Source organism: Streptomyces sp. NBC_00400 (assembly GCF_036048035.1).
GTDB lineage: Bacteria > Actinomycetota > Actinomycetes > Streptomycetales > Streptomycetaceae > Streptomyces.
Window position 1 is genome coordinate 1,540,708 of record NZ_CP107940.1, and the last position, 57,671, is coordinate 1,598,378.

Annotated in this window: 34 protein-coding genes and 2 pseudogenes (1 of these 36 running past the window's edge); 10 read left to right on the plus strand and 26 right to left on the minus strand. The window is 71.7% G+C overall.

The window, feature by feature from the left end; genetic code table 11:
• Positions 1-280 precede the first annotated feature (280 nt).
• The 3 genes from OHS81_RS06895 to OHS81_RS06905 form a co-directional block, all read right to left on the minus strand.
• Positions 281-1,822, minus strand: coding sequence for an AMP-binding protein (locus OHS81_RS06895; protein WP_328383415.1), 1,542 nt, complete (start codon positions 1,820-1,822; stop codon positions 281-283).
• A gap of 845 nt (positions 1,823-2,667) precedes the next feature.
• Positions 2,668-2,850 carry a 4-oxalocrotonate tautomerase DmpI gene (gene dmpI, locus OHS81_RS06900; RefSeq protein WP_328383416.1) on the minus strand — a complete coding sequence of 61 codons (183 nt, stop codon included), beginning with the start codon at positions 2,848-2,850 and terminating at the stop codon, positions 2,668-2,670.
• Between the two features lie 173 nt (positions 2,851-3,023).
• Complete coding sequence (locus OHS81_RS06905; RefSeq protein WP_328383418.1) at positions 3,024-3,953, minus strand: LysR family transcriptional regulator; 930 nt, start codon at positions 3,951-3,953, stop codon at positions 3,024-3,026.
• 191 nt (positions 3,954-4,144) lie between these two features.
• Between OHS81_RS06905 and OHS81_RS06910 the strand changes: the two genes are divergently transcribed.
• Complete coding sequence (locus OHS81_RS06910) at positions 4,145-4,708, plus strand: GNAT family N-acetyltransferase (RefSeq protein ID WP_328383420.1); 564 nt, start codon at positions 4,145-4,147, stop codon at positions 4,706-4,708.
• A 48-nt stretch (positions 4,709-4,756) separates the two neighbouring features.
• On the opposite strand, the gene OHS81_RS06915 is transcribed toward OHS81_RS06910, so the two are convergent.
• The 6 genes from OHS81_RS06915 to OHS81_RS06940 form a co-directional block, all read right to left on the minus strand.
• Positions 4,757-6,016, minus strand: a complete 1,260-nt coding sequence (locus tag OHS81_RS06915; protein WP_328383422.1) for a GNAT family N-acetyltransferase — start codon at positions 6,014-6,016, stop codon at positions 4,757-4,759.
• Positions 6,017-6,195: 179 nt separating this feature from the next.
• Positions 6,196-7,431 (minus strand): XdhC family protein, encoded by a 1,236-nt coding sequence (locus tag OHS81_RS06920; protein ID WP_328383424.1) that lies wholly within the window; start codon positions 7,429-7,431, stop codon positions 6,196-6,198.
• A 71-nt stretch (positions 7,432-7,502) separates the two neighbouring features.
• Entirely contained in the window at positions 7,503-8,960 is a 1,458-nt protein-coding gene (locus tag OHS81_RS06925; RefSeq protein ID WP_328383426.1) for an NCS2 family permease, read from the minus strand.
• A 243-nt stretch (positions 8,961-9,203) separates the two neighbouring features.
• Positions 9,204-11,615: a xanthine dehydrogenase family protein molybdopterin-binding subunit gene (locus tag OHS81_RS06930; RefSeq protein WP_328383428.1), complete on the minus strand. Its 2,412-nt coding sequence runs from the start codon at positions 11,613-11,615 to the stop codon at positions 9,204-9,206.
• A 5-nt stretch (positions 11,616-11,620) separates the two neighbouring features.
• Positions 11,621-12,220 carry a (2Fe-2S)-binding protein gene (locus OHS81_RS06935; protein WP_328383430.1) on the minus strand — a complete coding sequence of 200 codons (600 nt, stop codon included), beginning with the start codon at positions 12,218-12,220 and terminating at the stop codon, positions 11,621-11,623.
• Positions 12,211-13,098, minus strand: a complete 888-nt coding sequence (locus tag OHS81_RS06940; RefSeq protein ID WP_328383432.1) for an FAD binding domain-containing protein — start codon at positions 13,096-13,098, stop codon at positions 12,211-12,213. Before OHS81_RS06940 ends, OHS81_RS06935 begins: the two co-directional genes overlap by 10 nt.
• Positions 13,099-13,373: 275 nt before the next feature.
• On the opposite strand from OHS81_RS06940, the gene OHS81_RS06945 reads away from it, so the two are divergent.
• Together OHS81_RS06945 and OHS81_RS06950 are read left to right on the plus strand one after the other, a co-directional pair.
• Positions 13,374-15,116 carry a PucR family transcriptional regulator gene (locus OHS81_RS06945; protein ID WP_328383434.1) on the plus strand — a complete coding sequence of 581 codons (1,743 nt, stop codon included), beginning with the start codon at positions 13,374-13,376 and terminating at the stop codon, positions 15,114-15,116.
• A gap of 534 nt (positions 15,117-15,650) precedes the next feature.
• Positions 15,651-16,457, plus strand: a complete 807-nt coding sequence (locus OHS81_RS06950) for a hypothetical protein (protein WP_328390953.1) — start codon at positions 15,651-15,653, stop codon at positions 16,455-16,457.
• 57 nt (positions 16,458-16,514) lie between these two features.
• On the opposite strand, the gene OHS81_RS06955 is transcribed toward OHS81_RS06950, so the two are convergent.
• Positions 16,515-17,252 (minus strand): SDR family oxidoreductase, encoded by a 738-nt coding sequence (locus tag OHS81_RS06955; RefSeq protein WP_328383436.1) that lies wholly within the window; start codon positions 17,250-17,252, stop codon positions 16,515-16,517.
• 136 nt (positions 17,253-17,388) lie between these two features.
• On the opposite strand from OHS81_RS06955, the gene OHS81_RS06960 reads away from it, so the two are divergent.
• Positions 17,389-17,961, plus strand: coding sequence for a TetR/AcrR family transcriptional regulator (locus tag OHS81_RS06960; RefSeq protein ID WP_328383438.1), 573 nt, complete (start codon positions 17,389-17,391; stop codon positions 17,959-17,961).
• 353 nt (positions 17,962-18,314) lie between these two features.
• Positions 18,315-19,190: a hypothetical protein gene (locus OHS81_RS06965; protein WP_328383440.1), complete on the plus strand. Its 876-nt coding sequence runs from the start codon at positions 18,315-18,317 to the stop codon at positions 19,188-19,190.
• 40 nt (positions 19,191-19,230) lie between these two features.
• On the opposite strand, the gene OHS81_RS06970 is transcribed toward OHS81_RS06965, so the two are convergent.
• Positions 19,231-19,929, minus strand: coding sequence for a GntR family transcriptional regulator (locus OHS81_RS06970; protein ID WP_328383442.1), 699 nt, complete (start codon positions 19,927-19,929; stop codon positions 19,231-19,233).
• A gap of 183 nt (positions 19,930-20,112) precedes the next feature.
• Here OHS81_RS06970 and OHS81_RS06975 point away from each other — a divergent pair, with 183 nt between their 5' ends.
• From OHS81_RS06975 to OHS81_RS06990, 4 genes are all read left to right on the plus strand, one after another.
• Positions 20,113-20,952 (plus strand): (2Fe-2S)-binding protein, encoded by an 840-nt coding sequence (locus tag OHS81_RS06975; protein WP_328383444.1) that lies wholly within the window; start codon positions 20,113-20,115, stop codon positions 20,950-20,952.
• Positions 20,953-21,148: 196 nt separating this feature from the next.
• A complete protein-coding gene (locus OHS81_RS06980) occupies positions 21,149-29,422 on the plus strand; it encodes a non-ribosomal peptide synthetase (RefSeq protein ID WP_328383446.1) in 8,274 nt (2,757 codons plus the stop codon).
• 57 nt (positions 29,423-29,479) lie between these two features.
• Complete coding sequence (locus tag OHS81_RS06985) at positions 29,480-37,318, plus strand: amino acid adenylation domain-containing protein (RefSeq protein ID WP_443058834.1); 7,839 nt, start codon at positions 29,480-29,482, stop codon at positions 37,316-37,318.
• Complete coding sequence (locus tag OHS81_RS06990) at positions 37,318-43,002, plus strand: non-ribosomal peptide synthetase (RefSeq protein WP_328383450.1); 5,685 nt, start codon at positions 37,318-37,320, stop codon at positions 43,000-43,002. The genes OHS81_RS06985 and OHS81_RS06990 overlap by 1 nt, the downstream gene beginning before the upstream one ends.
• Before the next feature lie 73 nt (positions 43,003-43,075).
• On the opposite strand, the gene OHS81_RS06995 is transcribed toward OHS81_RS06990, so the two are convergent.
• The 10 genes and pseudogenes from OHS81_RS06995 to OHS81_RS07040 form a co-directional block, all read right to left on the minus strand.
• On the minus strand, positions 43,076-45,583 hold the full coding sequence (locus OHS81_RS06995; protein WP_328383452.1) for an AfsR/SARP family transcriptional regulator: 2,508 nt from the start codon (positions 45,581-45,583) through the stop codon (positions 43,076-43,078).
• A gap of 392 nt (positions 45,584-45,975) precedes the next feature.
• Positions 45,976-46,677, minus strand: a complete 702-nt coding sequence (locus OHS81_RS07000; RefSeq protein ID WP_328383453.1) for a class I SAM-dependent methyltransferase — start codon at positions 46,675-46,677, stop codon at positions 45,976-45,978.
• A 50-nt stretch (positions 46,678-46,727) separates the two neighbouring features.
• Positions 46,728-48,098 carry an acyltransferase family protein gene (locus OHS81_RS07005; RefSeq protein WP_328383455.1) on the minus strand — a complete coding sequence of 457 codons (1,371 nt, stop codon included), beginning with the start codon at positions 48,096-48,098 and terminating at the stop codon, positions 46,728-46,730.
• Positions 48,091-49,092, minus strand: a complete 1,002-nt coding sequence (locus tag OHS81_RS07010; RefSeq protein ID WP_328383457.1) for an alpha/beta hydrolase — start codon at positions 49,090-49,092, stop codon at positions 48,091-48,093. Before OHS81_RS07010 ends, OHS81_RS07005 begins: the two co-directional genes overlap by 8 nt.
• A gap of 193 nt (positions 49,093-49,285) precedes the next feature.
• Entirely contained in the window at positions 49,286-49,768 is a 483-nt protein-coding gene (locus OHS81_RS07015; RefSeq protein ID WP_328383459.1) for a hypothetical protein, read from the minus strand.
• Between the two features lie 396 nt (positions 49,769-50,164).
• Complete coding sequence (locus OHS81_RS07020; RefSeq protein ID WP_328383461.1) at positions 50,165-50,848, minus strand: DUF998 domain-containing protein; 684 nt, start codon at positions 50,846-50,848, stop codon at positions 50,165-50,167.
• 202 nt (positions 50,849-51,050) lie between these two features.
• Positions 51,051-51,417 (minus strand): annotated as a pseudogene (locus OHS81_RS07025) (hypothetical protein); the annotation flags it as partial.
• Positions 51,418-51,570: 153 nt separating this feature from the next.
• Positions 51,571-51,918 (minus strand): hypothetical protein, encoded by a 348-nt coding sequence (locus OHS81_RS07030; RefSeq protein WP_328383463.1) that lies wholly within the window; start codon positions 51,916-51,918, stop codon positions 51,571-51,573.
• Complete coding sequence (locus OHS81_RS07035; RefSeq protein WP_328383465.1) at positions 51,915-52,592, minus strand: DUF6232 family protein; 678 nt, start codon at positions 52,590-52,592, stop codon at positions 51,915-51,917. Before OHS81_RS07035 ends, OHS81_RS07030 begins: the two co-directional genes overlap by 4 nt.
• A gap of 148 nt (positions 52,593-52,740) precedes the next feature.
• A pseudogene (locus tag OHS81_RS07040) lies at positions 52,741-53,547 on the minus strand (IS5 family transposase).
• 250 nt (positions 53,548-53,797) lie between these two features.
• Here OHS81_RS07040 and OHS81_RS07045 point away from each other — a divergent pair.
• Entirely contained in the window at positions 53,798-54,142 is a 345-nt protein-coding gene (locus OHS81_RS07045) for a hypothetical protein (RefSeq protein WP_328383467.1), read from the plus strand.
• Positions 54,143-54,289: 147 nt separating this feature from the next.
• Here the strand turns inward: OHS81_RS07045 and OHS81_RS07050 are convergent, their stop codons facing one another.
• The 5 genes from OHS81_RS07050 to sbnA form a co-directional block, all read right to left on the minus strand.
• Positions 54,290-55,105: an ABC transporter permease gene (locus tag OHS81_RS07050; RefSeq protein WP_328383469.1), complete on the minus strand. Its 816-nt coding sequence runs from the start codon at positions 55,103-55,105 to the stop codon at positions 54,290-54,292.
• Positions 55,102-56,085 (minus strand): ATP-binding cassette domain-containing protein, encoded by a 984-nt coding sequence (locus OHS81_RS07055; protein ID WP_328383470.1) that lies wholly within the window; start codon positions 56,083-56,085, stop codon positions 55,102-55,104. Before OHS81_RS07055 ends, OHS81_RS07050 begins: the two co-directional genes overlap by 4 nt.
• Positions 56,086-56,180: 95 nt before the next feature.
• Positions 56,181-57,167, minus strand: a complete 987-nt coding sequence (locus tag OHS81_RS07060; protein ID WP_328383471.1) for a clavaminate synthase family protein — start codon at positions 57,165-57,167, stop codon at positions 56,181-56,183.
• An 81-nt stretch (positions 57,168-57,248) separates the two neighbouring features.
• Positions 57,249-57,467 carry an MbtH family protein gene (locus OHS81_RS07065; RefSeq protein ID WP_328383472.1) on the minus strand — a complete coding sequence of 73 codons (219 nt, stop codon included), beginning with the start codon at positions 57,465-57,467 and terminating at the stop codon, positions 57,249-57,251.
• Positions 57,468-57,530: 63 nt separating this feature from the next.
• A protein-coding gene (gene sbnA, locus OHS81_RS07070; RefSeq protein WP_328383474.1) for a 2,3-diaminopropionate biosynthesis protein SbnA crosses the window boundary here: on the minus strand, positions 57,531-57,671 show its end. It continues 870 nt past the right edge of the window; only the last 141 of its 1,011 coding nucleotides appear in the window; the start codon falls outside the window, past its right edge; the stop codon is at positions 57,531-57,533.

The window sequence follows — 57,671 nt, forward strand, 5'->3', positions numbered from 1 at the left end:
ACGCACATCGAGAAGAACCAGGCCACGATCTGAGCACGTGGAAGCTCGACCAGCTGCAGACGTTCCTCCATGACGCCTACGGCCGGCAACTTGAGACGGCACGCAGGAGGAGATCCCGCACGGGGACGTCGGGCGGGCTGTGGAGCTACCGGACGGACGGCTGGTGCGATCAGCGACGAAGAGCATGAACGTCTCACGACGCACCGTCAGCACTCCTGTGTCCGACATCTCCAATCAGCGGGAAATGACCTCCCGCGCCCGCTGTCTTGCAGCCTGCCGGTCAGTTGTCTCCTCGCTCACGCCCGGACCAGTACGGCTGCCGGAGCTTGAACTTCTGAATCTTTCCCGTGGCCGTCCGCGGAATGCTGTCACGGAACTCCACGGAAGTCGGGGCCTTGTAGCCGGCCAGGTGCTGCTTGCAGTGGGCGATGATGTCGGACTCCTGTGCCGTCGCGCCCTCGGCGAGGACCACGAGGGCCTTGATGGTCTCGCCCCACTTCTCGTGTGGCACGCCGATGACGGCGACCTCGGCGACCGCCGGGTGACCGAAGATCGCGTCCTCCACCTCGATCGACGACACATTCTCGCCGCCGGTGATAATCACGTCCTTCTTCCGGTCCGAGATCGTCAGATGGCCATCGGTTTCGTCGATCGTTCCGCCATCGCCGGTGTGGAACCAGCCGTCCTCAAGAACCGCCGACGTTTCCTCCGGCTTGCCCCAATACCCGTCGAGCACCGTATTCGAGCGGGCCAGGACCTCGCCGGAGTCGGAGATCTTCAGCTTGACACCGAGGGCGGGCAGCCCCGCCCGGGACAGCTTGCGCGCCCTCTCCTCCGCGGAAAGCGCTGCGTCGCCGGGCAGGGGCCGGTTGAAGGTGAGCAGCGGCGACGTCTCGGTAAGGCCGTAGATCTGCATGAACTCCCAGCCCAGCTCCTCTCCCATCCGCTGGATCACCTTGCTCGGGGGCGGGGCCCCGGCGCAGATCACGCGTACGCGGTCGCGGCCCGGGATCTCGCCGTCCCACGTCGCCGCGGCATCCAGCACCATGTTCCACACCGTCGGTGCACCGCACATGAGGGTCACCCCGTGCTCGTCGACGCGTCGGAGGATCTCGGTGCCGTCGACCTTGCGCAGCACGACCTGCTTGACGCCCAGGCCCGCCATCACATAGGGCATGCCCCAGCCATTGCAGTGGAACATCGGCAACGTGTGCATATAGACGTCCCGCTCCCACGCCCGGGTGTGCAGGCCGAAGGTCAGACCGTTGACCCAGATATTGCGGTGGGTCAGCTGCACGCCCTTGGGCCGGGCGGTGGTGCCCGACGTGTAGTTGATCGTCGCGGTGGTGTCCTCGTCCGGGTGCGACCACGGACGCGGATCCACGCCGAACCGCATCAGCTCGGACTCGGTCTGCTCGCCGAGAACGAAACGGTGGCGCGCCGTGACGCCGGTCAGGGCGTCGTCCAGCTCCGGGTCGATGAGCAGGACCGTGGCCCCGCTCTGCTGGACCACGTAAGCGACCTCTTCCGGCTTGAGGCGGAAGTTCACCGGCACGCAGATCCGGCCGCTCATCGGCACCGCGAACAGCAGCTCCAGCAGGCGGGTGGAGTTGTGGCTGACCACCGCCACCCGCTCCCCCTCACCGACTCCAAGGGCGTCCAGTCCCGCCTGCCAGGCGCGGACCCTTTCGGCAAACCGCCCATAGGTCGATACGGGCACGGGCGGGGCGAGCTGATGCGGCTCGTCGACCACCCCCGGGCTGTCGCGGAAGCCCAGCTCGGCCCGGTCGAGGAAGTCCACGATCGTCATCGGTGTCCGCATGCTCTCTCCTGTGCTCGGATGGGCCCCGGAACAAACACGCCTGCAAGCTGAAAAGGGCGACAGCAGCCGGATGCCGTGAGGCTGCCCGCCCCGGAAAGAGATGGGCGGCCCACCGGTTTCCGCTCAAGTGGTCCACCGGAGCGACGACACCAGTAATAGCCGGACAAGGTTTTCCCCCGAATACCCGACCCGGCCTTGCGCGCACGCGACGATGCACCACCCTGACGGAGGACGTGTGCGCAGCCCGGCTCCCCATATCGTGCGGCTGCGGCACCGCGTGGTGGCGGTGATGAATGATCGAGATCCTCCGTGCCTGCCGGCAACGCAGCGACGGCCTCCACCACACGGTGCGGTCCGAGCGATTTCAAGGATTCCGTCTACGGCGCCTTTGAGCGCGCGTTCCAAAGTATCCAGTTTCGGGATTCGCTGCTCAATATCGGGAGCAACACCTACCGGCTCCCAAGCTCGGCGGTAAGCATCCTCCAGGTCCACGACCGTCTCAACAATTTCCGCATGCTGATCCAGTGGCAGGCCGGGGGGCACGAGCCATCTCGCGGTAGTCGTCCTCATCAACGTTCGGTCACGGCACGCCGGTCAAATCCAGCAGTTCATCCGCCCACCCAGGCAGCACAACACCCATGACAAACGCGCCCCCGTAGGGGGCGTGGGGGCCGTGAGGGGCGTGCGCTCCCGTAGGGGCCGTAGGGGCCCAGGCACTCCCGTAGGGGCCGTAGGGGCCGTACGGGCCCGGCCGCTCCCCTACGCAACCGGTGACGCCCCCGTACGGGGCATGGGCCGGCCCTCCCCCGTGAAGGCCGGCCCGCTGCTCATCGACTGCCGGTCGGCTACTTGTCGGCGGTCAGCGTCCCCGCCGCGCCCCAGCTGTCGGTGGGGACTTCCTGGATCCAGACCTGCACGGTGTCGGCGGGGATCCGGTACGCGTCCACGAACGCGTCGGTGATCTGGCGGACCAGCTCCCGCTTCAGCTCGACGCTGCGCGGACCCTGCTGGACGGTGACGATCGGCATGACGGAACTCCTTTGTCGGATACGGCCGTTGAGAGACCGGAACGCAGGGGACTCCCCCGTGTTCCGCAGCCGGGCTCCCGGGTTCTCCGCGGGGTTCGCGGTGGTTGACCGGCATGCCCTCAGTCCATCGCGAACGGGCCGTGCGACCAAGAAGCGGATCGCGCACACAGCGATCACCGATGGAGATCGGACCCCGCGCCGTCGCCCGTCACCGCGCAGGCCCGCAGCAGCTGCTCCAAGCCGGCGGGCGGGTCGGTACGGCGCACCGCGAGCGAGGTGGTGAGCTCCATGCCCGGGGTACGGAACGGCAGGAAGGCGACCCTGGGGGTGCTCAGCCGGGCGGCGTGCGAGGCGTAGACGACGGTCCACAGCCCGTCGCTCGCACCGGCGGCGCCGATCGCCGTCAGGGTGTCGTCCAGCGAGCCGTAGACGGGCCCCGGGACGGGGGTGAAGCCGGCGCCGTGGCAGGCGTCGACGACCAGGTCGACCAGGGCGCGGTTGTTGCGGCGCGCGGTCAGTACCAGCGGGACGGGCGCGAGCGCGGCGAGCGCTACGGTGCCCGGCGAGGCGGCCAGCGGGTGGCGGGCCGGGACGACCGCCACCAGCGGGTCCTGCCACAGCGGCACAAAGCGCAGACCGTCCCGCTCCCCGTCGTGCGGCCCACCGCGGAGGAACGCGGCATCCAGTCCGCCGGACGCCACCCGGGCGAGCCGTTCCCGGGCCGGCGCGGCCACCAGCTCCACCCGGGTCTCCGGGGCGAGCCCCGCCAGCGCCTCCAGCACGCGGTCCAGATGGGCACCCAGGCCGGTACTCGTGCCCACCCGCAAGGTGGCGGCGCGACCGGCGGTCAGCTCGGCGACGACGGCACGGGCGCGCTGCTCGGCGGCGAGCAGCGCCCGCGCCTCCGGCAGAAACCGCTCGCCGACGGCGGTCAGCCGCACCTGGCGCGCCGACCGGTCGAACAGCTCGGTCTGCAACTCCCGCTCCAGCCGTCTGATCTGCTGGCTCACCGCCGACTGCACGATGTGCAACTTCTCCGCGGCCCGCCCGAAATGCAGCTCCTGCGCGACCATGACGAAGTACCGCACCTGCCGCAGCTCCATGCCTCCCCCTTTCCGGCCGGCTCCTGTGAAGCCGGCCCCGCCCCGCTCCGGTCCGGCGCTCCCCCGGACGGTCCGGCGCTCCCCCGGCCGGTCCGGCGCTCCCCCGGCCGGTCCGGCGCTCCCCCGGCCGGTCAATTCCGTTGCCGGTCAATTCCGTTGCCGAGGGTCCGCGGTCCGGACATCATCCCCTCATGATCGACACCACCGCACTCTCCGGAAAACCGGTGCTCACGGGCGACCGGATCCGTCTCACTCCGCTGTCGATACGCCATGCGGCCGCCTTCCACGCCTCCGCCGTCGACCCGGAGACCCGGCGGCTGACCGGCACCCACCATGACTTCACGCTGGAGGAGCTGCAGGCGTGGTGCGCCGGCCGGGCCGGCTGTCCGGACCGGCTGGACCTCGCCGTCGAGGACCGGGAGTCCGGCGCCTTCCTGGGCGAACTCGCGCTGAACGACATCGATGCGCCGAACGCCCGGGGCAGCTTCCGGATCGCCCTGGTCCCCGGCGCCACCGACCGCGGCATCGGCAGCGAGGCGATCCGGCTGCTGCTGGACTACGCCTTCGACCGGGTGGGCCTGCACCGCGTCCAGCTGGAGGTCTGGGACTACAACCCGCGCGCCCGGCGGGCGTACGAGAAGTGCGGCTTCGAGGTGGAGGGCCGGATGCGGGAGGCGCTGTTCTGGGACGGCGCGTGGCATGACGTGTTCGTGATGGCGGCGCTGCGGACGCGGCGGGCCGGGGGCTCGGACTGAGCGACGGGCGCGGGTGCGGGCCGCCCCTGGTCGGACCGCGCCCGTCGCTCAGTGATTCTCCCCGGTGAACGGCAGCCACTCGGTCTCCAGGGCGGCGTCCAGGCGGCGGACCGCACCCGGAGTGTGCTCGGTGGCCAGGCCGGCGTGAACGAAGTGCCGCAGCGGGGTTCCCCCTAGGTAGCAGGACCCCAACTCCCGTACGTCCAGGGAGATATCGGGTTCCTCCCGGGTGGGTTCCCAGGTGGCACCGCCGGGGCCGGCGGTCAGCCGGAAGCGGCCCGCGTTGGCCGGCAGGGCGGTGTCGCGCAGGTCGACGACGAGGTCGGCGGGGGCCGTCCAGGAGCGGGCGGTCAGCGCGGCGCGGACGTCCAGCAGCCGGAGCCAGAGGGCGGGTTCCTGGCCGGTGACGCGTACCTGGTCGCGGTCAGCAGCGAGGTGGAGGAGGGGGTCGTCGGCGGGGCGGCCCTCGATCTCGACGGTCGAGGTGAGGTCGATCGAGACGAGGTAGGACCACAGGGCGGCGGCGGCCGGTCCGGATTCCGCTTCGAGTTCGCCGACACGGACCGCGCCGGGGCCGTTCCCGCCGGGGCCGCGGGTGCGGTAGACGGCGTAGCCGCCGGGTGTCCGGCCGGGGGCACCGAGCACCACGACCTGCGCCGCCCCGAATCCGTCCTCCCCGGCTCTCCTACTGGCGCCGTCGAGGTCCAGTGCCCCGCAGCGCCACCAGCCCTCGTCGCGGGTGAACCGGCCGGCCCGCCGCGCCAGGGTCGCGTCGTAGCGCGGGGCGAGCACGGCGGGTGCCCCGGCCGGGTCGATCATCCGCAGCGGGCGGTTGTCGGGAGCGGTACGGAGCGCGAGGGGGCGGGTGGAGTCGATCTCGATGCGGCAGACCTCGGTGGCGGCGCCGAAGCCGTAGCGGCCGTAGATGGCGCTCTCGGACGGCCACAGGCAGGCCAGTGGGCGCCCGTCGGCGGCGCAGCGGCGCCACAACTCGTCCATCATCGAGGTGAGGATGCCGCGGCGCCGGTGCGTGGGCAGTACGGAGACGAAGTCCACTGCGGCGCACGGGAGTTGGCCCCCCGGAACGGAAAGGGTGCGGCGGTGCGCCCCCGCCACTCCGGCCAGCTGTCCGCCGTCGTACGCGCCGGCGCGGAGGCCGGCCCGCAGCATCCCCGCGTGCCGGCGCCGGGTCTTGTCGCCGGGCGTCAGATGGAAGACGGAGTACGTCAGGTCCAGGGCCCGGTCGCAGTCGGCCTCCGGGATGTCGCGGAACTCCGTGGTGGCGCGGGCGTCGTCGTCAGTGGTCACCGGGGGACGCTAACGCGGTGCGCCGGGAGGGTCATCCCGATTTCCGGCGCCTCCCGCCGGGCGCCTCCCGCGCGGCCCCCGGACCACCGGACCACCGGACGCCGGACGCCGGACGCCGGACGCCGACCACCGTCGCGGGCCGTCTGCCGCGCGCCCGCCACGCCACCGCGACCCTGCCCTCAGGCCACCGACCCGATCCGCCCCACCGGACGGGCCGTGTCGTGGTGGATGGGGGTGTGCGCGCCGGTCAGGGGTACGCCGGTGCCGCCGCGGCGGTTGGCGACGATCTCGGCGGCGATGGACAGGGCGGTCTCCTCGGGGGTGCGGGCGCCGAGGTCGAGGCCGATGGGCGAGCGCAGGCGGTTGAGTTCGAGTTCGGTCAGGCCGGTGTCGCGCAGCCGCTGCAGGCGGTCCAGGTGGGTGCGGCGGGAACCCATCGCGCCGACGTAGGCGACCGGAAGTTTGAGCGCCCGCTCCAGCAGCGGGACGTCGAACTTGGCGTCGTGGGTCAGCACGCACAGCACCGTGCGGGCATCGAGGTCCTGGGAGTCCAGGTAGCGGTGCGGCCAGTCGACGACGATCTCGTCGGCGTCCGGGAAGCGGGTGCGGGTGGCGAAGACGGGGCGGGCGTCGCAGACGGTGACGTGGTAGTTGAGGAACTTGCCGACCTTGACCAGCGCGGCGGCGAAATCGATCGCGCCGAAGACGATCATGCGGGGCGCGGGGACGGAGGATTCGACGAGGAGGAGGACGGGCGTGCCGCACTGCTCCCCGCCCGGCTGCCCCGCGCCGTCGTCCCGGGCGCCGTCCTCGGGTGCCGGGCCCGACCCGATCTCGATCGTCGTGGTGCGCCCGGCGTCCAGGAGGGCGCGGGTGAGGGCGGTCGCGGTGCGGTCGAGGGCGGGGTGGCCGCCGAGGGTGCCGGTGTGGCTGCCGTCGGGGCGGACCAGCAGGGCGCGGCCGCGGAGCTCGGCGGGGCCCTCGATGATCCGGGCGAGGGCCGCCGCCTCCCCCGTGGCGGCGGCGGCCAGTCCCGCGGCGAGCGTGCGGGCGGTGTCGTCCGCCGGCTCTCCCGGTGCCTGGCCGCCCGTGGGGCGCCCGCCCGTGCGTACCGGCTGGACGAGGATGTCGATGATGCCGCCGCAGGTCAGGCCCACGGCGAAGGCGTCCTCGTCGCTGTAGCCGAAGCGCTCCAGGACCGGCTCGCCGGTCTGCAGCGCCTCCTGGCACAGCTCGTACACCGCCCCCTCCACACATCCGCCGGAGACCGACCCGATCGCCGTGCCGTCACTGTCGACGGCCAGGGCGGCTCCGGGCCGGCGGGGCGCGCTGCCGTGGGTGGCCACCACGGTGGCCACCGCGAAGTCGCGGCCCTGCCCGACCCACCGGTGCAGCTCTTCGGCGATGTCCAGCATGTCGGTCTCCTTACGGACGGGATGGGGGTCCCCCCGCTCGCGCGAAGCCGAGAGTGGGGGAAGGCGGGCGGTTACTTGACGCCCAGCCACTGCTCGATCGGATGGAGCGAGAAGTAGAGGACGAAGATCGTGGTCAGCACCCACATGAAGCCGCCGACCTCGCGCCATTTGCCCTGTGCCGCCTTAATGGCAACGTAGGCGATGACGCCCGCGCCCACACCTGCGGTGATGCTGTAGGTGAACGGCATCAGGGCCACGGTCAGGAAGACCGGGATGGACACCGAGCGGTCGCGCCAGTCCACGTGGCCGGCGGCGCTCATCATCATCGAGCCGATGACGACGAGGGCGGCCGAGGCGACCTGGGCCGGTACCAGCTGGGTGAGGGGGGTGAAGAACAGGCAGGCCGCGAAGAGCAGGCCGGTGACGACGGACGACAGGCCGGTGCGGGCACCCTCGCCGACACCGCTCGCCGATTCGATGAACACGGTCTGGCCGGAGGCTCCGGCCACCCCGCCGATCGCCCCGCCCGCGCCGTCCACGAACAGCGCCTTGGACAGGCCCGGCATCCGGCCCTGGTCATCGGCCAGCTTGGCCTCGGTGCCGACGCCGATGATGGTGGCCATGGCGTCGAAGAAGCCGGCCAGCACCAGGGTGAAGACGATCATGCCGACGCTGATCGCGCCGATCGAGCCCCAGCCGCCGAATTCGACATGGCCGAAGAGGCCGAAGTCGGGCATCGCGACCGCGCCGCCGCTCAGCTCCGGGGGCGTACCGCCCCAGTCCTTGGCCGTGAGGCCGCCGATCCTGGTCGCGGCGATGGACAGCACGCTGCCGGCCACGATGCCGATGAGGATCGCGCCCGACACCTTGCGGGCCTGCAGCATGAAGATCAGCAGCAGGGTGACGCAGAAGAACAGCACCGGCCAGCCGGACAGCTGCCCGGCCAGGCCCAGAGTGACGGGGCCGCCCTCGCCCTTGCCCACGAAGCCGGCCTTCACCAGCCCGAGCAGGGCGACGAACATCCCGATGCCCATGGTGATGGCGTGCTTGAGCGCCAGCGGGATGGCGTTCATGATCATCTCGCGGAGTCCGGTGACCACCAGGAGGCAGATCACCACGCCGTAGACCACACACATGCCCATGGCCTGCGGCCAGGTCATGTGCGGGACGACCTGGGCGGTCAGCGCGGCGGAGACGTTCAGGCCGGCCGCCAGGGCCAGCGGTACCTTGCCGATGAAGCCCATCAGCAGCGTGGAGAGGGCCGCGGCCAGCGCGGTCGCGGTGACCACACCCGCATGCGCGAGGGTGTTCTTCTCCACGTCCGGGGTCGACAGGATCAGCGGGTTGAGCAGGAGGATGTAGCACATCGCCATGAAGGTGGTGATGCCGCCGCGCACCTCTTGCGCAAGCGTCGATCCTCTGTCGGAGATGTGGAAGTACCGGTCGAGCCAGGACCGGCCGGCGGGCTGGCGCGAGCCGGCGCCCGCGTCTTCCGCCGTGGTCCTCGGCTCGGTGGACTGCTGGGTCATGGTGCCTTACTCCCAAGGTTCACAGGGGCACTCGCCGCGAGGTGCGAGATTTGGGATGACATTCCGGCTGCACGACCCGGGGGACGGCCCGAGACGAACTGGGGGTACTGGCTCCGCCGGAGCGGAGCAGCGACTGCGTGGTGCGGGGTGGGACTCCGGGCGGTGAGCGGCGGAGGACGGACAGGGCCCCCCCTGACACCCACCGCCCGGAGACCGGTGTCCGGGGTCGCCCCGGACGGCTCTCTACGTGCCGGTGAGGTGTTCGGGCCGCACCGGCGTCTTGTTGAGCTCCAGCCCGGTCGCGTTCCGGATCGCCGCGAGGACGGCCGGGGTGGACGACAGGGTGGGGGCCTCGCCGATGCCGCGCAGCCCGTACGGGGCGTGCTCGTCGGCGAGTTCGAGCACATCGACCGGGATGGTCGGGGTGTCGAGAATCGTGGGGATGAGGTAGTCCGTGAAGGAGGGGTTGCGCACCTTCGCGGTCTTGGGGTCGACGATGATCTCCTCCATGACCGCCACGCCCAGTCCCTGGGTGGTCCCTCCCTGGATCTGGCCGACCACCGACAGCGGATTGAGCGCCTTGCCGACGTCCTGGGCGCAGGCCAGCTCGATGACCTTGACCAGGCCGAGTTCGGTGTCCACCTCGACGACCGCGCGGTGGGCCGCGAAGGAGTACTGGACGTGGCCGTTGCCCTGGCCGGTGTGCAGGTCGAAGGGCTCGGTCGGGCGGTGCCGCCACTCCAGCTCCAGGTCGACCGCCTCGTCCTCCAGCACGTCCGCCAGGTTGGCCAGCACCTCACCGCCGTCGGTGACGACCTTGCCGCCCTCCAGCAGGAGTTCGGCGGTCGCCCACGCGGGGTGGTACGTGCCGAACTTGCGCCGGCCGATGTCGAGGACCTGCTCGCGGACGTGCTCACAGGTGTTCTTGACCGCGCCGCCGGTGACATAGGTCTGGCGGGAGGCGGACGTCGAACCCGCCGAGCCGACCCGGGTGTCGGCCGGCTGGATGGTGACCTGCTGGACCCCCAGCTCCGTACGGGCGATCTGGGCGTGGACGGTGACACCGCCCTGGCCGACCTCCGCCATCGCGGTGTGGACGGTGGCGACCGGCACCCCGCCGACGACCTCCATCCGCACCCGGGCGGTGGAGTAGTCGTCGAAGCCCTCGGAGAAGCCGACGTTCTTGATGCCGACGGCGTAGCCGATGCCGCGGACCACGCCCTCGCCGTGGGTGGTGTTGGACAGCCCGCCGGGCAGCGCACGGACATCGGCGCCCGCCCCGGCCGTCAGCCACTGCTGCTCCGGCGGGAGCGGCATCGCCTTGACGCGGCGCAGGAGTTCGGCGACCGGGGCCGGGGAGTCGACGGGCTGGCCGGTGGGCATGATCGTGCCCTGCTCCATGGCGTTGAGCTGCCGGAACTCGACCGGGTCCATGCCCAGCTTCTTGGCGACCTTGTCCATCTGCGCCTCGTAGGCGAAGCACGCCTGGACGGCGCCGAAGCCGCGCATCGCCCCGCAGGGCGGGTTGTTGGAGTACAGCGCGATGGCCTCGATGTCGACGTCGTCGACGACGTACGGGCCGACGGCGAGCGAGGAGGCGTTGCCGACGACGGCCGGGGAGGCGGAGGCATAGGCGCCGCCGTCCAGCACGATGCGGCACCTGAGGTGGGTGAGCTTGCCGTCCTTGGTGGCGCCGTGCTCGTACCAGAGCTTCGCCGGGTGCCGGTGGACGTGCCCGAAGAAGGACTCGAACCGGTTGTAGACGATCTTGACGGGCTTGCCGGTACGCAGTGCCAGGAGGCAGGCGTGGATCTGCATCGACAGGTCCTCGCGGCCGCCGAACGCGCCGCCGACGCCGGAGAGCGTCATCCGCACCTTCTCCGGGGGCAGGCCGAGGACCGGGGCGATCTGGCGCAGGTCGGAGTGCAGCCACTGGGTGGCGACGTACAGATCGACGCCGCCGTCCTCGCCGGGCACCGCAAGGCCGGACTCCGGGCCGAGGAACGCCTGGTCCTGCATGCCGAAGACGTACTCGCCGGAGACGATGACATCGGCCTTCTCGGCGGCCTCGGCGGCGTTGCCGCGGATGATCGGCTGGCGGTGGACGATGTTCGGGTGCGGGACGTGCCCGATGTGGTGGTCGGTGCGGTGCTCGTGGACCAGCGGGGCGCCCTCGGCGGTGGCGGAGGCCTCGTCGGTGACGACCGGCAGCTCGGCGTAGTCGATCTTGATCTTGGCGGCGGCGCGGCGCGCGGTCTCCGGATGGTCGGCGGCGACCAGCGCGACCGGCTCCCCGTGGTGGCGCACCTTGCCGTGCGCGAGAACCGGCGTGTCCTGGATCTCCAGGCCGTAGTTCTTCACGTCGGTGGGCAGGTCGTCGTAGGTCAGGACGGCGTACACACCGGAGGTCGCCAGCGCCTCGGAGGTGTCGATCGACCTGATCTCGGCGTGCGCGGTGGTGGAGCGCAGGGTGTAGCCCCACAGCATGTCCTCGTGCCACATGTCCGAGGAGTAGGCGAACTCGCCGGTCACCTTGAGGGTGCCGTCGGGCCGCAGCGTGGACTCACCGATGCCGGCCTTGGTCTGGCCGCCCTGGGTGAGGTTCGTGGGCGTACGGCCCGGAGCCGTCGCGAGGCGGGTCTCCTTACCTGCCATGGCGATCAGGCCCCCTGTCCGGCGGTCGGGTGCTCGCCGCGGGCGGCCGCCAGCCGGACCGCGTCGAGGATCTTCTCGTAGCCCGTGCAACGGCACAGGTTGCCCGACAGCGCCTCACGGATGTCGGCGTCCGACGGGGAGTCGTTGCGCTCCAGCAGCTCATCGGCGGCGACCAGCAGGCCCGGGGTGCAGAAGCCGCACTGGACCGCGCCGGCGTCGATGAACGCCTGCTGGATCGGGGAGAGTTCGGTCCCCTCGCCGGTGTGCGAGTCCGCCGGACGGGCCTGCCAGCGCTGGGCCTGGTCGATGCTCGTACCGCAGGTGCCGGAGGCACAGCCGCCGTTCTCGGCGCGCTGCTTGGCGAAGTCCGCCAGGCCCTCGACGGTCACCACGTCGCGGCCCTCGACCTGGCCCGCGGCGACCAGACAGGAACAGACCGGCACACCGTCCAGACGGACCGTGCAGGACCCGCATTCGCCCTGCTCACAGGCGTTCTTGGAGCCCGGCAGGCCCATCCGCTCGCGGAGGACGTACAGCAGGCTCTCGCCTTCCCAGACGTCGTCGGCCTCCTGCAGGCGGCCGTTGACGGTGAATGTCACGCGCACTGTGCGCTCCTCTCCTTGCCCCGGTAGGACTCCCAGGTCCAGCCGAGGGTGCGGCGCGCCATGATGCCGACCGCATGTCTGCGGTACTTGGCGCTGCCGCGCACATCGTCGATCGGGTTGCAGGCGCCGGAGGCGAGCTGCGCGAACTGCCCCGCGAGGGACGGCGGGAGGGGACCCGCCGACTCCCAGAAGCCGCCCTCCTCCAGCGCCGCGGCGAGGAAGTCCTCGGCCTCACGGGCCCGTACGGGGGTGGGTGCGGCGGAGCCGATGCCGGTGCGCACCGTGCGGGTCTCGGGGTGCAGCGCGATACCGAAAGCGCAGACCGCGATGACCATGGCGTTGCGGGTGCCCACCTTGGAGAACTGCTGCGGGCCGTCCGCCTTGGGCAGATGCACCGAACGGATCAGCTCGTCGGGCTCCATGGCGTTGCGCTTGACGCCGGTGTAGAAGTCGTCGATCGGGATCATCCGGCGGCCGCGCACGGATTCCACCTCGACCTCACAGCCGGCCGCGAGCAGCGCCGGGTGCGCGTCGCCGGCCGGGGAGGCGGTGCCGAGGTTGCCGCCGACGCCGCCGCGGTTGCGGATCTGCGGGGAGGCCACCGTGTGCGAGGCCAGGGCCAGGCCCGGGAGTTCGGCCCGCAGGTTCTCCATGATCTGCGTGTACGGGACGGAGGCACCCAGGCGTACGGTCTTCTCGCCGACCTCCCACTCGCTCAGATCACCGATGCGGTTCAGGTCGAGCAGGTACGCGGGGCGGCGGTGGTCGAAGTTGATCTCGACCATCACGTCCGTGCCGCCCGCGATGGGCACAGCGGTAGGGTGCTCGGCCTTGGCGGCGAGCGCATCCTCCCAGCTGGCGGGGCGAAGGAAGTCCATCGTTGGCCTCTTCTACGAATTCTACGAAATCGGGTCGTTCGCTACTCATGGTGAAGATGCTGCGCCGGCATCGCCACGGAGTCGTTCCTTCATGTCTTGTTCATGGAGATGCGTTCAGTGAACGCGCCCGGGGCCCGCCCGGTGCAGTCACCGAAACCATGAAGCGGTTGGCTGGCCACACCACATGTCTTGTAGATTCGAACGAAAGACGAGGCTCGGAAACCTCGCGGCATTCCACCGGCAACACCAGACAGCAAAGAACGGCGGGCGAGGTCATGCGGCTCCGCGCACTCCTGGACACCCACACCCTTGGCCTCCGGCTGCTCGGGGGCGAGGAAGAGCTGGACCGCACGGTACGCGGCGTGATGACCACCGACCTGCGCGATCCCAGCCGCTACCTCTCCGGCGGCGAACTGGTGCTGACGGGGCTGGCGTGGCGCCGGGAACCGGAGGACTCCGAACGGTTCGTGCGCATCCTGGCCACCGCGGGGGTCGCCGGGCTCGCGGCGGGCGAGGCGGAGCTGGGCTCGGTCCCCGACGACCTCGTACAGGCCTGCCTCCGCCACCGGCTGCCGCTGTTCTCCGTCGTCGAGGACGTCTCGTTCGCCTCCATCACCGAGCATGTCGTCCGCCAGGTCTCCAGCGAACGGGCGGGCGATCTGGCGGCCGTGGTGGACCGCCACCGGCGGCTGATGACGTCGGGCCCCACCGGCGGCGGCCCGGAGGTGGTCCTGGACCTGCTCGGCTCCGACCTGGACCTGCGGGCCTGGGTGCTCTCCCCCACGGGCCGGCAGATCGCGGGCTCCACGCTGGCGGACGCCGGGCCCGAACTCTCCGGTGAACTGGCCGCCCGTCTCGCGGGCGAGCATCTGGCGGCGGCCCGTTCGGGGCGCCGGGGCCCGCATCGCGTCACGGTCGAGGGAGGTGCCCCGACGGGGGCCGCTGCCGACGAGGCCCGGGGGAAGCCCGAGGAGGGAGGGCGGCCGGGCGAGGGGCCGGCCAGCTCCACCTTCTCCCTGTTCCCGATCCGCCACGAGGGCCGTGATCTGCGCCGGACGCTGCTGAGCGACTGGCTGCTGGCGGTCGAGGCGGACGCCGGCGACTGGTCCGAGGAGCGCCTTGACCTGCTGCACGGCGTCACCCAGCTGATCGTCGTGGAACGCGACCGGCGGGATGCCGCCCGTACGGTGCGCCGCCGGCTCGCCCAGGAGGTCCTGGAGCTCGTCCAGACCGGCGCTCCGCCCGCCGAGATCGCGGCCCGGCTGCGGGTGGCGGCCCCGGTGCTGCTGCCGGGGCTGGGCGCGGCGCCGCACTGGCAGATCGTGGTGGCCAGGGTCGAGTGGGAGGACGGCGATGTCCCCGGCGGCCCGGTGGCGCAGAGCCTGCTGGAGGAAATGCTGGTCGATCCCGGCACGTTCGGCCCGGAGCCCTCCGACCGCATCGCCGTGGCACACACCGGCGACGAGGCGGTGGCGCTGGTGCCGCTGCCCGTCCCGGACGAGCCCGGTGCCCCCTCGGCGGCCGGTCTGCACGCCGATGAGCTGCTGTCCGCCGTCCAGGGGCCGCTCGGCCGCGGTCTGGCGGACGACGGGCGGCTGACGGTCGGGGTGAGCGCCGCGGTCCACTCCGCCGAGGGCCTGCGCGGCGCCCTGGAGGAGGCCCGGCACGCCCGCCGGGTCGCCGCGGCCCGCCCGGGCCGGGTCTGCGCCGCCGGGCACGAGGAGCTGGCCTCGCACGTCCTGCTGCTGCCCTTCGTGCCGGACGACGTCCGGCGGGCCTTCACCGCCCGCCTCCTGGACCCGCTGCGCGACTACGACCGCAAGCACCGCGCCGAGCTGATCCCCACCCTGGAAGCGTTCCTGGACTGCGACGGTTCCTGGACCCGCTGCGCCAGCCGCCTCCACCTGCACGTCAACACCCTGCGCTACCGGGTGGGCCGCATCGAGCAGCTGACCGGCCGCGATCTGTCCCGCCTGGAGGACAAGCTCGACTTCTTCCTGGCGCTGCGGATGAGCTGACGGCGCCGTCCCGCGTCACGGCGCCGCCTCGTGTCAGGCGTCGCGGAGCGACTGCCCGCGCCTGCACTGCCCGCGCCTGCGGCCTGATCGGGCCCCGCCGGTTCGACCGGCGGGGCCCGATTACGCCATTCGGGGTAATTCGATCGGGCGTCATCGGGCGTCATCGCGCGGCCCGTCGTGGTGCCCCGGTCCCGCCGCACGGTGCGGCGATGTGCCCGATCAGGGCCGCGCCCGCGGTCCGGAACGCCCGCCCGGGGATTGTGAATTCATTCACCCACCCCCTTGGCCGGGCGGCGGGATCCGTGCTGAGATTCGCCCACTGCTTCCAACTTCCAGCTCAATGGCGCGCTCGGGGAGGGCAATGTGGCGGATACCGCCATGTCGGAATCCGCGGATTCCGCGGACCCGGTGAGTTCAGCGGACCCGGCCGGTTCCACGGTTCCGGCCGGTACTGCGGATCCGGTCGGTTCTGCGGATCCGGTCGCTACTGCGGATCCGGTCGCTACTGCGGATGCGGTCAGTTCTGCAGTGGTGGTGCCGCTCGCGGTACCGGCACCGGCATCCGCACCGGAGACAGGATCACTCGGCACGGCCGAGGGGGACGGCCCCCTCGACCGTGCCGTTTGGCGTCTGCGCTCCCGCGGCTGCTGGGACGATGCGGCCGCCCTGCTGGAACCGCACGCCGTCCGGCACGCGCCGTCCGCGCTGCGTCGCGCCGCGCTGCTGGTCGAACGGTGCATGTTCACGGCCACCGGCTGGGCCGGGGCCGAGGACGCGCTGCGCGCCGCCGAGGCGCTGGCGGGCGACGACGACGAGCGGGGCGGCGCGGCCTGCGAGCGCGGCCATCTCGCGTACGCCGCAACGGTCCTGGGCGTCCGCGACCGCGCCGACGAGGCCCGTTCGGCACTCGGCCGGGCCGCCGCGCTGCTGGCGCCCACCGCGGCGGGCCGCCCGCTGCTGGACTTCCGCCGCGGGCTGATGGCCGAGCATGTCGCCGAGAGCCCGGACGCGGCGCGGGCCGCCTACCGCCGTGCGCACGCCGGCGCCACCGCGCACGGCGACACCCTGCTGCTGTCCTTCACCTGGCGTCATCTGGCCGGACTCGCCCTGCGCGACGGCGAGTTGGCGGAGGCCCGGCACGGTTTCGCCGAGTCGCTGCGGATCCGCGAGGAGCTGGGCTTTCTGGTCGGCACGGCACCCGCCCTCGTGGCGCTGGCCGACGCCGCCCCGGACGCCGACGCGGACCGGCTGCGCGCCGAGGCGGCCCGCCTCTTCCGCCTGATGGGCGGCGTCCCCACGTGGCTCGCCGACCATCTGTCCACCGGCGTCACGGCGACCTAGGACCTGTCTTCAAAGTCCCGCCCGCCGCGCGGCGCCCGGCACGCACGCTCGGTGCGATCAGGCCTGCACGGTGGGGCGGACGACGATCTCGCTGACGTCGACGCCGTCGGGCTGTTCGATGGCGTAGCCGATGGCGGAGGCGACGGCGGAGGGCGGCATGGCGATCTCGTCGCGCTGCCGGGTCATCGCGGCCGCGACCTCGGGGCCGGCTCCCTTGCCGACTCCTTCGGTGTGGGTGAAGCCGGGCGAGACGAGGGTGACGCGCAGGTCGGGTCCCGATTCCTGGCGCAGGCCCTCGGTGAGCACCTTCACCGCCGTCTTGGTGGCCGCATAGACCGCCTGGGGGGATTTGACGACGTAGGCCGCGGTGGAGCCGACGTTGACGAACTGGCCGGAGCGCTGCCGGCGGAAGACGGGCAGGGCGGCCCCGATGCCGTTGAGCAGGCCGGTGATGTGGGTGGAGACCATGGCGTCCCAGTCGTCCTGGCGCAGGTCGTCGAACGGCGAGACGGCCATGGTGCCCGCATTGGAGACGAGGACGTCGAGCCGGCCGTACCGGTCGAGGGCCGTGTCCGTCAGGCGCTGGAGGTCTTCGCGGCGCGTGACGTCGACGGTGACGCCGACGGCAGTGCCGCCCTTCGCCGTGATGCTGTCCACGACGGCGTTCAGCCGGTCCTCGCGCCGGGCTCCGAGCACGAGCCGGGCGCCCTTTTCGGCGAGGTGGATCGCCGTCGCCTCGCCGATGCCGCTGCTGGCACCTGTGATCGCGATGACTTTGCCCTGGATACCCGACATGGCCGGCTTCCTTTCGCGGGATGCACGCAGGTCAGCGCAGTGACCTACAGTGAAAGCGGAGGTGTCCCCGTTTAACTCAGACTAAGTGGGGATGCCCCCGGTTAGCAAGGAGGGCGAGAAGGGATGGCGAGCACCGATGACCGACGGAGCGCTTCGGCCGTTGCGGGCTGACGCACGGCGCAACAGGGAGAAGATCCTCACGGCTGCGGTACGCGTGTTCACGACGGAGGGGCTGGACGCGCACCTGGAACGCATCGCCAAGGAGGCGGGCGTGGGCAGTGCGACTCTTTACCGCAACTTCCCCACCCGGGAGGCCCTGGTCGAGGCGGTCTACCGCAACGAGGTGGCCCAGCTGTGCGATGCCGCCCCCGCCCTGCTCGCACAGAAGCCGCCGGCCGAGGCACTGCGCGCATGGACGCGCCTCTTCCTCGACTACGTCACCGCCAAGTACGGCATGATCGACGCCCTGCGCGCCATCGCCGCGACGGGAAGCAATCCCTATGGTCACAGCCGGGAAATGATCCAGGCCGCCCTCGCCTCGCTCATGGACGCCTGCACGGCCGCCGGGGTGATCCGTACCGATATCCGGCCCACCGACATCAGCGCCGCCCTGGAAGGCATCGCCCTCACCTCGGCGGGGGCGGAACACCGACAGCAAGCGGAGCGCCTGCTCGACCTCACCCTGGACGGCCTCACGGTCCGCCCGTGAGGCCTCGTGCGCCGCCCCCTCCTCCGCTCGATCCGCCGCCCGCGCCCCGCTCACTCCGTCGCCGTCAACCCCTCAACACCGGCCATGCCGGATCCTTCGACGATTGGCCGGATTCATATGGTCCCGGTGGTGGATCGGCCGGGCTGCGATGGTTGCGGCCCCGGCAGGCCGTCGACGCGCCGGGTGAACCCTGAGGTGGGACTATGAGCCGAAGGCCCGGGGCAGGGATGTCTCACGACGTCCCACAGGCCCCGAGAATGGCCGCAAGTCGCACTGTGAGGCGGCAGCGGGGTATGGATGCTGGTCAGGGACCAGCCGGCCCCACCCACTGGCACAGCCTTTCAGGAGGCCACATGACAGCAGGAGTGACCAACACGACCGCTGCGAGCGACTGGGGCAAGGCAGATTTCGAGGCGATCTACAACTGCCCGGATCCCCGTCGGTACTTCACCACACTGCACCCCCTGGACTACCAGATTCCGCACCACGGCCAAGCGGTGTTCCGTGCCGTGGCCGAGACCCTTCAGCGGCACCGCAGTGACCGCCCGCCGCTGAACGTCGTCGACCTCTGCTGCTCGTACGGGGTCAACGCCGCACTGCTCAACCACCAACTGTCCCTCACCGACCTCTACGGCCGCTATGCCGTGAACGGCAAGGCGCTGCCGTCCACCGCCCAACTCCTCGAAGAGGACCGCACGTTCTTCGCCACCCGGCGGCGTGCCGAACCCCTCCGCGTGACCGGCATCGACGCGGCGGACCGCGCGGTCGGCTACGCCCGGGCGGTCGGTCTGCTCGACCACGGCTTCGCGGAGAACCTGGAACGCGACGACCCGAGCCCGGAACTGCGGAAGGTGCTGGCCGGCACCGACCTGATCACCGTCACCGGCGGCGTCGGCTACATCTCCGCCCGTACCTTCTCCCGTCTCTTCGACTGTGTGTCCTCGCCGCCCTGGGTCGCCGCGTTCGTGCTGCGCGAGGTGTCCTACCGGCCGATCTCCGCCCTGCTGGCCCGGGCCGGCCTGGTCACGGAGAGACTTGCCACCCGTACGTTCCGTCAGCGGCGGTTCGCCGACGGCAACGAACGGCAGGCGGCGTTCGAGGCACTGGCCACCCGCGGCCTGCCCACCGCGGACAAGGAAGCCGACGGCTTCTACCACGCCGATCTCTATCTCTCCCGGCCCGCCGCCGATGTCGCGGCGCTGCCACTGGAGGAGCTGCTTCCCGGCTGAGCAGTCGGCGCTGCCCGGGCTGAGCCGTCGGCGGACTCGCTCAGTGCGGGTGGCGCGCCACCGACACGTGCTCGCGGGCGATCCGCTCGGCCACCGCGTACTCCTGGGCGGCCAGGGCGTCGAGCAGCGCCGTGTGCTCGGAGGCGTCGGCCAGCAGCTCGGCCGTACGCCGCCGGGGGCCGCCGGCCGGCGGCCACTGGGCGCGGCGGAGCAGGTCGCCGGTGACCTCGGTGAGCCTGCGGTTGCCGGTGAGCGACATCAGGGCGTCGTGGAAGGCGTGGTCGGCCTCGGCGTAGCCGACCCGGTCACCGCGGGCGGCGGCCGTGACGCCCGCATCGGCGAGCGGGCGCAGCGCCTCCCAGCGCTCAGGAGGCAGCGCCCGGGCCAGCCGGACGATCGCGGGCACCTCCAGCATCGCCCGGACCTCGGCCAGCTCGGCGAGGTCACGGGGGCTGCGCTCGGCGACCCGGAAGCCGCGGTTGGGCACGACCTCGACGGCGCCCTCCCCCGCGAGCTGCTGCATGGCCTCCCGGACCGGGGTCGCGGAGACGCCGTAGCGCTCGGCGAGCGCGGGCGCGGAGTAGACCTCGCCCGGGGCCAGCTCCCCGCCGACCAGCGCATGGCGCAGCGCGGCCAGCACCTGACCGCGGACGGAGTGCCGCCGGGGCACGGCGGGGCCGGCCTGCGCGGGCACCCACGCCCCCGCGCACGGCTCCTGCTCCGCTGTGCCCTGCTCCATGACGGTTCCTCCTGACGTTTCCAGCACCATAGGCGGCGCGCGCCCCAGTTCAAATCCGGGGAGCTGTCCGGAAGTCACCGGGAAGCGGTACGGGCCGCCAGGACTGGCGTTCAGCGGGCACGGGTAAGCCTTCAGATAAGGTAAGCCTTACCTGTTAACGATCGCGATTCGGTGGTCTCCCGCATGACTCGTGCCCCCGCCGCCCCGCCTGCCGTCCACCCCGTCGCCGAGGCCTACGCCCGGCTCTCCGCGGCCTTCCCCGGCCTGCGGGTGACCCTGTGGGACGCCGCCCCGCCCAGCGGCGACGGCTGGGTGTGCGCGGCCGGGCTCGCGGCCGGCGGCGAGAGCCTGGACGCCTTCCTCGCCTGGGACGACGCGCAGATCGTGCGGGATTACGGACAGCGCGCCCGGCCCGACGTCATCGCGAGCTTCGCCCTGCACCGCTACGCCTGGCCCGCCTGCCTGCTGATCACCATCCCCTGGTTCCTGCACCGCCGGGTTCCGCGGCTGCCGGTGCAGGACGTCTCCTTCCAGCGCGAGCTGGGCAGGATGGCGGTGCGGGTCAGCGCCTTCAGCTGCCTCCCGGACGACCCCGCCGCGGCGCTGCCCGCCGCCCGGGTCGTACCGGACGAGGAAGCCCTGCGGGCGGAGGTACGGGCCGCGGTGGCCCAGCACCTCCGGCCCGTACTGGACGGCTTCCGCACCCGGATGCGGCGCGGGCCGCGGGCGCTGTGGGGCATGGCGTCCGACGAGATCGTGGAGGGCCTGTGGTACCTGGGGCATCTGCTGGGCGAGGAGCCGCGTGCGGTGGCCGAGCTGGCGTTGCTGCTGCCGGGCGCCACCGCTCCGTACGTGGGGAGTGCGGGATTCCGCGAACTGACCGGGCCGCGCGGCCAGTCGCTGGCGACCCGGGACCGTGCCAGTTGCTGCATGTTCTACACGCTGCGCCCCCAGGACACCTGTGTCACCTGCCCGCGCACCGCGGATGAGGAGCGCATCAGGCGCCTCACCGCGGCCACTTGACCTCTGCGCCGCCCCGCCCCCAGCCGATATCCGGCCACCGCTCACCCGCGAAATGGCTTCAATAACGCGGCGAAATCAGCTCTGCATAGCCTCGGCGCACGAACGTCATGCGTGTTTTGCCCAAGCTACACGGCCCCCGACACGTCGCCAGGTCGAGAGCACATGCCCGTCGTCGGGTCACGAGGAGTTTCGGAAAATGAGCGGTGCGAAGACTGCGGGTGCGGCGGATTCCGGTGCCCGGGAGGAGCTGTTCGCAGGTGTCCCGGCGCGGTGGCAGGGCGAACCGTCCCCCGTCCCCGCGCTGACGCTGCCCGAGCTCTTCGAAGCCCAGGTGCGCCGCACCCCCGACGCCCCCGCCGCGACCTTCCGCGACCGGACCCTCAGCTATCGCGAGCTCAACGAGCGCGCCAACCGGCTGGCCCGGCTGCTGACGGCGCGCGGCGCCGGCCCCGAGCAGATCGTCGGCGTGCTGATGCCGCGCTCGCTGCACCAGATCGTGTCACTGGTGGCGGTGACCAAAACCGGTGCCGCCTACCTGCCGGTGGACGTCGACTACCCGGCCGAACGCATCGCCTACATGCTCGGCCACTCCGACCCCGTCTGTCTGCTCACCACCGCCGACTCCCCCGCCGCAGAAGGGCTCGCGGACCGGCTGGTGCTGCTGGACGACCCGGCGGTGGACGAGGCGCTGCCCGGCCTGCCGGACACCGATCCGAGCGACGCCGAGCGCACCGCGCCGCTGCGCCTGGCCCACCCGGCGTATGTCACCTACACCTCCGGCTCCACCGGGACGCCCAAGGCCGTGGTGGTCGAGCACCGCGCGCTGGCCGACTATCTGGCCTGGGCGCGTAAGGACTACCCGAGCATGGGGCCGGGCGGCACCTCGCTGTGGCACTCGCCGGTGTCCTTCGACATGACCGTCTCGGAGTTGTGGGGCCCGCTGGTGTCCGGCGGGCGGGTGCTGGCCGCCGCGCTGGAGGAGGACGCGCACGCCGGCACGGTCTCCTGCACCTTCATGAAGGCCACCCCGAGCCATCTGCCGATGCTCAACCTCCTCCCGGACGGCTACTCGCCCACCGGTGAACTGATGCTCGGCGGTGAGGCGCTGCAGGGCGCCGCGCTGGACGAGTGGCGCCGCCGCCACCCCGGGGCCACCGTCATCAACGTGTACGGCCCGTCCGAAATCACCGTCAACATGGCGCAGTTCCGGCTGGAGCCGGGCCGGCCGACCCCGGACGGCGTGCTGCCGCTGGGCCGCGTGATGGACAATATGCGCGGCTACGTCCTGGACGACCGGCTGTGCCCGGTGGCGCCGGGCGTCACCGGTGAGCTCTACATCGCGGGCCCCGGGCTGGCGCGCGGCTACTTCAGGCAGCCCGCACTGTCCGGCGAGCGGTTCGTCGCCGACCCGTTCGGGGCGCCGGGCGAGCGGATGTACCGCTCCGGTGACCTGGCCCGATGGACGCAGGACGGGCAGCTGGTGTTCCGCGGCCGCGCCGACCACCAGGTCAAGGTCCGCGGCTTCCGCGTCGAGCCGGGCGAGATCGAGGCCGTGCTGACGCAGCATCCGCAGGTCGCGCGCGCCGTGGTGCTGGTCCGTGAGGACCGCCCCGGCGACCAGCGGATCGTGGCGTATGTGAGCTGCGCGGAGGGCGCCGCCGAGCCGGACGCCGGGACGCTGCGGGCACATGCCGCACAGGTCGTGCCGTGGTACATGGTGCCGTCGGCCTTCGTCGTGATCGACGAGTGGCCGCTGACGCCGAACGCGAAGGTGGACCGCAAGGCGCTGCCCGCCCCCGAGTACCGCACCGGTGCCGGCAGCGTCCCGCGCACCGCGACGGAGGAGACCCTGTGCCGGCTGGCCGCCGAGGTGCTGGGCCTGGAGTCGGTCGGCGTCGAGGACAACTTCTTCGATCTGGGCGGTCACTCGCTGCTGGCCAACCGGCTGACCAGCCGAATCCGTGCGGCCATGGACGCCGAGCTGCCGATGAGCGCGGTGTTCGAGGCGCCGACCGTCGCCGAGCTGGCCGGTCGCCTGGCCGGCGCCGACGCGGCACGCGCTGCGCTGGTACCGGCGCGGCGCCCGGACCGGATCCCGCTCTCCCTCGCCCAGCAGCGCCTCTGGTTCCTCCACCAGTTGGAGGGCCCCAGTCCGGTCTACAACATCCCGATCGCCGTCCGGCTGACCGGTGAGCTGGACCGCACCGCCCTGGAGGCGGCGCTGGGCGATGTGCGGGCGCGGCACGAGGCGCTGCGCACCCGCTTCGCCGAGCACGACGGCGCACCCCACCAGGTGATCGTGGAAGCCGAACAGGCCGCCCTGAGCGTCGGATTCGCCGAACTGGACGGAGCCGAGCAGCTTCAGCGGGCGCTGGCCGAGCAGGCCGGGCACGGCTTCGACCTCACCGCGGGAGTGCCACTGAAGGCCACCCTCTACCGGCTCGGTGAGCGCGAGCACGTCCTGCTCCTGCTGGTGCACCACATCATCACCGACGGCTGGTCCCGCGATCCGCTCACCCGCGACCTGTCCACCGCCTACACCGCGCGCGTCGGCGGCCGGGCCCCGGCCTGGGAGCCGCTGCCGGTGCAGTACGCCGACTACACCCTGTGGCAGCGCGGGATGCTGGGCGACGAGAGCGACCCGGACAGCCCCGCCGCCAGGCAACTGGCCTTCTGGAAGCAGGCGTTGAGCGGCACTCCGGAGCTGCTGGAACTGCCGCTGGACCGGCCCCGGCCGTCCGTCGCCAGTTACCGCGGTGCCGTCACCCACTTCACCTTCCACGCGGGTCTTCACTCCCGTATGGCGGACCTGGCGCGCGCGTGCGACGTCACGGTGTTCATGGTGCTGCAGGCCGGCCTCGCGGCACTGCTCTCCCGCCTGGGCGCGGGCACCGACATCCCGATCGGCACCGCCGTGGCCGGCCGTACCGACGAAGCCCTGGACGACCTCGTCGGATTCTTCGTCAACACCCTCGTCCTGCGCACCGACGTCTCCGGCGACCCCACCTTCCGCCAGCTCCTGGCCCGGGTCCGCGAAACCGACCTGGCCGCCTACGCCCACCAGGAGACCCCCTTCGAGCGGATCGTCGAGACCGTCAACCCGGCCCGGTCGCTGTCCCACGCCCCCCTCTTCCAGACCATGCTGACCTCGCAGAACACCCCCGAGGACGGCATGGCACTGCCCGGCCTGGAGGCGGTGGCGCAGGACGTGGCCAAGAGGGTCGCGCAGTTCGACCTCTCCTTCCACACCAAGGAGAAGACGGCGCAGGACGGCACCCCCGCGGGCATCGACGCCCTGCTGGAGTACGCCACCGACCTGTTCGACCGGGCCACCGTCGAGGCGCTGACCGCCCGTCTGGTACGGCTGCTGGACGAGTCCACCGCCCAGCCGGACGCCCCCGTGGGTGAGTTGGAGATCCTGACGGAGAAGGAGCGGCGGCAGGCACTGGAGGAGTGGCAGGGCCGTCCGCACGAGGTCTCGGGGAAGACACTGCCCGTCCTCATCGAGGAGCAGGCACGGCGGGCGCCCGACGCCCCCGCGGTCGTCCACGAGGACACCGGTCTGACCTACGCCGAGCTCAACGAGCGCGCCAACCGCCAGGCCCGGCTCCTGGTGCGGCGCGGTGTCGGTCCGGAGCGCTATGTCGCGGTGGCGCTGCCCCGCTCGGTGGACCTGGTGGTGACCCTCCTGGCCATCGTCAAGGCCGGTGGCGCCTATCTGCCGCTGGACCCGTCCTACCCCGCGGACCGGCTCGGCTTCATGCTGGAGGACGTGGCGCCGGTGCTGGCCGTCACGGCCCGGGGTGTGCTCGACCACGTCCCCGCGCCGTGCCCGTCGTTGCGCCTGGACGACCCCGAGGTCGTGGCGGAACTGGCCGCGCAGGAGTCCACGGACCTCACCGACGCCGACCGCAACGCGCCGCTGCTGGCGGACAACGCGGCCTTCGTCATCTTCACCTCCGGGTCGACCGGCCGCCCCAAGGGCGTCACCGTGCAGCACCGCTCGCTGGACGCCTACCTGAGCTGGACCCGCACGGCGTACCCGGGGGTGGCCGGACGGGCCCTGGTGCACTCGCCGGTGGCCTTCGACCTCACCGCCACCGGCCTGTTCGCGCCCCTGACCTCCGGCGGCTGCGTCGAGCTGGTCGAGCTGGACGGCCGGACCCAGGCGGCGGACGGACGGCCGCAGCCCACCTTCGTCAAGGCCACCCCCAGCCATCTGCCGCTGCTCATCGAACTGCCCGGGCAGTACTCGCCGAACGAGCAGCTGGTGCTCGGCGGCGAGTCGCTGATGGGCGAGGTCCTGGACGAGTGGCGGGGCCGGCACCCCGGTGCCACCGTCGTCAACGAGTACGGCCCGACGGAGACCACCGTCGGCTGCTCGGAGTTCCGCATCGCACCGGGCCAGAGTGTCCCGGCGGGCGTGGTCACCATCGGCCGGCCGATCTGGAACACCCAGATGTTCGTGCTGGACGCCCGGCTGCGCCCGGTGCCCACCGGCAGCACCGGCGAGGTGTACATCGCCGGTGACCTGGTGACGCGCGGCTACCACCGGCGTCCGGACCTGACCTCGGGCCGCTTCGTCGCCAACCCCTACGGCCCGCCGGGCAGCCGGATGTACCGCTCGGGTGACCTGGCCAGGTGGCGGGCGGACGGCCAGATGGAGTTCATCGCGCGCGTCGACGACCAGGTCAAGCTGCGCGGCTTCCGTATCGAGCTGGGCGAGATCGAGGGCGTCATCGGGGCGCACCCGAAGCTGGCGCAGGTGGCCGTGATCGTCCGCGAGGACCAGCCCGGCGACAAGCGCCTGGTCGGCTACGCCGTCCCCGCGCCGGGGCAGAGCGTGGACTCCGCCGAGCTGCGCCGCTACGCGGCCGGGCAGCTGCCCGACTACATGGTGCCCGCGGTCTTCGTGCTGCTCGACGAGCTCCCGCTCACGGTGAACCGCAAACTGGACCGCAAGGCGCTGCCCACGCCCGACTACGGTGTCGCGGCCGGCGTGTCGGGGCGTGCGCCGCGCACCGCGCACGAGGAGATCCTGTGCGGCGCGTTCGCGGAGATACTGGGCCTGCCGCGGGTCGGCGTGGACGACAACTTCTTCGCACTGGGCGGGCATTCGCTGCTGGTGACCCGGCTGATCGCCGGGCTGCGCCGGACGCTGGGGGCGGAGCTGCCGATCCGCGCGGTGTTCGAGGCGCCGACCGTCGCCGAGCTCGCCGCGCGCCTGGCCGACGCGGGCACGGCGCGTGTGCCGCTGGTGGCCGGCGAGCGCCCGGCGCGGCTGCCGCTGTCCCCCGCACAGCAACGGCTGTGGTTCCTGCACAAGTTGGCGGGCCCGAGCCCGACGTACAACGTGCCCGTCGCGGTACGGCTCACCGGTGCGCTGGACCGTGCGGCGCTGGAGGCGGCACTGGCCGATGTGGTGGAGCGCCACGAGGCGCTGCGCACCCGCTTCGCCGAGGAGTCCGGCGACCCGTGCCAGGTGGTGCTCCGTGGCGAACCGTCCCGGCCGGTGGTCGAGTGCGTCGAGCTGGACGCGCCGGATCAGCTGGAGACGGCGTTGGCGGAGGCCGCCGCATACGGCTTCGACCTGACCGCCGGAGTCCCCCTCAAGCTCACCCTCTTCAAGCTCTCCGAAGACCGGCACGTCCTGCTCCTCCTGCTGCACCACATCGCCAGCGACGGCTGGTCCATGGGTCCGCTCTCCCGTGACCTGTCCACCGCCTACACCGCCCGTGTCGACGGCCGCGCCCCGGCCTGGGAACCACTGCCGGTGCAGTACGCCGACTACGCCCTGTGGCAGCGCGACATGCTGGGCGACGAGAACGACCCCGGCAGCGTCCTGTCCCAGCAGCTCGGCTTCTGGCGCAAGGAACTCAGCGGCGCCCCCGAACTGCTGGAACTGCCGCTGGACCGGCCCCGTCCGGCCGTCGCCAGTCACCGCGGCGCCACGGTGGAGCTGACCATCGACGCCGAGCTGCACCGCGCGTTGCTGTCCTTCGCCCAGGGCTCGGGCGCCACGCTGTTCATGGTGCTGCACTCGGCGGTGGCGGCGCTGCTGTCCCGAATGGGCGCGGGCACCGACATCCCGATCGGCACCGCCGTGGCCGGCCGTACCGACGAGGCCCTGGACGACCTGGTCGGATTCTTCGTCAACACCCTCGTCCTGCGCACAGACGTCTCCGGCGACCCCACCTTCCGCCAGCTCCTGGCCCGGGTCCGCGAAACCGACCTGGCCGCCTACGCCCACCAGGACACCCCCTTCGAGCGTGCCGTGGAAGCCGCACAGGTCACCCGGGTGCTCTCGCACACACCGCTCTTCCAGGTCTCGTTGAACCTGGAGGACGGCACCGCCATCACTCCGGACCTGCCCGGACTCCAGGTCCGGCCCGAGCCGGTCGGTGTCCCGGCCGCCAAGTCCGAGCTGGTCTTCGGCCTGGCCGAGCGGCACACGGCAGCCGGTGAACCGGGCGGCCTCACCGGTGAACTCACCTACGCCACGGACCTCTTCGAGCGCGCCGGAGCCGAGTCCCTGGCCGAGCGACTGGTCCGGATGCTGCGGGCCATCGCGGCCGATCCGGACCGCACGGTGGGCAGTGCCGAGATCCTTGCCGAGGAGGAGCGGCAGGAACTGCTCGTCACTCGTAATGCCACGGGGCGGGCGGTTCCGGCGCTGACGATGCCGGAGCTGTTCGAGGCCCAGGCCGCCCGCACCCCGCAAGCCGAGGCCGTGGTCTACGAGGACACCGTCCTCACCTACGGCGAACTCGACCGCCGCGCCAACCAGCTCGCCCGCCTCCTGATCACCCACGGAGTCGGACCCGAACGCCTCGTCGCCCTCGCCATGCCCCGCTCGGCCGACATGATCACCGCCGCCCTCGCCATCCACAAAGCAGGCGGAGCCTACCTCCCCATCGACCCCGACTACCCCACCGACCGCATCACCTACATGCTCACCGACGCCAACCCGGTGTGCATCCTCACCACCTCCACCGTCACCCTCCCCGACACCGGACACCCCCGCATCCTGCTGGGCGACGGAAACGCCAACGGCGGGGACAACGACGCCATCCGGCACCTGCCCGACGGACCGATCGGCAACGACGAACGCACCACCCCCCTCGACCTGCACCACCCCGCCTACCTCATCTACACCTCCGGCTCCACCGGCCGCCCCAAAGGCGTCCTCGTCACCCACACCGGCATCGCCTCACTCGCCACCGCACAAACCCAACACCTCGCCATCGGCCCCACCTCCCGCACCCTCCAATTCGCCTCCCTCAGCTTCGACGCCGCCACCTGGGAAATCATCATGGCCCTCACCCACGGCGCCACCCTCGTCACAGCACCCCCCACCCGCCTGACCGGAGACGAACTCACCACCCTCCTCAACCAACAACACATCACCCACGCCACCCTCCCCCCAGCCCTCCTCGCCACCCTCCCCGACAACAGCCTCCCCACCGACATGACACTCATCGTCGCCGGCGAAGCCTGCCCACCCGAACAAACCGGCCGCTGGTCCACCGGCCGACACATGATCAACGCCTACGGCCCCACCGAAACCACCATCTGCACCACCATGAGCCCACCCCTCACCGGCACCACCACCCCACCCCTCGGCACCCCCATCACCAACACCCACCTCTACCTCCTCGACCACACACTCCACCCAGTACCCCCCGGCGTCCCCGGCGAGCTCTACACCACAGGCCCCGGCCTCGCCCGCGGCTACCACAACCGCCCCGACCTCACCGCCCAACACTTCATCGCCAACCCCTACGGCCCACCCGGCACCCGCCTCTACCGCACCGGCGACCTCGCCCGCTGGACCACCCACCACACCCTCGAATACCTCGGCCGCACCGACAACCAAATCAAAATCCGCGGCTTCCGCATCGAACTCGGCGAAATCGAAACCGTGCTCGCGGACCATCCGCAGGTATCCCGGGCCATGGCGCTGGTGCGTACGGACCGTGCCGGTGAGCAGCGGATCGTGGCCTATGCCGGGGGGCCTGCCGACGCGTCCGCGGCGTCGCGGCTGGTCGAGGAGTTGCGCGAACGGTGCGCCGGGCAACTGCCCGCGTACATGGTGCCGTCGGCGATCGTGGTCATTCGGGAGTGGCCGCTGACGCCGAACGGGAAGGTGGACCGCAAGGCCCTGCCCGCGCCGGAGCAGCCGACCGGATCCGCCGACGGCCGGGCCCCGCGCACTCCGCAGGAGGAGACCCTGTGCGGGATCTTCGGGGAGCTGCTGGGGCTGGCCTCGGTGGGCATCGACGACAGCTTCTTCCAACTGGGCGGCCACTCACTGCTGGTGACCCGGCTGATCAGCCGGGTGCGGACGGCGCTGGGCGCCGAACTGCCGGTCCGGACGGTCTTCGAGAGGCCGACCGTCGCCGGGCTGGCCGAGGAGATCGGCACGGCCCGCCGGGCCCGGCCAGCGCTCCGCCGTATGCGCAGCTCCTGACCCCTCCTTCCCGCATCGCTCGTATTCCGTTCCAAGAGGAGTTCCGCCATGTACCCGGTGTCGTTCGCGCAGCGGCGGTTGTGGTTCGCTTTCCAGGTGGAGGGCCCCAGCCCGACCTACAACATCCCGGTCGCCCTGCACCTGACCGGCGATCTGGACCGTGCGGCGCTGGAGGCGGCGCTGGCCGATGTAGTGGAGCGGCACGAGGTACTGCGCACCCGCTTCGCCGAGGAGGATTCGGGCGAGCTGTGCCAGGTGGTGCTCAGTGGCGAACAGTCCCGGCCCGTCATGGAGTGCGTCGAGCTGGACGGGCCCCGGCAACTGGACGCGGCGTTGGCGGAGGCCGCCGCGTACGGCTTCGATCTGACCGCCGGAGTCCCGCTCAGACTCACCCTCTTCACGGTCTCCGAAGACCGGCACGTCCTGCTCGTTCTCCTGCACCACATCGCCGGGGACGGCTGGTCCATGGGACCCCTCTCCCGTGACCTGTCGGACGCCTACACCGCCCGCGTCGACGGCCACGCCCCTGCCTGGGAACCACTGCCGGTGCAGTACGCCGACTACGCCCTGTGGCAGCGCGACGTCCTGGGCGACGAGAACGACCCCGGCAGTCTGGCCGCCGAGCAACTGGCCTTCTGGATAAAGGAGTTGGCGGGCTCCCCGGAACTGGTGGAACTGCCGCTGGACCGGCCCCGCCCGGCCGTCGCCGGCCACCGAGGCGGCATCGCCCGCTTCGAGCTGGACGCCGAGCTGCACGCCCGGGTCGTGGAGCTGGCGCGCGCGTGCGAGGTCACGGTGTTCATGGTGCTGCAGGCGGGCCTCGCGGCCCTGCTCTCCCGCCTGGGCGCGGGCACCGACATCCCGATCGGCACCGCCGTGGCCGGCCGTACCGACGAAGCCCTGGACGACCTCGTCGGATTCTTCGTCAACACCCTCGTCCTGCGCACCGACGTGTCCGGCGACCCCACCTTCCGCCAACTCCTGGCCCGGGTCCGCGAAACCGACCTGGCCGCCTACGCCCACCAGGACATCCCGTTCGAGCGGGTCGTCGAGGCGGTCAACCCGGCCCGGTCGCTGTCCCACGCCCCCCTCTTCCAGACGCTGCTGTCGCTGCAGAGCGCCGACGGGGGCGGATGCACCATGCCGGGGCTGGAGGTCTCCGTCAGCGACCTGGACACCGGGGTGGCCAAGGTCGATCTGACCTTCACGCTGCGCGAGCGGCACACGCCGCAGGGCGGCCCGGCGGGCATCGGCGGCGAAGTGCAGTACGCCACCGACCTGTTCGAGCCGGAGACCGCGCAGGCGCTGGCCGGCCGGCTGGTGCGGCTGCTGGACGCCGTCGTCGCCGACGCGGACGCCCCCGTCAGCCGGGCGGAGATCCTGACCGGCCGGGAGCGGGAGCTGCTGCTCACCGGCCGGAACGACACCGCCACCAGCGGCCCGGCCCGTACGATGCCCCAGCTCGTCGAGGCGCAGGCGCAGGCCGCGCCGGACGCACCGGCGCTGGCGTACCAGGGCCGTACGCTCACCTACCGGGAGCTGGAGGGGCGCGCCAACCGGCTGGCCCGGCTGCTGATCGCGGGCGGCGTCGGCCCCGAGCACACCGTGGCGCTGGCCCTGCCGAAGTCCGCCGAGCTGGTCGTGGCCGCGCTGGCGGTACAGAAGGCGGGCGGCGCCTACCTCCCGGTCGACCCCGCCTATCCGGTGGACCGGATCGCCTACATGCTGGCGGACGCCGCGCCGACGTGTGTGCTGACGGAGTCGGCGACGGCCGGCCACCTGCCCGAGGTGCCCTGCCCGCAGGTCGTACTGGACGACGCCGGGGTCACGGCCCGGCTGGCGGAACTGTCCGACACCCCGGTGACGGACGACGAGCGCACCGCCCCGCTCGATGTCCACCACCCCGCCTATGTCATCTACACCTCCGGCTCCACCGGGCGTCCCAAGGGTGTCGTGGTCACCCATCGCGGCCTGGGCGATCTGTCGGCGAGCGTGACGGAGCGCTATCTCCTGGACCGGGACAGCCGGGTCCTCCAGCTGGCCTCGCCGAGCTTCGACGCCTCGGTGCTGGAGACCGTCATGGCGCTGACGAACGGTGCCACGCTGGTGGTACCGGACGGCAGGCAGCTGGCCGGCGAGGAGCTGGCCCACGTCCTGGCCGACGAGCGGATCAGCCACACACTGATGCTGCCCGCCACGCTGTCCACCCTTCCCGAGATCGAGCTGCCGCACCTGCGGACCCTGGCCACCGGAGCCGACAAGGTCGGCACCGAGCTGGCCGCCCGCTGGTCCAAGCGGCACCGAATGATCAACTCCTATGGCCCCACCGAGGCCACGGTGGTCGCCGCCATGAGCGAGCCGCTGTCCGGCGAGGGCATCCCGCCGATCGGCGGGCCGGTGGTCAACGGCCGGGTGTACGTCCTGGACGGCGCGCTGCGCCCGGTGCCGCCGGGGGTGGCCGGTGAGCTGTACACCGCCGGCCCCGGTCTGGCCCGCGGCTATCTGCGTCGTCCGGCACTCACCGCCGAACGCTTCGTCGCCGACCCGTTCGGCCCGCCAGGCTCCCGGCTCTACCGCACCGGCGACCTCGTGCGCTGGACCACCGGCGGCACCCTGGAATACCTCGGCCGCACCGACAACCAGGTCAAGATCCGCGGCTTCCGTATCGAACTCGGCGAGATCGAGGCGGCGTTGTCCGAGGCGGTGGGCGTCGCCGGCACCTTGGTGATGTCCCGCCACGACGGCCCGGCCGGGCAGCAGCTGGTCGGCTATGTCACCACCACCGACGGCGCGTCCCCCGAGCCCGCCGCGCTGCGCGCCCACCTTGCCGCCACGCTGCCCGATCACATGATCCCGGCTGCGTTCGTCGTGCTCGACCGCTGGCCGATGACCCCCAACGGCAAGATCGACCGCACGGCCCTGCCCGCCCCCGGTTTCGCGGGCGCGGGTGCCGCCGGACGTGCTCCGCGCACCGCACGGGAGGAGATCCTGGCCGGTGTCTTCGCCGAGATCCTGGGCGTGGACTCCGTCACCGTCGACGACAACTTCTTCGAAATGGGCGGGCATTCGCTGCTGGCCACCCGGCTGATCAGCCGTATCCGCACCGCTTTGGACGCGGAGCTGTCGATCCGGGCGGTGTTCGAGGCGCCGACCGTCGCGAGGCTGGCCGCCCGGCTGGGCGAGGCGGGGTCGACGCGGGCGGCCCTGGTGCCGAGGGCACGCCCCGACGCACTGCCGATGTCCTTCGCGCAGCGGCGGTTGTGGTTCGCTTTCCAGGTGGAGGGCCCCAGCCCGACCTACAACATCCCGGTCGCCCTGCACCTGACCGGTGCGCTGGACCGTGCGGCGCTGGAGGCGGCGCTGGCCGATGTGGTGGAGCGGCACGAGGCGCTGCGCACCCGCTTCGCCGAGGAGTCCGGGGAGCCGTGCCAGGTGGTACTCGGCAGCGAACGGGCCCGGCCCATCGTTGAGTGGGTTGAGCTGGCGGCGCCGGACCGGCTGGAGACGGCGTTGGCGGAGGCCGCCGCGTACGGCTTCGACCTGACGGCCGGAGTCCCGCTCAGGCTCACCCTCTTCAAGGTCTCCGAAGACCGGCACGTCCTGCTCGTTCTCCTGCACCACATCGCCGGGGACGGCTGGTCCATGGGACCGCTCTCCCGCGACCTGTCCACCGCCTACACCGCCCGTGTCGACGGCCACGCCCCGGCCTGGGAGCCGCTGCCGGTGCAGTACGCCGACTACGCCCTGTGGCAGCGCGACGTCCTGGGCGACGAGAACGACCCCGGCAGCACCCTGTCCCAGCAGCTCGACTTCTGGCGCAAGGAACTCAGCGGCGCCCCCGAACTGCTGGAACTGCCGCTGGACCGACCCCGCCCGGCCGTTGCCGGCCACCACGGCGCCACGGAACACTTCACTCTGGACGCAGAACTCCACGCACAGCTCGTGGAGTTGGCGCGCGCATGCGATGTCACGGTGTTCATGGTGCTGCAGGCCGGCCTCGCGGCCCTGCTCTCCCGACTGGGCGCGGGAACCGATATCCCGATCGGCACCGCCGTGGCCGGCCGTACCGACGAAGCCCTGGACGACCTCGTCGGATTCTTCATCAACACGCTCGCCCTGCGCACGGACGTGTCCGGCGACCCCACCTTCCGGCAGCTCCTGGCCCGGGTCCGCGAAACCGACCTGGCCGCCTACGCCCACCAGGACATCCCGTTCGAGCGGGTCGTCGACGCGGCGGGCGTGGCCCGTGCGCTCTCGCACACCCCGTTCTTCCAGGTCTCCCTCAACCTTGAGGAGAGCGGCGGGGACACGCCGGTTCTGCCGGGGCTACGGGTGGAATCCCATCCGGTGGGCCTGGACGCCGCCAAGTCCGAGCTGGTCTTCGGCCTGGCCGAGCAGCACACGGCAGCCGGTGAACCGGCCGGTCTCACCGGAACGCTCACCTACGCCACGGACCTCTTCGAGTCCGCAAGCGCCGAGGCCGTCGCCCAGCGGTTCGTACGCATCCTGCGGGCGTTCGCGACCGAGCCCGACAAGGCGGTGGGGAGCGCCGAGATCCTGACGGCGGCGGAGTACCAGGAGTTGGTTCACGGTCGTAATGCCACGGGGCGGGCGGTTCCGGCGCTGACGATGCCGGAGCTGTTCGAGGCCCAGGCCGCCCGCACCCCGCAAGCCGAGGCCGTGGTCTACGAGGACACCGTCCTCACCTACGGCGAACTCGACCGCCGCGCCAACCAGCTCGCCCGCCTCCTGATCACCCACGGAGTCGGACCCGAACGCCTCGTCGCCCTCGCCATGCCCCGCTCGGCCGACATGATCACCGCCGCCCTCGCCATCCACAAAGCCGGCGGAGCCTACCTCCCCATCGACCCCGACTACCCCACCGACCGCATCACCTACATGCTCACCGACGCCGCGCCGACCTGTGTGCTGACGGAATCGACGACAGCCGGCCACCTGCCCCAAGTGCCCTGCCCACAGCTCGTACTGGACAACGCCGCGATCACCGCCCGGCTGACGGAACTGCCCGACACCCCGGTGACAGACGACGAACGCACCACCCCCCTCGACCTGCACCACCCCGCCTACCTCATCTACACCTCCGGCTCCACCGGCCGCCCCAAAGGCGTCCTCGTCACCCACACCGGCATCGCCTCACTCGCCACCGCACAAACCCAACACCTCGCCATCGGCCCCACCTCCCGCACCCTCCAATTCGCCTCCCTCAGCTTCGACGCCGCCACCTGGGAAATCATCATGGCCCTCACCCACGGCGCCACCCTCGTCACAGCACCCCCCACCCGCCTGACCGGAGACGAACTCACCACCCTCCTCAACCAACAACACATCACCCACGCCACCCTCCCCCCAGCCCTCCTCGCCACCCTCCCCGACAACAGCCTCCCCACCGACATGACACTCATCGTCGCCGGCGAAGCCTGCCCACCCGAACAAACCGGCCGCTGGTCCACCGGCCGACACATGATCAACGCCTACGGCCCCACCGAAACCACCATCTGCACCACCATGAGCCCACCCCTCACCGGCACCACCACCCCACCCCTCGGCACCCCCATCACCAACACCCACCTCTACCTCCTCGACCACACACTCCACCCAGTACCCCCCGGCGTCCCCGGCGAGCTCTACACCACAGGCCCCGGCCTCGCCCGCGGCTACCACAACCGCCCCGACCTCACCGCCCAACACTTCATCGCCAACCCCTACGGCCCACCCGGCACCCGCCTCTACCGCACCGGCGACCTCGCCCGCTGGACCACCCACCACACCCTCGAATACCTCGGCCGCACCGACAACCAAATCAAAATCCGCGGCTTCCGCATCGAACTCGGCGAAATCGAAACCGCCCTCACCCAGGCCACCGGCGTCACCGACGCCCTGGTGATGGTGCGTCAGGACGGCCCGGCCGGACCGCGGCTGATCGGCTACGTCACCGCTGACGCGCCCGCCCCCGTACCCTCCGGCCTCCGCGCCCACCTCGCCGCGACCCTGCCGGACTACATGGTCCCGGCCGCCGTCGTCGTCCTCGACCGCTGGCCCCTGACCCCCAACGGCAAGATCGACCGCAAGGCGCTGCCCGCTCCCGCCTTCACCGGCTCCGGCACCGGCGGACGTGCTCCCCGCACTCCCCGCGAAGAGATCCTGACCGGTATCTACGCCGGCGTCCTCGGCCTCGGCACCGTCACCATCGACGACAACTTCTTCGAGCTGGGGGGAGACAGCATCAGCTCGATGAGGGTGGTGTCCCAGGCCCGGGAGGAGGGGCTGACGCTGACGGTGCAGCAGGTCTTCCAGCACCGTACGGTCGCCGAGCTGGCCGCCGTGGCCACCGAGGTCGCCGGATCGTGGGCCACGGCGGACGACGGCGTGGGCACCTTCCCGATGACTCCGATCATGCACTGGCTGCGTGAGCTGGACGGCCCGGTGGCGGGCTTCAACCAGTCGGCCACGGTGCGTGTTCCGGCCGCAGTGGACCTGGAGCGGCTGACCACCTCGGTGCAGAGTTGGCTGGACCACCACGACATCCTGCGGCTGCGCATGACGACCGCCGAGGACGGTTCCTGGCAGCCGGCCGTGGCGGAACGCGGAGCGGTGGCCGCGGGTGCGGTGCTGCGCCGGGTGGACATCGCCGGGCTGCCGCCGCAGGCGCGGGACACCGCCATGGCCGACGAGGGCGAGCAGGCGCGGCTGCGGCTGTCCCCGGAGGACGGCTCGGTGGTCCAGCTGGTCTGGTACGACGCCGGATACCGGGCGCCGGGGCTGCTGCAGATCGTGGCGCACCACCTGGCCGTGGACGGGGTGTCCTGGCGCATCCTGGTGCCGGATCTGCGCGCGGCCTGGGAGGCGACGGCTGCCGGGCGCGCCCCGGCGTTCGCGCCGGTGGCGACCTCCTTCCGGGCGTGGGCGCGGCGGCTCGACGAGGCCGCGCGGGAGCCTGAGTGGGAGGCCGGGCTGGACGTGTGGACGCGGCCCGCCACCGGTGGCGCGGACGGCCCGACGGCGTGTCAAGCCCCGTTGGGGGCAAGGATGTTGGACCGTCGTCGGGATACCGCCGAGACGGTGCGGATGCTGGAGCTGAGCCTGCCTCCCGAGCGCGCCGAGCCGCTGCTGACGGACGTTCCGGCGGCGTTCCACGCGAACGTCGGCGATGTGCTGCTGAGCGCGTTCGCCCTGGCGGTGCGCGAATGGCGGAGGCGCCGCGGCGAGGCGGCGGACGAGGTGCTGGTGGACCTGGAGGGGCACGGGCGCGAGGACATCGTGCCGGGTGCCGATCTGTCGGGCACGGTGGGCTGGTTCACCAGTCTCTACCCGGTGCGGCTGCCCCTGGCAGCCGCCGGCTGGGCCGAGGTGCAGGCGGGCGGCCCCGCGGTCGGCGAATCCCTCAAGCTGGTCAAGGAGCAGCTGCGGGCGCTGCCCGGCAACGGCGTCGGCCACGGCATGCTGCGCTACCTCAATCCGCGCCTCGCCCCCGTGCTGTCCGCGCTCCCCGCTCCGCAGCTGGGGTTCAACTACCTCGGGCGGTTCGAGGCGACGGACGCGGCGGCCGGTGAGGGCCGGCCGTGGACGATGGTCAGCGGGCTGCCCTCCCCCGCGCCGTGGGACGGCGGGATGCCGCTGGCGCATCCCGTCGAACTCAACGCGCTCACCGAAGACCTGGCCGACGGCCCGCGGCTGCGGGCCACCTGGACCTGGGCCGGCCACCTCCTGCCGGAGGAGGACGTCCGGGAGCTGGCCGAGCTGTGGTTCTCCGCCCTGGACGCCCTGACCGCGCACGCCCGGGGGGCCGATGCCGGTGGCCACAGCCCTTCCGATCTCTCCCTCGGTCTTTCCCAGGCTGAGATCGACGAACTCGAAGCAGAACTGAGGATGCTCTGATGAACCGGCCCGCGCTCGAAGACGTGCTGCCGCTGACCCCGCTCCAGGAGGGAATGTTCTTCCACTCCCTCTACGACGATGACGCGGTGGACCTCTACAACACCCAGATGGTCCTCGATCTGGACGGCCCGCTGCGGCCGGACGTCCTCAAGACCGCCGCCGCGGCCCTGATCCGCCGCCACCCCAACCTCCGGGCCGGCTTCCGGCAGCGGCAGAACGGGCAGGCGATGCAGGTCATCCACCGCGAGGTGCCGTTGTCGTGGGAGGAGATCGACCTCGCGGGCGCCGACACCGCGGAGGCCGAGGCGCGCCTGACAAAACTGCTCGCCGCCGACCGGATGCGCCGCTTCCCGCTCAGCCGGCCGCCGATGATGCGCTTCACCCTGGTGCGGCTGGGCGCCGGGCGGCACCGGCTGGTGATGACCAGCCACCACATGCTGCTGGACGGCTGGTCCACCCCCGTGCTGATCCGTGAGCTGTTCACGCTGTACGAGGGCGGGGGCGACGATGCGGCGCTGCCCCGGCCCGTACCGCACCGCAGCTACTTCAGCTGGCTGGCGCAGAAGGACGACGCAGAGGCGGAGCGGGCCTGGCGGGACGCCCTGGAAGGGCTGGCGGGGCCGACGCTGGTGTTCTCCGCCGACCCGTCGCGGGTGCCGGGCATGCCGGCGCGGGTGACGACCTCGCTGTCCGCCGAGTTCGGCACCGCCCTGGACACGCTGGTACGCGATCGCGGACTGACGGTCAATCATCTGGTCCAGGGCGCCTGGGCCATGGTGCTGGCCCGGCTCACCGGCCGGAACGACATGGTGTTCGGCACGCTGGTCTCCGGCCGCCCGCCGGAGATCCCCGGCATCGCGACGATGGTCGGGATGTTCATCAACACCATTCCGGTGCGGGTGCGCCTGGAGCCGGCGGAGTCGGTGCTCAAGAACCTCGACCGGCTGCGCCGCGAGCAGGCGGCGCTGCTGCCGCACCACCACCTGGGGCTGGGCCGCCTGCAGCGGATGGCCGGGCACGGCGACCTCTTCGACACCTTCATGGTGTTCGAGAACTACCCGGACGACGATGCCGCCCGCCCGTCCTACGCCGGGGTCGGGGTCGAGGTGGCCGGCGGCCACGACGCCGCGCACTACCCGCTGCGGGTCATCGCGGGGCTGGCCGGAGCGCGGCTGGTGATCGAGCTGGAGTACCAGCCGGACCTGATCGACGAGGACGAGGCGGAGGCGGTGCTCACCGCGCTCACCGACGTGCTGAAGGCCGTCGTGGCCGCTCCGGACGGCAGCGCCGGGGACCTGGAGTTCACCCTGCCGACGTCGTTCCGGCGTGCCACTGCGCCCGCCGGGGACGGCACCGGAGCGGACGGCGGGGCGGACACCGGGGACCACGCCCCGGCCGGGCCGGGTCCCAGGGCGCCGCAGACGCCGGTGGAGGAAATCCTCTGCGGGCTGTTCGAGAAGGTGCTGGGGCGGCCCTGCCCCTCGGTGGACGAGAGCTTCTTCGCGCTGGGCGGCCAGTCGCTCACCGCGATCCGGCTGCTGAGCCAGGTACGGGCCGCCTTCGGGGTGGAGCTGTCGGTGCGTGCGGTCTTCGAGGCGCCGACGGTGGCCGGGCTGGCCGCGCAGCTGGCGCAGGCGGATACGGCCCGGCCGCCGCTGGTGACGGTGGAGCGTCCCGAACTGGTGCCGATGTCCTACGCCCAGCGCGGCCTGTGGTTCGCCTTCCGGCTCAACGGGCCCGGTGTGACGTACAACAACCCGCTGCCGCTGCGGCTCTCCGGCGATCTGGACCGGGCCGCGCTGGCCGCCGCGCTCGCGGACCTGGTGGAGCGGCACGAGGTGCTGCGCACCCGCTTCGCCGAGGTCGCGGGCCGGCCGTGCCAGATCGTCATGACCCCCCGGGAGGCGGACATCCGGCTGGAGTGCGTCGAGCCGGCGGGCGAAGGGGATCTGCCGGACGCCCTGGCGGAGGCGGCGGGCCACGCCTTCGACCTGGCCACCGAGGCTCCTTTGCGGGCCACGCTCTTCCGGGTGTCCGAGCGTGAGCATGTGCTGTATCTGCTCACCCACCACATCGCCAGCGACGGCTGGTCGCTGGCCCCCCTGGTCCGCGACCTGTCCGCCGCCTACCGGTCCCGTACAGCGGGCCGGGCCCCGCAGTGGGAGCCGCTGCCGGTGCAGTACGCGGACTACGCGCTGTGGCAGCGGGAGCTGCTGGGCGCCGAGTCGGTCCCCGACAGCGTGGCGGCTCGCCAACTCGGCTACTGGTCCGAGCAGTTGGCCGGTGTGCCGGAACTTCTTCAGCTGCCCCTGGACCACCCGCGCCCGGCGGTGGCCGGCCGGCGCGGTGCCACCGTGCGCTTCACCCTGGACGCCGCCCTGCACACCCGGATCACCGAGCTGGCCAGGCAGTCGGACGTCACCGTGTTCATGGTCGTCCAGGCGGCGCTGGCCGCGTTGCTCTCGCGGCTGGGCGCGGGCACCGACATCCCGATCGGCGCGGTGCTGGCGGGGCGCACCGACGAGGCGCTGGACGACCTCATCGGGTTCTTCGTCAACACCCTGGTGCTGCGTACGGATGTGTCCGGCGACCCGGCCTTCCGCGAACTGCTCGCCCGGGTACGGGAGACGGACCTGGGCGCCTACGCCCACCAGGACCTGCCCTTCGAGCGGATCGTGGAGGCCGTCAACCCCGGCCGGTCCCTCTCGCACGCCCCGCTCACCCAGGTCACCCTGGTCTTCCAGAACAACGAGCGCGGCTCGCTGGACCTGCCCGGGGTGCGGGTCTCCTTCGAGGGCGAGGCGACCGGCAACGCCCGGGTGGACCTTGCCTTCAACATGGGCGAGAACCACACCGGGGACGGTGCGCCGGCCGGCATCGACGGCCTCGTGGAGTACGCCGCCGAGCTGTTCGAACCGCACACCGTACAGCGGCTGACCGACCGGCTGTGCAGGCTGCTGGAGAGCGCCACCGCCGACCCCGGCACCGCGGTCTCCGCGCTGGAGATCCTCTCCGCCGACGAGCGACGGACGCTGCTGCAGAGCGATGAGCCCGCCGCGGGCGCAACGACGCCTGCGGGAACCTTCCCCGAGCTGTTCGAGGCGCAGGTGCGGCGCACCCCGCAACGGCCCGCGGTGGAGTCCGCGGACGCCACCGTGACCTACGCCGAGCTCAACGAGCGGGCCAACCGCCTGGCCCGGCAGCTGGTCGCCCGGGGCGCCGGCCCCGAGAGCTATGTCGCGGTGGCGCTGCCCCGCTCGGCGCAGATGCTGGAGGGCATGCTCGCCGTCATGAAGGCCGGGGCGGGCTATCTGCCGCTGGACCCCGGCTACCCGGCCGAGCGGCTGGCGGCGATGCTGGCGGACAGCGCGCCCGCGCTGCTGCTGACCACCACGGAGCTGGCGGGCCGGCTGCCGCACCCCGGCGGCCTCGACGTGCTGCTGGTCGACGAGGCGGCCACCGCCGCCGAACGGGCCGCGCTGCCCGGGGCGGACCTGGACGACGCCGGCCGTCGCGCCCCGCTGCGGGTCGCCCACCCCGCCTATGTCCTCTTCACCTCGGGCTCCACCGGCCGCCCCAAGGGCGTGGTGGTCAGCCATACCGGGATCGGCGCGCTGGCCGCCCATCAGCTGGCCCACTACGGGGTGCGGCCCGAGAGCCGGGTGCTGCAGTGCGCCTCGCCCAGCTTCGATGTGTCGGTGGCGGAGTTCTGCCTGGCCCTGCTGTCCGGCGCGTGCCTGGTCGTACCCGCCGACACCCCGGCCGGGCCGCAGCTCGCCGCGTTCCTCGCCGAGCGGCGCATCACCCACCTGCTCATCGTCCCCTCGGCGCTGGCGCAGGTACCGCGGACCGAGCTCCCCGAGCTGCGCACCATGATCACCGGCGCCGAACCGCTCTCCCCCGAGCTGGCCGGGTTCTGGGGCCGCGACCGGCTGCTGGTCAACGCGTACGGCCCCACCGAGGGCACCTGTGACGTGAGCTTCGCCCGGCGCCTGGTCCCCGACGCGGCCGCGGCGTCGGTCATCGGCCGGCCCATCGACGGCAACCGGATGTACGTCCTGGACAAGGCGCTGCGGCCGGTACCGCCGGGCGTCGAGGGCGAGTTGTACCTCTCCGGCGGCGGGCTGGCGCGTGGCTACCTGGACCGTCCCGGCATGACCGCGGAGCGCTTCGTCGCCGATCCGTACGGCACGCCGGGCACCCGGATGTACCGCACCGGCGACCTGGCGGCGTGGAACGCCGACGGGCAGCTGCAGTTCCGCGGCCGCGCCGACACCCAGGTCAAGGTCCGCGGATTCCGTGTGGAGCTGGGCGAGGTGGAGGCCGTGGTCGCGGGCTGCGCCGGGGTCGAGCGGGCCGTGGTGATGGTCCGCGAGGACCGTCCCGGCGACCAGCGCCTGGTGGCCTACGTCGAACCCGCCCGCGAACACGGGGAGTTGACGGCACGCGCGCTGCGCTCCGAGGTCGCCGAGCGGCTGCCCGCCTATATGGTGCCGGGCGCCTTCGTCGTCGTGGACGAGTGGCCGCTGACCCCCAACGCCAAGCTGGACCACCGGGCGCTGCCCGCGCCCGCGCAGCCCGTCACGGGCGAGTACCGGCCACCTCGCTCACCGCAGGAGGAGCTGGTCTGCCGGCTGTTCGGCGACGTGCTCGGCGTGGAGCGGGTCGGCGTGGACGACAGCTTCTTCGAGCTCGGTGGGCACTCCCTGCTCGCCACCCGGCTGACGCACCGCATCGGGCAGGCCCTGGGCCGCCCGCTGGAGCTGCGGGACATCTTCGCCGCGCCCACCCCGGCCCGGCTGTGCGAACAGCTCGACGGGGACGGCGGCGGCGCCTTCGAGGTGATCCTGCCGCTGCGCGCCTCCGGCAGCGCGGCCCCGCTGTTCTGCGTCCATCCCATCGCCGGCCTCAGCTGGCGCTACTCGACGCTGCTGAGCGCCCTCAGCGCCGATCACCCGGTGTACGCGGTGCAGGCCAGAGGCCTGGACGGGACAGAGCCGCTGCCCGCTTCCATGGACGAGCTGGCCGCGGACTACGCCCGGCAGATCCGCGCGGTACAGCCCGAGGGCCCGTACCACCTCCTGGGCTGGTCGCTGGGAGGGATCATGGCGCAGGCCGTGGCCACCGCGCTGGAGGCGGACGGAGAGGAGATCGGGCTGCTGGCGGTGCTGGACACCTCGCCGCCCGAGCCCGGCAGCCAGGGGACCGGGACGCGCGAGGAAATCCTCGCCCAGATGTACGAGGGGTACGGCAAGATCTACGGCGTTCCGGACGGTGCACCCGAGGAGCCGACCGCGGACCGGATGCGTGCCCAGATCGTCGAGTGGTACGGGGAGGGCAGCAGCGAGCTGCGCTACCTGGGCCCCGAGCACCGGGCCGCCGCACTGGAGATCAGTATCAACAACGCCTACCTGGCGGCGGCGCGGCGGCCGGATGTGCTGCGCGCGGACCTGCTGCTGGTGCTGGCCACCCGCAAGCGCCTGGAGGCCGTGGTCCCCGAGGCATGGGAGGAGTTCCTGGCAGGCCGGATGGAGATCGTCGAGGTGGACTGCGAGCACTCCCAGATGATGGATCCGGGCCCCGCTGAGCAGATCGCGCGGATTGTCGCGCCGCGGATCGGACGGGCGCAGGGGGCCGCCGCGCACACCGGAGAAGCGGCCGGGGCGGCTTCGCCGGTCGCTTGATGTCACAGGGGCGAAGGGGGCGGCCCCACGACGGGCCGCCCCCGCAGGCGAACGGCGCGACGGCGCCGACCCGTCAGGCGATCGCGAGGGACCGGAGCAGCAGGGCGGAAACATCCTCGACCGGCCCCGTGGCCCTGCGGGCTTCCCCCGTGCCGAGCCCGGCAGGCGGCTGCCCGGGGCGGCCCACCCCGGGGAGCAGGTCGTCCCCGACCCGGTCGAGCGCGGCCATCCCGCACAGGGCCAGCGCCCGACCGTAGGCCTCGCCGAGGTCGGTGAAGAGGCGGAACGCGGTCTTGAGCAGGTCCTTGGCACGGTCGTAGCGGTGCCGGCGCATCTCCACCGAGGCCAGCTCCAGGGTCATGGCCGCCTCGCCGCGGCGGTTCCCGGCCCGCCGCACGGCCACCAGCGCGCTCTCGGTGACCGCCCGCCAGTCGTCGCAGGCGTTGCGGGCCTCGAAGAGTGCCGCGGTGGACATCACCAGTTCCCAGGCGAGTTCGTCCACGCCGAGCCGGGAGAGCTGCCGCACGACGGCGACCACCGAGGCCCGCTCGGCGTCGAACCAGGCGAGCGGGGACTCCAGCAGCCCCCTGGCCAGGGACGGTTCGAGGGGGCGGCGCGGGGTGGTGCCGAGCAGCACGGTGAAGTCATCGCCGAACTCCCGTCGGTGCGCCTCGCCGGCGAGGGTGAGCCAGCCCTGCCAGGCACGCTCGCGGGCCGCCCGCCGCTCCCTCTCCGGCTCCTCCGCTCGCGCCCGCTCCCGCGCGTACAGCTTCAGCAGGCTGTGGAAGCCGTAGCGGACAGCGCCGGCGTCGTCGATACCGACGACGGTGAGCAGGTTGACATCGACCAGCTGCTCGATGAGCTTCTCGGCCTCGGCGGTGGGCAGGTCGAGCAGGGCGCCGCCGACCCAGGCGGCGAAGTCCGGCACATCCAGCAGGGACAGCCCGCGGAACATCCGGGCCAGGTCCACGGGCAGGGCGCGGTAGGTGGCGGCGAAGACGGAGCGCATCTCCAGGCCGCCCGCGGCCAGTTCGTCCAGCCGCCGCGGCTCCTCGGCGAGCCGGTCGACCAGGTGGCGGACGGACCAGTGCGGCTTGGCGGCCAGGCGGGTGGCGGCGATCCGCAGCGCCAGGGGCAGTCCGTCGCACAGGGCGCACAGGGTGTCCACGGCCGCGAGGTCGGTGGCCCCGCGCGCCTCGCCCGCGATCCGGCGGACCAGCGCGGACGCCTCCTGGGCGGGCACCAGGCCGAGGGCGATATGGAGCATGCCGTGGAGCGCCGCCATGTGCTCCTGTTGCTCCCTGCTGGTCACCACGACACGGCTGCGGCCGCTGCCGGGCAGCAGCGACTTGACCTGGTCGACGGTGCGGACGTTGTCCAGCAGCACCAGGATGCGGCGCTCGGCGAGCAGGCTGCGGTGGAGCGAGATCCGTTCCCCGGGGTCGTCGGGGATCTGCTCGCCGGGCAGGCCCAGGGCCCGCAGCAGGCGCCCGAGCACGGCGTGGGCCGTGGCAGAACCCGGGCCGCGCTCGTGTTCGGAGACGTCCACATGGAGCTGCCCGTCGGGGAAGCGCGCGGCGACGCGGTGTGCCCAGTGCACCACGAGGCTGGTCTTGCCGACGCCGGCCATGCCGGTGACGAAGCCGGTGGTCGGCACCGTTCCGAGGGCGTCGTCGGCCAGCAGGGCGTCCAGCCGCCGCAGCTCCGCCTCCCGGCCGATGAAAGCGGGCACGTCCGGCGGGAGGTCGGCCGGTACGGTCCGGGCGGCCGGTGCCGCCGCCGGGCGCTCGGCCTCCTCGGGGCGGTCCGGTCCGGGCTCGTCGCGCAGGATGGCGTGGTGCAGCTGCTGGATCGACAGGCTCGGCTCCAGGCCCAGCTCCTCGACGAGCTCGTTCCGCCAGACGCGGAAGCCCTCGGCGGCCTCGAGCCGCCGCCCGGACCGGAACTGGGCCAGCATCAGGTTGTGCCGGAACTGTTCGTGCTGGGGGTAGTCGTTCACCACGGCGGACAGCACCGGTATGAGTTCTTGGTGACGGCCCAGTTCGAGTTCGACGCCGGTCCATGCTTCGTACGCCGCCAGCCGCTTGGCCTCCAGGCGCGTCTCCGCGTCCTCGGCGAGCTGCCCGCCCACACCGATCAGGGGCCGGCCGCTCCACAGGTCCAGGGCCTGCTTGTAGAGCCGGCTGGCGTCCTCCAGGGAGCCTTTGCGGACCCTCTCGCCCCCTTCGGCCACCAGCTTCTCGAACTCGCGGACGTCGAGGAAGCTGCACTCGGTGTTCAGGCGGTATCCGGGGTGGGCGGTCACGATCACCGGGGCCTGATGCCCGGCGGCCTTGAACGCCTTGCGCAAGGCACCCACACAGATGGCCACTTGGGTGCGTGCCGAAGCCGGCGGCTCATCGCCCCAGACCGCGTCGATCAGCGCGTCGACGGAGACCACTCGTCCCCAGGCCAGGGCCAGTGCGGCAACGATGATCCGCTGCCGGGGCCCTCCGATGGCGACGGTCTCGTCGCCGACTCTCGCCGACAGCGACCCCAGCAAGGTATAGGCAACCCAGTCAGCCTGTGATCGCTCCCCCACGGCATACCCCCATGCCTCACGCCGCACCGAACGTACGGTCGAGTCACCCTAGAGCAGAATCTGCGCCAAGATCGCGGGAGTGGCCGAAATGTTTCGCTGATCCCACCTTTAGACGGCTAAAACGGAACACACATTCCGCCAGGTACGCAGTGGTCGTCACCGCGCGGATCGTCACCCGTCAGCTCCGGGGCCCGGTATGGGATGGTTGCGGTGCGCGGCAGATCTGTCCGGATCCGACCGCAGGTTGACTCTTTCTTGACGTCTCCGTCCCTCGGTGTGCCCGTAGTGGCCTGAAACCTCTGTGCGCCTCCTGAGAGGGCGGCGCCCCGCCCCGCGCCGCACGGGCGGCGCGGGGCGCGGGGGATGGGCGCCGCAGGGAGGTGGACCGGGGGTTACAGGCTGGGCAGATCGAAGAAGATCATGGGGTTGTGGCGGCTGTCGCGCACCGGCTCGTCCAGCCCGAGACCCTTCTTGATCTCGGCTATCTCCGCGTACTCCGCCGGGGACTTGGCCGGGGACGGCGTGAAGAACTCCACGTTGTTGTCGGCCAGCCACTTGACGATGACGGAGCCCTCGCTGAACGGCTTGGGGCGACGCCCGTGGTAGACGTCGTGAACGCTGGTGGGCGTGCCGCCGGGCACGGCCGGGAACAGGTTCTCTATGTACCAACGGGCGAAGCGCGCACCGTGGTCGGCGTCGATGAAGAGGTAGTCGACATCCTGCGGAATGCTGTCCAGGTTCTCGCGGACATCGCCCTTGGTGAAGGTCCACTGGCCGGTCAGTTCACCCGGCACGTTGCGCACCACGTGGTCCACGATGTCGAACGAGTACAGATGACCGGTGCCGTTGTCGCGCAGCGCGCTCAGCTGCCAGATGGTGGACCAGCCGTAGAAGGTGCCGATCTCCACCACCTTCGCGGGCCGCAGCTCCCGCAGCCGCATGTAGGTGATCTCCGCCTCGACGTCGTCCAGCTGAGCCTTCATGGCCTTGCCGCGCTCCCTCAGGAGACTGCGCTGGGAGTCCTTGACCTTCCTCAAGTCGGCCTCGTACTTGGTGTACAGAGTGCGCAGCGAATCGAGAGAGAGTGCTTCCATTGCTCCTCCAAGGAATACCGGAAGGGCCGTTCCGGCCGCTTCCGTGACATTCAGACGGGCCGGCCCGATGGCTTGCGAGCGGTACGCCCGCGCCCGGTCCGGGACGTGTTCTCCGCCTCACGGAAGGCGATGCACAGCACCACGAGCACGATCGCGAATACCGGTACCCAGCCGATGCGGGCCAGCGCCCACAGCGGGTGATCGGGATTGGTGTGCAATCCCGACAACGGCCGCCCCGTTCCGAGGGAGGTCACCGTGACCGTGAGCATGGCCGTCTGATGCCAGAGAAAGATCGTGATCGCCGAAAGGTTTATCACGGTCGCTCCTGCCCAGGCGAATTGCCACGGACGGGCCCGTAGTTCTTTCCCCGGCACGGCAGGTGACGTCAGGGGCGAGGGCCGGCCCACCAGACGCCGCAGCGGACCGCACAGCAGCATCGCGGCACCGCACTGGGCCAGACCGAAGGTGACGGCGGCCAGCGTGACGGGGTTGAGGTTGGAGATCCGCGAACCGGGGACGCCGACCATGCTCGCGGGGTAGCCGCACCACAGGATCAGCCCTGCCGTGCTCACGGCACCGGCGGCCAGCAGCACGACGGCGTACCGGCGCCGGGCGAACCCGCCCGCGGCCCAGGCCGCGCCCAGGGCGAAGGGCACCAACCAGCCCGCGAGGACATTGCCTTGACGGGCCGCGTCGACCCAGCCGACGTCACCGAACACCAAGCGGGCGCCGTCCGTCGCCACCACATAGCCGCCGCCCAGGACCGCCGCCGTCACGCCCGCCCGGCGCACCAGCGGGGTGAGAGCCGTCAGCAGGGCGAAGACCAGCAGGAACCAGAGCGGGGAGATCACAAGGTTGAGCAGTGTGTGGATCGTCTCGTGGGCGGTATCGGCCACGACCAGGCCGGCCAGCACCAGCAGCCACATCCCCAGCAGGGCGCCCACCGGTCCGGCCAGCCGGCGCAGCCGCTGCCGCAGCCAGGCACCGTAGCCGACACCGCGCGCCCTTGCGGAGTCGTAGCCCTGGGCCGCGACCCGCCCGCCGACGAGGAAGAAGACCGCCAGCGGCTGGAGTATCCACGACAGCGGGGTCAGCCCGGGCATGTGGGCCAGCGGGCTGTCGCCCAGCAGATGGCCGTCCGCGCGCAGTGCCACCGCGCTGACCAGCCAGTGCCCGAGCACCACACCGGTGACCGCCAGGACCCGCAGGACGTCGAGGGCCCGGTCCCGCCCGTCCGGGGTGGCCGCGTCGATCCGCAGGACCGCCGCGTGCAGCCGGTCGAGGGCCGTGCGGAGGGGGGCCGTACGGGCGGGAGCAGAACGGGCGGGAGCCGTACGGGCGGGAGCCGTACGGGCCGAGGCGCCGGCCGGCTTGGCGTCGGAGACCGGCCGGCCCCCGGCGTGCGTCTGAAGGTCAGCCATGGGACACCTCCGCACCACGGCCGAGGCCGATCATCGCGAGGTTGCGTACGGCGAGGCCGCCGGGTTTGAAGTAGTCGCTGTGGCCGCCTCGGCCCGCGTCGAACGCGCGGGCCCCGAAGGTGCGGCTGACCGGGTCCGTACCGAACCCGATCGTCGCGCCGGGGACGCTGACGCTGGTGTGCGGCACATCGGCGATCCAGTCGCGCGCGCCCCGGCCCGCCCACACCGGCACCCGCACGGCGAGGTCGGTGACGGACCGAAGGCCCATGCCGGGGCTGCCGACGACGGCGATCCCAGCGAGGTTGTCCAGCGGGGCGGCCGCGTTCGCCGGGCTCGCAACGGCACTGCCGCAGACCGCCGAGCCGTAGGAGTGGCACATGAGCGTGACCGGCGCGGCCGGGTTGACCTTCTTCAACTCGGCGATGAACGTGCGCAGTTGACTGCCGCCCGCCCGGGCGCGGGCGGTGGTGACCACATCCCGGCTGAGGGTGCGCGGGGCGTGATAGCCGAGCCAGCCCACCACCGCGACATCGGTGTCCGGGGAGAGCCGTCGCATCTCCGCCCGCACCGCACGGGCCCCGCCGGCCAGCGCGGCCTGGCGGGTGCCCAGCTCGTCGAAGGTGTCGATGGTGGTGTCCGAGCCGGGCACCACCACGACCACGCGGTCCGCATGCGCCAGGTCGCCCAGCACCTCCACGGCCAGGCCGTCGTCGCGGGTGGCGAAGGAGAGGAACGTCCTTCCGTGCGCGGCGAGTTCGGCCAGATGACCGGCCCTGGAGGTGTCGCCCATCCGGCGCGCGGCGCGCTCGGACCGCTCGATGAAGTCGTGGGTGGCCGCGTACCGCTCGGCCAGGGTGTCCGCCTGGACGGCGGGCAGCCGCGGCGGGGCGGGCATACCGCCGGCCGCCGAACCGGAGGCCGCGGCGACGGAGAAGACCATCGCGCCGGCGGCGACGCACGCCGCGAACGCGCGGCGCACCACGGATGCTCGCACGAGACCGCCTTCCTGCTCACTTCGATGACAGGAAGACGCTATTTCTCGCGCCCCCCTCGCGCGTCACCCTCAAGAGCTCACTGCACGGGTAGCTCTCAGGTATGACGGGGACTCCCTCAGGGGGCATCCGGCCTCGTCCAGCCGTCCGCCGGAGCCCCCACCGTGTCCGCTGTGTGACACACGACGTCCGTCTTCACAGTCGCTTGGTGGCGATGCGCCGCCCGTGAGCGTCGAGAATGACGAGGTTCCTCGCCGCCCCGGGCCCGTCGTCCGTGTCCCACCACTGCGTGAAGGCGGCGGCGAATTCTTCGGCCTTGGCCCGTGAGCGGTAGTCGGTGGACACTTCAACGTCATAGTCGGGGCCCGTGAGTTCGACGGTGACGACGCGGCCGGCATGACGGGCGGTCGCTGTATCGCCCTCGGTCCGCCCCGCCCATGCCCGGAAGACTTTGAGGAGCCGCGGATTCGACTCCCGCTTGGTCAGGGGGTGGGCCGGAGGGTGCCGCGGGGCGTCGCCGACCCCGTCATGACAGCCCTTCACCCAGGCCCCGCGGTCCTGGTCGGCTTTGGCTCCCGCGTCAAGGGCACGACGGGCACAGCCGCCCCCCACCGCCTCGCGCACCGCGGCCCCTTTGCCACCCGCGTCATAGAGCTTCTGTCCTTCGTTGTACCCCACCTCATAGGCCTTCCTGAAGCCGGGTAAGGCCGTGGGACGCTCTCCGGCCGGGCTTGAGGCGCGTGCGCCGGCGGAGGCCGGTGTGCCGTCCGTGCCGCACGCCGATAACGCCACGAAGCCCGCGGCCACCGTCGCGGCCACCGCCGTGCGCCGCAATAAATAACCGTTTTCCGTACGCGGACTCATTCCCCGGTCTCCCAACGTAGGCGCGACTCAAGGCGTGAGAGCCCGCAATCGGCCCCTTTGGTTCCCACGCGAGAGAGCACCTCCCGCACCACCCACCGGCACCCCCCACAGCTCATCGGGCACCACCTCCACGCCCCCAGCACGACCGACAAACTGCTGTCCCAGCCGTACGAGATGGCCTCTCGAGTGCTCGCCCCCAACAACGCGTCGTCACCCATCGCGCCGGGCCTGATCGCTTCGAAGACGCGCCACCTCGCCCGCAGTGTCCGGCCGGCGGGCACGGAGTATGGCGAGGGCCATGACGAGGCTCCACGCGTCCAGCGCGCAAGCGGCGATACGTTCCAGGCCACCCAGCCCGATTCCGGGGTCGTGCTGACCGAAGAACATCCATGCCGCGAGGACCGCGGCGACGGCTATGGAGAGGGTTACGCTTCGCAGCCTGCCAAAGAGAGAATCGCGGGAGGAAAATCCGGCGAGGAGGAGCCCAAGATTTCCCAGCCCCATGATGAGGAGCGCGCCCCCTACATGAAGATTCTCCTCGACGTCTGCAGGAACAAGGCCAACCAGAACCCACCCGCCGGCACCGATGGCCAGCAGAATGCGGGAACTTGCCGATATCCCACCGCGGCCCCAGCAGGCTCCGGCCAGCAGCACGCCGGCGAGCAGTAGCGCACCGTGGACGGCGAAGCCGACGTTCATGGCGTCGTGCAGCGGCGAGCACACATATCGAGGCCTGGAGTCATCCCATATCCGGCAGCTGACATTGCCGAGATCGCTGATGTTGTTCTCCGCCCAGCTGTAGGGAGTGCGCCAGCCCGACTCCACGGCCAGCTGGACGACAACGAACTGCACGACGGCGACAATCCATGCGGCCGCACCGATCCTTGTTGTCACGGAGGTGCGGCATTCGGAGTGCGACGCGGATCTCGTGTTCATCATGGCCTTTCAGGCGGCGACTCGGACCTTTCTGTTGTGAACGTTCTCAGGCGACGGTGCTCCTGCGCATCGCTGCTCCGGGGGAATTCGGAGCCCCCGGAGGGGGAGCCGGTACTGGCTATTTCGTGGGAGACGCGCCGAGGGGCCCGAAGGTGAGGAGGGCGTCGTGGGTGACGGGCCTGCTGCCCCGACTGCCCTTCTTCCTGCGGTTGGCGGCCTGGTCCTTCTTCTCCGGGATAACCGCCTTGATACGGCGTTTGCGCAGGTGAGCGTGGTTGGCGTGGGAGGAGTACGCCTGGTCGCCAGCCACGGCGGCGGGCCTGATGCCGGGACGGCCGACGGGCAGACGTACGCGGACCTTGTTCAGGACGCATGGTGGTGGAGTCCACGCTGACCAGGGTCCTGTCCATCTCGTCCCTGCGGGCGGCCTCGGTGGTCAACGCCTCCAGCAGCGCCTGGAAGACGCCCGCGTGGCGCCATCGCATGAAGCGGTTGTAGACCGTCTGCCAGGCGCCGAACCGCTCGGGTCGTTTCGCCGCTATGTGCGCATGGTTGAGCTGGACCTTCGTGAAGGAGGCCGGGCGGGACCGGGGGCGGGACCCGAGCTTCGGGCCCGGCCTTCGCGGACAGCGTGAACCGCGCGTGACGCCCCCCGGGGGCCTCGCTCGTCGTCGCGTCCGCTACTGCGCGCCCAGGAGCTGGAGGATCCTGTTCACCGCTTCCACGATCGGCGCACCCAGCGCCCCGGCGGTCGCGGCGACGCCGGCGATGGCCATCAGGGCGCGGGTGCGGACCTGCGGCTGGACCACGGCGTCGGGGGCGAGGACCGGCAGGGATTCGTCGATCGTCTGCGCGCCCAGAGGCGACACCTCCGCGCGCAGGTGTCGAAGCTGTGTTGTCAATTCCGTCATGGCGGACCGCAGTTCAGGGTCCGTGGCGGCCGGCCCCGTGTTCTTCACCATGCCGATGTTCTCCCTGCCGTTTTTCATGGTGACGCTGTCACCGAAGTAGTAGTTGTCGCCGCTCATGACTTCGCCATCCCCACATTGCCCGATCCGCCGTACAAGTTGACGTTGTCGCCAAAGTGGTAGTTGCTGGGATTGATCAGGAGCGTCTCGGCCTTTACCTGGAACTCGACCTCGGGATTCTCGATCCAGTTCACGACCTGGCCGACGAGCTCATTGAGATGCTGGGTGCTTTTGCTGGTCACCAGGGCCGTCGACGCGCCGGACGTCTCGACGGCCAGCACCCAGTGGGAGGCGGAGGTCAAGACCGCCCCCAAATCCCCGGCGCAGTAGACCAGCGACACAACGGCGCCGAACCAGACGAGTCGGGTGATCGTTTGCGAGGATTCCTCGTCGCCGGCGAAGCCGGGGATTCCGTTGAGGATCACCAGGGCGAAGGCCACTGACAGGACGATCCCGACGCGCTTGAGGAAGAGCACGGTCGCCTCACCGCGCCGTGGGGTGAGCAGGAACGTGTACACCCGCGTAATGTTCTGCTGTGGGTAGGCGGCGCCGCCTACCCACAGCAGCCGTTTACTGGTCCGCAGGTCGACGCCGCCCGCCAGGTGCGGGGGTAACAACGGCTTGGGTGGAGAAGCGACTCGGTTGTGCCAGGGTCTGTCGCTACTGGCCGCTTTGGACCGTGACGTCGGCGGGGGCTGTTGCCGCGCCGTCTCCGGGTTCTCGGGGCTGTCCATACCCTGTCGATACCCCCCTGAGGCGTGTGATGCCCGTCACTGGACGATGAACTTTAGCGGGACGGAGGCGAACACCGCCGCTCCTTTCCGGGCAAAGATGGCGCAACGCAGGACGGAGGCTGCACTGAGCTCCCCCTTAGACCGTGTCCTACATGGTCAGTTTGAGGAGTCGCTTGTAGCAGCAGAGTGCGGCTGCCAGTCCGAGAAAGGCCGGGTAGTTGCCTGGTTCCCGCTCATAGCGGTGATTGTGTCGGCGGTAGCCGGTCAGCCAGGACATGGTCCGTTCGATGACCCACCTTCGACGGCCGAGTCGTTCGCTGGAGTCGATGCCCTTGCGGGCGATGCGGACGCCGATGCGCTTGCCCCACAACCATTTCCGCAGGTGAGGAACGTCGTACGCCTAATAGGCGCCGTGGGTTGGAATCGGTCGCGTGGGATTCGTGTCCCCTGTGGAAATGGGATGGCATCGGCTTCGGCGCGAGGCTGTCGTGGGTGTTGGCCGCGGACAGTCCGACCCGTAAAGGCAGTCCGAACGCGTCGGACAGGACATGCATCTTGGAACCGGGCTTACCCCGGTCCACGGGGCTCGGACCTGCAAGTTCGCCCCTTCTTTGGCGCGGACGTGGGCGGAGTCGAGGACCGCGCGGGAGAGGTCGACGAGGTCGCGTTCATCCAGCAGTTGGAGAACCTTCTGATGCAACCGACCCCAGAGCCCCGCACGGGACCAGATAACAAAACGGCGATGCACGGTCGACTTCGACGCCCCGAAACACGGTGGCAGCGCTCGCCAGGCGCAGCCGCTGACGAGTACATAGATGATCGCGGCGAACACCGCCTCATCATCGAGGTTCGCGACTCCACCGCCCTGCGGCCGCACCCGAGCCGGCGGCAACAACGGCCTGGCAAGGTCCCACAACCCATCCGGAACGATCCATCCCCAACGCCCACTCCCCATGCCCAGCACAACAGCCAACTGACCATGTAGGACACGGTCCAAGAGGGCCGGTGGCGGCAGCAGCCCCCTCCACGGACGGGGCTTCCCCCCGCCCGCGGCCCCTCTCGGCGCCCTCACACCAACTCCCGGCACAGTTAAGTAACTTGGCGACATTCGCGAAATAACTCGGGAATAACGCCTCTGGCTACGGTGGCGAGCGGCCTCGGGTTCCCGAGCGCTCAAGCCGACCGACCAGCCGAAGGGAAATCCCATGCGCAAGAACCTTTACCGCGCTCCCGTCCTCGCCGCCCTGTCCGCGGCCGCACTGCTCGCCGGCACCGGTGCCGCCCAGGCGGCCACCGGCGTCATAGACGTCCATATGTACAAGGGCGAACGGAACGTCTCCAACCCGGAGAACGGCAAGTGCTACAACGTTTCCGACGGGTACAACGACGGCCGGCTGCTGGTCACCAACAAGACCGACCGCAAGGTCAAGGTCTTCGTCGGCACCGACTGCCAGGGCACGGCGGACGCCGTGGTCGAGCCGGGCGCGACGTACCGGGCCAGCGAGAGCTGGGGCATGCTCTTCTACGTCCGCAGCGTCCAGGCCGTCTGAGCCGCACCGGGCAAGGGCCGGCGGGAGGGATTCCAGCCCTCTCCCGCCGGCCCTTGCCACGGCATCACCGTCCGCAATGTCACCGCCACAGCGTGATCGTTACCACACCACCGGCTGCGACATGACAGTGTTGACTGTCCGTCATTTTCAGCTGCGCGTACGGTACTTCGCCACACACAGCGGCGTGAGGACCGCGATGAATCCGACGCTCCACGCCACGGCCATCATCGCCGAGTGGGCGACCGGGCCGCCGACCATCAGATTGCGGGCGGCGTCCACGACCATGGTCATCGGGTTGTTCTCGACGAAGACCCGGAGCCAGGACGGCATGGTGTCCGGGGCGACGAAGATGGAACTGCCGAACTGCAGCGGCACCATCGCCAGCGTGCTCACGCTCTGCACGGTCTCCATCCCCCGCGCGGCCAGGCCGATGAACGCCTGCAGCAGGCACAGGGCGACCCCGTACAGCAACAGCACACCGACCGCGGCGACCGTGGCGGCGACGGAGGTGTGCACCCGGAAGCCGATCAGGAAGCCGAAGGCCAGGACCATCAGCAGACCGGCCAGGACGCGGACCGCGTCGGCGACGATACGGCCGATGAGCACCGCCGAGCGGGCCACCGGCATCGACCGGTAGCGGTCCATCACCCCGCTGGCGAAGTCCATGTTCAGGGCGATGCCCGAGGTACGGCAGGTGGTGGTGAGGGTCAGCGCCATGATGCCGGGCATCAGGTACTGCCGGTACTGCGCGCTGTCCCCGGCGATCGCGCCGCCGAAGCCGTAGATGAAGACCAGCGACAGCGTCACCGGCATCAGGGTGGCGTCGATGATCTGGCCCGGGCTGGCCGCCGCCTTGCGCAGGTTGCGGCGGCTGAGCGCCAGCGAGTGACGCACCAGCGGGCGCACTCCCCGCCCCTGGGCGGTCCGTGTCGCGGCGCCCCGGGCCATGGTCGGTGAACTCATGCCGCGCTCCTCGCCGACGGTGCTCCGGCCTGCGCCTGCGGGGCCCGGTCGGCCCCGGTCAGCGTCAGGAATACCTCGTCCAGGCTGGGCACGTGCACCGTCAGCCCGGAGAGCGGGATACCGGTCTGCCCCACCGTCCTGGCGACCTCGCTCAGCTGGGCGCCGTCGCCGGACAGCGGCAGCTGGATCTGCCCGGTCTCCTCGTCGGGCGCGGTGGTGGGGTGCCCCTGGATCTCCAGGGCCCGCCGCAGCGCGGCCGCGTCCCTCACCTGTTCGGGCCGGACGCACAGCACCTGGCCGCCCAGGCGCGAGCGCAGCTCCTCGGTCCTGCCGCGGGCGATGACCTGGCCGCGGTCGATGACGACCAGCGAGTCGGCCAGCGCCTCGGCCTCCTCCATGTACTGGGTGGTGAGCAGCACGGTGGTGCCCTGGCCGGCCAGCCGGCGTACCTCGGCCCACAGGGCGTTGCGGCTGTGCGGGTCGAGTCCGGTGGTCGGCTCGTCCAGGCACAGCACCCGGGGGTCACCCACCAGGCTGGCGGCCAGGTCGAGGCGGCGGCGCATTCCGCCGGAGTAGCCGCCGACCGGCCGCGCGCCGGCCTCGGTGAGGCCGAAGCGCTCCAGCATCTCGTCGGCCCGCGCCCTGGCGGTGCGGCGGGGGAGGTTGAACAGCCGGGAGATGACGTAAAGGTTCTCCCGGCCGGAGATGTCCTCGTCCACCGAGGCGTACTGGCCGGTGAGCCCGATCAGCGCGCGGACCTCGCGGGCCTGGCGCACCACGTCGTAGCCGCACACCAGGGCCCGCCCGCTGTCGGGCTTGATCAGGGTGGAGACCATTTTGACCGTGGTGGTCTTGCCCGCGCCGTTGGGGCCGAGCAGTCCGAGCACATGGCCGGCGGGCACCTCGAGGCTCACCCCCCTGACCACCGGCTTGCCGCCGTAGCTCTTGGCCAGATCCTCGATCAGGATGGCAGGAGTCATGAGGTCCTGGTTCTTTCGGTAGTGGTTCGCGCCGGTGGTTCGTGTCGGCACCGCCCGGCGCCGGCCGCTCGCGGCGGGCCGTGCCGGGCGGCTGCTCAGTCGAGGACGTAGCCGTCCTGCACCCGCAGGCCGCGGGAGCGGCGCAGGTCGTTGAGGACGAAGGTGCGCTGCAGCCAGCGGTCCTTGCCGTCGTAGCGCGGGATGAAGGCCGAACGGCCGTGCGTGGTGATGCGGTTGTCGACGATCGCCAGGTCGCCGGGGGCGAGCACGGTGCTCAGGGAGGTCCGGTCGAACGCGTCCTGGAGCTCGGCCATCGCCTGGGCCGCGCGCGCGGTGAGCGGCTCGGTGGCGGCGAAGTCGACGCACAGGTCGGGGTCGTCCGGCGCGCCGGTCAGGACCGGCTGCGGCTCGGTGTGCCCGCCGCCCGAGCCGCCGAAGGACGGCGGCGGGGCGGTGCGGAACTCCGCGCTGCGCAGCACCTCTCGGGCCTGCTCGCTCAGCAGCGGAAGTGCTGCGCGGATGCCCGCGGTGCGCAGTCCGGCGACCCTTTCGTGGTCGGCGCGCAGGCACAGCAGCATGACGTAGTCGGGCCGGTGCGGGTGGAAGGCGTTCTCGGTGTGGAAGGTCAGCAGGACCGAGCCGGCGTTGCCCTGGAAGTCTTCCTTGCCGGGGACCGGGACCACGTCCTGGACCAGCGCGCCGGTCTTCTCCGGGCGGAACGCGGCGGGGTCGCCGAGTCCGCAGGCGACCATCGTCAGGACCGCCGCGGAGATGCTGGCCTCCTGTTGCACCGAGTGGGCGGTGGACGGGGTGGCGGGCAGCGTCGCGCCGTCCACGGGCAGGCCGCGGATCAGCAGGACGCCGCTGGGGCCGGAGTCCCTGCGGAACTCACCCAGTGGGGCGCGCAGCCCGGAGGGCAGCTCGTTCCACTCCCGGCGGGCGGCGGCGACCCACTCGTGGCTGTCGACCTTGCCGTCCGCGGCCCCGCGCAGCCGTCGGGCGACCACATCGGTCTGCGTGGCGTCGTCGCCCGCTATCGTCACGACCGTCGCCTGTGCGCCGGTCTCCAGTACCACAGTCATCGAGCTTCACCTTCTGGTGGAACGTGTAGGTGTACGGGGCCCTGACGGCTGCCGTCGCGGGCCGGCGGCGGCGCCGCGCGGTCAGCCGGCGCTCTCCATGGCGCGGACCAGGCTCAGCGGGCGCATGTCGGTCCACTGCTCGGAGATGAAAGCGAGGATTTCCTCGCGGCTGCCCTCCTCGCGGGCGGCGCGCCAGCCGGCCGGCACATCGGCGAAGACGGGCCACAGGGAGTACTGGCCCTCGTCATTGATGAGGGCGAGGTAGCGGGCGTCGTTGTCCTCGAACGGGTTGGTGCTCATTGTCGTGTGCCTCTTTCCGGGTTCTTGGGGTGCTCGGCTGTCGCGGGGCGGGCGGCGGCCCGGCTAGGACAGCGCGGTCAACGGGAGGGGTGCGGGGGCGGCACCGGCGACGGCATCGGCATCGAGCACGCCGGGGCCGTAGACGCCCTGCGCCCAGTTGGTGAGGTAGACGGTGTCCAGGTAGCGCTCCCCCAGGTCGGGGGC

Excerpts from the sequence above, each read along its gene's own strand:
- OHS81_RS06895 (WP_328383415.1), bottom strand. The coding sequence starts at position 1,822 with ATGCGGACACCGATGACGATCGTGGACTTCCTCGACCGGGCCGAGCTG.
- dmpI (WP_328383416.1), bottom strand. The coding sequence starts at position 2,850 with ATGCCGATCGTCACCGTCCAGCAGGGTCCGCGCAGCGTCGAGCTGAAG.
- OHS81_RS06905 (WP_328383418.1), bottom strand. The coding sequence starts at position 3,953 with ATGGAGCTGCGGCAGGTGCGGTACTTCGTCATGGTCGCGCAGGAGCTG.
- OHS81_RS06910 (WP_328383420.1), top strand. The coding sequence starts at position 4,145 with ATGATCGACACCACCGCACTCTCCGGAAAACCGGTGCTCACGGGCGAC.
- OHS81_RS06920 (WP_328383424.1), bottom strand. The coding sequence starts at position 7,431 with ATGCTGGACATCGCCGAAGAGCTGCACCGGTGGGTCGGGCAGGGCCGC.
- OHS81_RS06925 (WP_328383426.1), bottom strand. The coding sequence starts at position 8,960 with ATGACCCAGCAGTCCACCGAGCCGAGGACCACGGCGGAAGACGCGGGC.
- OHS81_RS06930 (WP_328383428.1), bottom strand. The coding sequence starts at position 11,615 with ATGGCAGGTAAGGAGACCCGCCTCGCGACGGCTCCGGGCCGTACGCCC.
- OHS81_RS06940 (WP_328383432.1), bottom strand. The coding sequence starts at position 13,098 with ATGGACTTCCTTCGCCCCGCCAGCTGGGAGGATGCGCTCGCCGCCAAG.
- OHS81_RS06945 (WP_328383434.1), top strand. The coding sequence starts at position 13,374 with ATGCGGCTCCGCGCACTCCTGGACACCCACACCCTTGGCCTCCGGCTG.
- OHS81_RS06955 (WP_328383436.1), bottom strand. The coding sequence starts at position 17,252 with ATGTCGGGTATCCAGGGCAAAGTCATCGCGATCACAGGTGCCAGCAGC.
- OHS81_RS06960 (WP_328383438.1), top strand. The coding sequence starts at position 17,389 with ATGACCGACGGAGCGCTTCGGCCGTTGCGGGCTGACGCACGGCGCAAC.
- OHS81_RS06965 (WP_328383440.1), top strand. The coding sequence starts at position 18,315 with ATGACAGCAGGAGTGACCAACACGACCGCTGCGAGCGACTGGGGCAAG.
- OHS81_RS06970 (WP_328383442.1), bottom strand. The coding sequence starts at position 19,929 with ATGGAGCAGGGCACAGCGGAGCAGGAGCCGTGCGCGGGGGCGTGGGTG.
- OHS81_RS06975 (WP_328383444.1), top strand. The coding sequence starts at position 20,113 with ATGACTCGTGCCCCCGCCGCCCCGCCTGCCGTCCACCCCGTCGCCGAG.
- OHS81_RS06980 (WP_328383446.1), top strand. The coding sequence starts at position 21,149 with ATGAGCGGTGCGAAGACTGCGGGTGCGGCGGATTCCGGTGCCCGGGAG.
- OHS81_RS06990 (WP_328383450.1), top strand. The coding sequence starts at position 37,318 with ATGAACCGGCCCGCGCTCGAAGACGTGCTGCCGCTGACCCCGCTCCAG.
- OHS81_RS07000 (WP_328383453.1), bottom strand. The coding sequence starts at position 46,677 with ATGGAAGCACTCTCTCTCGATTCGCTGCGCACTCTGTACACCAAGTAC.
- OHS81_RS07005 (WP_328383455.1), bottom strand. The coding sequence starts at position 48,098 with ATGGCTGACCTTCAGACGCACGCCGGGGGCCGGCCGGTCTCCGACGCC.
- OHS81_RS07030 (WP_328383463.1), bottom strand. The coding sequence starts at position 51,918 with ATGAGCGGCGACAACTACTACTTCGGTGACAGCGTCACCATGAAAAAC.
- OHS81_RS07035 (WP_328383465.1), bottom strand. The coding sequence starts at position 52,592 with ATGGACAGCCCCGAGAACCCGGAGACGGCGCGGCAACAGCCCCCGCCG.
- OHS81_RS07045 (WP_328383467.1), top strand. The coding sequence starts at position 53,798 with ATGCGCAAGAACCTTTACCGCGCTCCCGTCCTCGCCGCCCTGTCCGCG.
- OHS81_RS07050 (WP_328383469.1), bottom strand. The coding sequence starts at position 55,105 with ATGAGTTCACCGACCATGGCCCGGGGCGCCGCGACACGGACCGCCCAG.
- OHS81_RS07055 (WP_328383470.1), bottom strand. The coding sequence starts at position 56,085 with ATGACTCCTGCCATCCTGATCGAGGATCTGGCCAAGAGCTACGGCGGC.
- OHS81_RS07060 (WP_328383471.1), bottom strand. The coding sequence starts at position 57,167 with ATGACTGTGGTACTGGAGACCGGCGCACAGGCGACGGTCGTGACGATA.
- OHS81_RS07065 (WP_328383472.1), bottom strand. The coding sequence starts at position 57,467 with ATGAGCACCAACCCGTTCGAGGACAACGACGCCCGCTACCTCGCCCTC.